Origin of the sequence: Microbacterium sp. lyk4-40-TSB-66, assembly GCF_030209475.1 — a bacterium.
GTDB lineage: Bacteria > Actinomycetota > Actinomycetes > Actinomycetales > Microbacteriaceae > Microbacterium.
The window spans coordinates 1-56,852 of the sequence record NZ_JARVRW010000013.1 but is presented as its reverse complement, the minus strand read 5'-3'; the positions used below and the strand labels follow the sequence as shown (position 1 = coordinate 56,852).

General features: G+C 70.7%; 54 protein-coding genes (1 of these 54 running past the window's edge). 25 read left to right on the top strand and 29 right to left on the bottom strand.

All coding sequences use genetic code 11. From position 1 onward, the window contains the following. The 6 genes in view from pgl to tkt are tightly spaced (at most 18 nt apart) and all read right to left on the bottom strand, a layout consistent with a single transcriptional unit that may run on beyond the window. Positions 1–188: the 5' end (the start) of a 6-phosphogluconolactonase gene (pgl, locus tag QRO03_RS15160; protein ID WP_285138346.1), read on the bottom strand. The gene continues 604 nt to the left of window position 1, outside the view; the window shows 188 of its 792 coding nt (coding positions 1–188); the start codon lies at positions 186–188; its stop codon lies beyond the left edge, outside the window. Continuing rightward, positions 182–1,129, bottom strand: coding sequence for a glucose-6-phosphate dehydrogenase assembly protein OpcA (locus QRO03_RS15155; protein WP_285138322.1), 948 nt, complete (start codon positions 1,127–1,129; stop codon positions 182–184). The genes pgl and QRO03_RS15155 overlap by 7 nt, the downstream gene beginning before the upstream one ends. Continuing rightward, the gene (zwf, locus tag QRO03_RS15150) at positions 1,126–2,676 is read right to left on the bottom strand and encodes a glucose-6-phosphate dehydrogenase (protein ID WP_285138321.1); all 1,551 of its coding nucleotides are present in this window, start codon (positions 2,674–2,676) and stop codon (positions 1,126–1,128) included. Before zwf ends, QRO03_RS15155 begins: the two co-directional genes overlap by 4 nt. Positions 2,677–2,679: 3 nt before the next feature. Next, complete coding sequence (locus QRO03_RS15145; protein ID WP_285138320.1) at positions 2,680–4,308, bottom strand: phosphoglucose isomerase-related protein; 1,629 nt, start codon at positions 4,306–4,308, stop codon at positions 2,680–2,682. Next, complete coding sequence (gene tal / locus QRO03_RS15140) at positions 4,305–5,426, bottom strand: transaldolase (RefSeq protein ID WP_285138319.1); 1,122 nt, start codon at positions 5,424–5,426, stop codon at positions 4,305–4,307. The genes QRO03_RS15145 and tal overlap by 4 nt, the downstream gene beginning before the upstream one ends. Positions 5,427–5,444: 18 nt before the next feature. After that, on the bottom strand, positions 5,445–7,544 hold the full coding sequence (gene tkt, locus QRO03_RS15135) for a transketolase (protein WP_285138345.1): 2,100 nt from the start codon (positions 7,542–7,544) through the stop codon (positions 5,445–5,447). 225 nt (positions 7,545–7,769) lie between these two features. On the opposite strand from tkt, the gene QRO03_RS15130 reads away from it, so the two are divergent. Beyond that, the gene (locus QRO03_RS15130; protein ID WP_285138318.1) at positions 7,770–8,696 is read left to right on the top strand and encodes a heme o synthase; all 927 of its coding nucleotides are present in this window, start codon (positions 7,770–7,772) and stop codon (positions 8,694–8,696) included. 541 nt (positions 8,697–9,237) lie between these two features. On the opposite strand, the gene QRO03_RS15125 is transcribed toward QRO03_RS15130, so the two are convergent. After that, a complete protein-coding gene (locus QRO03_RS15125; RefSeq protein WP_285138317.1) occupies positions 9,238–9,756 on the bottom strand; it encodes a dinucleotide-utilizing enzyme in 519 nt (172 codons plus the stop codon). Positions 9,757–9,953: 197 nt separating this feature from the next. Beyond that, positions 9,954–10,940: a COX15/CtaA family protein gene (locus tag QRO03_RS15120; protein ID WP_285138316.1), complete on the bottom strand. Its 987-nt coding sequence runs from the start codon at positions 10,938–10,940 to the stop codon at positions 9,954–9,956. Between the two features lie 255 nt (positions 10,941–11,195). On the opposite strand from QRO03_RS15120, the gene sufB reads away from it, so the two are divergent. The 6 genes from sufB to QRO03_RS15090 all read left to right on the top strand — a co-directional run bounded on the left by sufB (position 11,196) and on the right by QRO03_RS15090 (position 16,613). Then, entirely contained in the window at positions 11,196–12,614 is a 1,419-nt protein-coding gene (gene sufB, locus QRO03_RS15115; RefSeq protein ID WP_285138315.1) for a Fe-S cluster assembly protein SufB, read from the top strand. After that, positions 12,615–13,805: a Fe-S cluster assembly protein SufD gene (gene sufD, locus QRO03_RS15110; protein WP_285138314.1), complete on the top strand. Its 1,191-nt coding sequence runs from the start codon at positions 12,615–12,617 to the stop codon at positions 13,803–13,805. After that, the gene (locus QRO03_RS15105) at positions 13,802–14,131 is read left to right on the top strand and encodes a non-heme iron oxygenase ferredoxin subunit (RefSeq protein ID WP_183419491.1); all 330 of its coding nucleotides are present in this window, start codon (positions 13,802–13,804) and stop codon (positions 14,129–14,131) included. The genes sufD and QRO03_RS15105 overlap by 4 nt, the downstream gene beginning before the upstream one ends. A gap of 37 nt (positions 14,132–14,168) precedes the next feature. Beyond that, on the top strand, positions 14,169–14,939 hold the full coding sequence (gene sufC / locus QRO03_RS15100) for a Fe-S cluster assembly ATPase SufC (RefSeq protein ID WP_285138313.1): 771 nt from the start codon (positions 14,169–14,171) through the stop codon (positions 14,937–14,939). Between the two features lie 9 nt (positions 14,940–14,948). Continuing rightward, on the top strand, positions 14,949–15,278 hold the full coding sequence (locus QRO03_RS15095; protein ID WP_013586729.1) for a metal-sulfur cluster assembly factor: 330 nt from the start codon (positions 14,949–14,951) through the stop codon (positions 15,276–15,278). Positions 15,279–15,449: 171 nt separating this feature from the next. Beyond that, a complete protein-coding gene (locus QRO03_RS15090) occupies positions 15,450–16,613 on the top strand; it encodes a MalY/PatB family protein (protein ID WP_285138312.1) in 1,164 nt (387 codons plus the stop codon). Between the two features lie 123 nt (positions 16,614–16,736). Here QRO03_RS15090 and QRO03_RS15085 read toward each other — a convergent pair whose 3' ends face one another. The 6 genes from QRO03_RS15085 to QRO03_RS15060 all read right to left on the bottom strand — a co-directional run bounded on the left by QRO03_RS15085 (position 16,737) and on the right by QRO03_RS15060 (position 22,067). Further along, positions 16,737–16,946, bottom strand: coding sequence for a TOBE domain-containing protein (locus QRO03_RS15085; protein WP_285138311.1), 210 nt, complete (start codon positions 16,944–16,946; stop codon positions 16,737–16,739). Positions 16,947–17,115: 169 nt separating this feature from the next. Continuing rightward, entirely contained in the window at positions 17,116–18,024 is a 909-nt protein-coding gene (locus tag QRO03_RS15080; protein WP_285138310.1) for a siderophore-interacting protein, read from the bottom strand. Then, positions 18,008–18,862, bottom strand: a complete 855-nt coding sequence (locus QRO03_RS15075; RefSeq protein WP_285138309.1) for an ABC transporter ATP-binding protein — start codon at positions 18,860–18,862, stop codon at positions 18,008–18,010. The genes QRO03_RS15080 and QRO03_RS15075 overlap by 17 nt, the downstream gene beginning before the upstream one ends. Before the next feature lie 37 nt (positions 18,863–18,899). Beyond that, a complete protein-coding gene (locus QRO03_RS15070; RefSeq protein ID WP_285138308.1) occupies positions 18,900–19,976 on the bottom strand; it encodes a FecCD family ABC transporter permease in 1,077 nt (358 codons plus the stop codon). After that, complete coding sequence (locus tag QRO03_RS15065; protein WP_285138307.1) at positions 19,973–21,019, bottom strand: FecCD family ABC transporter permease; 1,047 nt, start codon at positions 21,017–21,019, stop codon at positions 19,973–19,975. Before QRO03_RS15065 ends, QRO03_RS15070 begins: the two co-directional genes overlap by 4 nt. A gap of 25 nt (positions 21,020–21,044) precedes the next feature. Then, the gene (locus QRO03_RS15060) at positions 21,045–22,067 is read right to left on the bottom strand and encodes an ABC transporter substrate-binding protein (protein ID WP_285138306.1); all 1,023 of its coding nucleotides are present in this window, start codon (positions 22,065–22,067) and stop codon (positions 21,045–21,047) included. A 257-nt stretch (positions 22,068–22,324) separates the two neighbouring features. Between QRO03_RS15060 and QRO03_RS15055 the strand changes: the two genes are divergently transcribed. Further along, positions 22,325–23,923 carry an ABC-F family ATP-binding cassette domain-containing protein gene (locus tag QRO03_RS15055; RefSeq protein ID WP_285138305.1) on the top strand — a complete coding sequence of 533 codons (1,599 nt, stop codon included), beginning with the start codon at positions 22,325–22,327 and terminating at the stop codon, positions 23,921–23,923. 131 nt (positions 23,924–24,054) lie between these two features. On the opposite strand, the gene QRO03_RS15050 is transcribed toward QRO03_RS15055, so the two are convergent. The 4 genes from QRO03_RS15050 to QRO03_RS15035 form a co-directional block, all read right to left on the bottom strand. Continuing rightward, complete coding sequence (locus QRO03_RS15050; protein WP_285138304.1) at positions 24,055–24,939, bottom strand: SURF1 family cytochrome oxidase biogenesis protein; 885 nt, start codon at positions 24,937–24,939, stop codon at positions 24,055–24,057. Between the two features lie 220 nt (positions 24,940–25,159). After that, complete coding sequence (locus tag QRO03_RS15045; RefSeq protein ID WP_285138344.1) at positions 25,160–25,378, bottom strand: hypothetical protein; 219 nt, start codon at positions 25,376–25,378, stop codon at positions 25,160–25,162. 92 nt (positions 25,379–25,470) lie between these two features. Beyond that, positions 25,471–25,842 (bottom strand): DUF3099 domain-containing protein, encoded by a 372-nt coding sequence (locus QRO03_RS15040; protein ID WP_285138303.1) that lies wholly within the window; start codon positions 25,840–25,842, stop codon positions 25,471–25,473. Between the two features lie 138 nt (positions 25,843–25,980). Further along, complete coding sequence (locus tag QRO03_RS15035; protein WP_285138302.1) at positions 25,981–26,610, bottom strand: DUF4190 domain-containing protein; 630 nt, start codon at positions 26,608–26,610, stop codon at positions 25,981–25,983. Between the two features lie 159 nt (positions 26,611–26,769). On the opposite strand from QRO03_RS15035, the gene fabG reads away from it, so the two are divergent. After that, positions 26,770–27,480, top strand: a complete 711-nt coding sequence (gene fabG / locus QRO03_RS15030; RefSeq protein ID WP_285138301.1) for a 3-oxoacyl-ACP reductase FabG — start codon at positions 26,770–26,772, stop codon at positions 27,478–27,480. A gap of 289 nt (positions 27,481–27,769) precedes the next feature. Here the strand turns inward: fabG and QRO03_RS15025 are convergent, their stop codons facing one another. Both QRO03_RS15025 and serB read right to left on the bottom strand, forming a co-directional pair. Continuing rightward, positions 27,770–28,447 carry an alpha/beta fold hydrolase gene (locus tag QRO03_RS15025; protein WP_285138300.1) on the bottom strand — a complete coding sequence of 226 codons (678 nt, stop codon included), beginning with the start codon at positions 28,445–28,447 and terminating at the stop codon, positions 27,770–27,772. A gap of 164 nt (positions 28,448–28,611) precedes the next feature. Then, entirely contained in the window at positions 28,612–29,253 is a 642-nt protein-coding gene (gene serB / locus QRO03_RS15020; protein ID WP_285138299.1) for a phosphoserine phosphatase SerB, read from the bottom strand. 245 nt (positions 29,254–29,498) lie between these two features. On the opposite strand from serB, the gene QRO03_RS15015 reads away from it, so the two are divergent. Continuing rightward, positions 29,499–29,972 carry an S-ribosylhomocysteine lyase gene (locus QRO03_RS15015; RefSeq protein WP_285138298.1) on the top strand — a complete coding sequence of 158 codons (474 nt, stop codon included), beginning with the start codon at positions 29,499–29,501 and terminating at the stop codon, positions 29,970–29,972. Between the two features lie 96 nt (positions 29,973–30,068). Here the strand turns inward: QRO03_RS15015 and glgC are convergent, their stop codons facing one another. Next, positions 30,069–31,313 carry a glucose-1-phosphate adenylyltransferase gene (gene glgC / locus QRO03_RS15010; protein WP_285138297.1) on the bottom strand — a complete coding sequence of 415 codons (1,245 nt, stop codon included), beginning with the start codon at positions 31,311–31,313 and terminating at the stop codon, positions 30,069–30,071. A 76-nt stretch (positions 31,314–31,389) separates the two neighbouring features. On the opposite strand from glgC, the gene glgA reads away from it, so the two are divergent. The 3 genes from glgA (at position 31,390) to QRO03_RS14995 (ending at position 34,123) form a co-directional block, all read left to right on the top strand. Beyond that, positions 31,390–32,580: a glycogen synthase gene (gene glgA, locus QRO03_RS15005; RefSeq protein ID WP_285138296.1), complete on the top strand. Its 1,191-nt coding sequence runs from the start codon at positions 31,390–31,392 to the stop codon at positions 32,578–32,580. Positions 32,581–32,694: 114 nt separating this feature from the next. Then, a complete protein-coding gene (locus tag QRO03_RS15000; protein WP_285138295.1) occupies positions 32,695–33,477 on the top strand; it encodes an ABC transporter ATP-binding protein in 783 nt (260 codons plus the stop codon). A gap of 394 nt (positions 33,478–33,871) precedes the next feature. Further along, positions 33,872–34,123 carry a type B 50S ribosomal protein L31 gene (locus QRO03_RS14995; RefSeq protein ID WP_013586710.1) on the top strand — a complete coding sequence of 84 codons (252 nt, stop codon included), beginning with the start codon at positions 33,872–33,874 and terminating at the stop codon, positions 34,121–34,123. Positions 34,124–34,287: 164 nt separating this feature from the next. On the opposite strand, the gene QRO03_RS14990 is transcribed toward QRO03_RS14995, so the two are convergent. From QRO03_RS14990 to QRO03_RS14980, 3 genes are all read right to left on the bottom strand, one after another. After that, positions 34,288–34,749, bottom strand: a complete 462-nt coding sequence (locus tag QRO03_RS14990; protein ID WP_285138294.1) for an HNH endonuclease signature motif containing protein — start codon at positions 34,747–34,749, stop codon at positions 34,288–34,290. A gap of 54 nt (positions 34,750–34,803) precedes the next feature. Then, on the bottom strand, positions 34,804–36,078 hold the full coding sequence (locus QRO03_RS14985) for a DUF222 domain-containing protein (protein WP_285138293.1): 1,275 nt from the start codon (positions 36,076–36,078) through the stop codon (positions 34,804–34,806). A 190-nt stretch (positions 36,079–36,268) separates the two neighbouring features. After that, positions 36,269–37,003 (bottom strand): exonuclease domain-containing protein, encoded by a 735-nt coding sequence (locus QRO03_RS14980; protein WP_285138292.1) that lies wholly within the window; start codon positions 37,001–37,003, stop codon positions 36,269–36,271. Between the two features lie 348 nt (positions 37,004–37,351). Between QRO03_RS14980 and QRO03_RS14975 the strand changes: the two genes are divergently transcribed. Next, positions 37,352–38,224 (top strand): alpha/beta fold hydrolase, encoded by an 873-nt coding sequence (locus tag QRO03_RS14975; protein WP_285138291.1) that lies wholly within the window; start codon positions 37,352–37,354, stop codon positions 38,222–38,224. Positions 38,225–38,233: 9 nt separating this feature from the next. Here QRO03_RS14975 and QRO03_RS14970 read toward each other — a convergent pair whose 3' ends face one another. Next, positions 38,234–38,794 carry a CGNR zinc finger domain-containing protein gene (locus tag QRO03_RS14970; protein ID WP_285138343.1) on the bottom strand — a complete coding sequence of 187 codons (561 nt, stop codon included), beginning with the start codon at positions 38,792–38,794 and terminating at the stop codon, positions 38,234–38,236. Positions 38,795–38,866: 72 nt separating this feature from the next. Here QRO03_RS14970 and QRO03_RS14965 point away from each other — a divergent pair, with 72 nt between their 5' ends. Continuing rightward, entirely contained in the window at positions 38,867–39,859 is a 993-nt protein-coding gene (locus QRO03_RS14965; RefSeq protein ID WP_285138290.1) for an EamA family transporter, read from the top strand. A gap of 248 nt (positions 39,860–40,107) precedes the next feature. Here QRO03_RS14965 and QRO03_RS14960 read toward each other — a convergent pair whose 3' ends face one another. Further along, complete coding sequence (locus QRO03_RS14960) at positions 40,108–40,581, bottom strand: Lrp/AsnC family transcriptional regulator (protein WP_285138289.1); 474 nt, start codon at positions 40,579–40,581, stop codon at positions 40,108–40,110. Positions 40,582–40,751: 170 nt separating this feature from the next. Between QRO03_RS14960 and pdhA the strand changes: the two genes are divergently transcribed. The 3 genes from pdhA to QRO03_RS14945 are packed head-to-tail and all read left to right on the top strand — an operon-like array spanning position 40,752 to position 44,498. Then, positions 40,752–41,888: a pyruvate dehydrogenase (acetyl-transferring) E1 component subunit alpha gene (pdhA, locus tag QRO03_RS14955; RefSeq protein ID WP_502883059.1), complete on the top strand. Its 1,137-nt coding sequence runs from the start codon at positions 40,752–40,754 to the stop codon at positions 41,886–41,888. Beyond that, positions 41,885–42,892, top strand: coding sequence for an alpha-ketoacid dehydrogenase subunit beta (locus tag QRO03_RS14950; protein ID WP_285138287.1), 1,008 nt, complete (start codon positions 41,885–41,887; stop codon positions 42,890–42,892). Before pdhA ends, QRO03_RS14950 begins: the two co-directional genes overlap by 4 nt. 55 nt (positions 42,893–42,947) lie before the next feature. Next, positions 42,948–44,498, top strand: a complete 1,551-nt coding sequence (locus QRO03_RS14945) for a dihydrolipoamide acetyltransferase family protein (protein ID WP_285138286.1) — start codon at positions 42,948–42,950, stop codon at positions 44,496–44,498. 231 nt (positions 44,499–44,729) lie between these two features. Here QRO03_RS14945 and QRO03_RS14940 read toward each other — a convergent pair whose 3' ends face one another. Further along, complete coding sequence (locus tag QRO03_RS14940; RefSeq protein ID WP_285138285.1) at positions 44,730–45,524, bottom strand: TetR/AcrR family transcriptional regulator; 795 nt, start codon at positions 45,522–45,524, stop codon at positions 44,730–44,732. A 120-nt stretch (positions 45,525–45,644) separates the two neighbouring features. Here QRO03_RS14940 and QRO03_RS14935 point away from each other — a divergent pair, with 120 nt between their 5' ends. Genes QRO03_RS14935 through QRO03_RS14915 form a run of 5 tightly spaced genes read left to right on the top strand, consistent with a single transcriptional unit; the run spans position 45,645 to position 52,018 of the window. Then, positions 45,645–47,273: a carboxyl transferase domain-containing protein gene (locus QRO03_RS14935; RefSeq protein ID WP_285138284.1), complete on the top strand. Its 1,629-nt coding sequence runs from the start codon at positions 45,645–45,647 to the stop codon at positions 47,271–47,273. Positions 47,274–47,314: 41 nt separating this feature from the next. Then, positions 47,315–49,558 carry an acetyl/propionyl/methylcrotonyl-CoA carboxylase subunit alpha gene (locus tag QRO03_RS14930; protein WP_502883061.1) on the top strand — a complete coding sequence of 748 codons (2,244 nt, stop codon included), beginning with the start codon at positions 47,315–47,317 and terminating at the stop codon, positions 49,556–49,558. Continuing rightward, positions 49,555–50,733: an acyl-CoA dehydrogenase family protein gene (locus tag QRO03_RS14925; protein WP_285138283.1), complete on the top strand. Its 1,179-nt coding sequence runs from the start codon at positions 49,555–49,557 to the stop codon at positions 50,731–50,733. Before QRO03_RS14930 ends, QRO03_RS14925 begins: the two co-directional genes overlap by 4 nt. After that, positions 50,730–51,197 (top strand): MaoC family dehydratase, encoded by a 468-nt coding sequence (locus QRO03_RS14920; RefSeq protein WP_285138282.1) that lies wholly within the window; start codon positions 50,730–50,732, stop codon positions 51,195–51,197. Before QRO03_RS14925 ends, QRO03_RS14920 begins: the two co-directional genes overlap by 4 nt. After that, a complete protein-coding gene (locus tag QRO03_RS14915) occupies positions 51,194–52,018 on the top strand; it encodes an HpcH/HpaI aldolase/citrate lyase family protein (protein ID WP_285138281.1) in 825 nt (274 codons plus the stop codon). Before QRO03_RS14920 ends, QRO03_RS14915 begins: the two co-directional genes overlap by 4 nt. Before the next feature lie 93 nt (positions 52,019–52,111). Here the strand turns inward: QRO03_RS14915 and QRO03_RS14910 are convergent, their stop codons facing one another. Next, entirely contained in the window at positions 52,112–52,699 is a 588-nt protein-coding gene (locus tag QRO03_RS14910; RefSeq protein ID WP_285138280.1) for a histidine phosphatase family protein, read from the bottom strand. 443 nt (positions 52,700–53,142) lie between these two features. After that, positions 53,143–53,991, bottom strand: coding sequence for a Sir2 family NAD-dependent protein deacetylase (locus QRO03_RS14905; protein ID WP_285138279.1), 849 nt, complete (start codon positions 53,989–53,991; stop codon positions 53,143–53,145). A gap of 111 nt (positions 53,992–54,102) precedes the next feature. On the opposite strand from QRO03_RS14905, the gene QRO03_RS14900 reads away from it, so the two are divergent. Together QRO03_RS14900 and QRO03_RS14895 are read left to right on the top strand one after the other, a co-directional pair. Next, complete coding sequence (locus QRO03_RS14900; protein WP_285138278.1) at positions 54,103–54,909, top strand: TrmH family RNA methyltransferase; 807 nt, start codon at positions 54,103–54,105, stop codon at positions 54,907–54,909. A 153-nt stretch (positions 54,910–55,062) separates the two neighbouring features. Beyond that, positions 55,063–56,852: autotransporter outer membrane beta-barrel domain-containing protein (locus QRO03_RS14895; protein ID WP_502883058.1), on the top strand; the 1,790-nt coding region annotated here is incomplete at its 3' end.

Genomic DNA, 56,852 nt, shown 5'->3' with positions numbered 1-56,852 from the left:
CGCTCGTCGCGCGCGGCGGTGCGAAGGACCGCCCCGCCCATCGTGCCGCCGGTGAGGCAGATGTGCATGCGCTTGCCCTCGGCGACGCGCTTGACGATGCGGTTGACGAATCGGGTGGCGACGTACTCGGCGAGGGCGTCGGCGTCGCGCTTGATGATGACGCGCTTCGCCGAACCGTCGCTCACGATGCGCTCTTCTCGTTCGCGGCGTGCAGCAGATCATGTCCGTCGGTGATCACACGACCGTAGAGCAGGTCGGGGTCGAGCCGGCGCAACTCCTCGGCCAGACACTCGCGGAGCGTGCGACGCGGGAAGGCGAGATCGTGCGTGGGCTGCCCGGGCTGGCGGAGGATCGCGACCCCCGCCTCGGGACGCTCGAGCAGCGTGTCGCCGCTCTCGCGGGTGAGGCGCACGGACTTGATGCCGCTCGCCCACTCGTCGGCCGGGAGGTAGGCGTAGTCGACGGGGGCGTCGAGCCTCATGCCCAGCCACGCTGCGAGCAGCGACGTCGAGGGGGAGTCGGCGGCGCCGCGCACCTCGATCGCGGTGACCGGCTCGTAGGGAGGCTGATCGAGCACCGCCGCCAGCTGCTCACGCCAGCGCGTGAGTCGCGTCCACGCGAAGTCGGTGTCGCCGGGGGCGTAGTGCTCGCCGAGCTCGGCCACCCACGCGGCGGGATCGGCCTGCGACGAGGCGTCGGTGATGCGGCGCTGCGCGATGCGGCCGATGGCCGAGCGCGACGGGTTCGCGGGAGCCTCGGCGGGCCACCACGCGACGACCGGGGCGTCGGGGAGCAGCAGACCCGTGACGAGGCTCTCGGCGTTGGAGCCGGCAGCGCCGTGGGCGCGCAGGACCACTACCTCGCTGGCGCCGGCGTCGCCGCCGACGCGGATCTGGGCGTCGAGGCGGGGCTCTTCGTCTTCGTCGCCGAACAGCACGGCGATGACCCGCATCGGGTGCTCGCGCGATGCGTCGTTCGCGGCCTCGATGACCTCTTCTTCGGCGCCGTGGTGCGTGACGATGATGAGCGTCAGCACGCGGCCGAGGGCGACGGCGCCGCCCTCTTCGCGCACGCTGACGAGCTTCTTCGAGATCGCGCTGACGGTGGTGTCGGGCAGGTCGATGATCACGGGCGCCTCCAGGTGCGGCCGTCGCGGGCGAGGAGTTCGTCGGCGGATGCCGGCCCCCACGATCCGGGCGAATACTGTTCGAGCGGACCGCCCTCCGCGGCCCAGAACTCCTCGATCGGGTCGAGGATCTTCCAGCTGAGCTCGACCTCTTCGTGCCGCGGGAACAGCGGAGGGTCGCCGAGCAGCACGTCGAGGATGAGGCGCTCGTACGCTTCGGGGCTCGCCTCGGTGAAGGCGTGGCCGTATCCGAAGTCCATCGTCACGTCGCGCACCTGCGTGCCGTCGCCGGGGACTTTCGAGCCGAAGCGGATGGTGACGCCCTCGTCGGGCTGCACGCGGATGACGAGCGCGTTCTGTCCGAGCTCCTGCGTCTGGCTGCGCGAGAACAGCTGCTGCGGAGCCCGCTTGAACACCACGGCGACCTCGGTCACGCGGCGTCCCAGACGCTTGCCGCTGCGGACGTAGAACGGCACCCCCGACCAGCGGCGGGTGTTGATCTCGAGCTTGATCGCCGCGTAGGTCTCGGTGACCGACTCGGGGTTCATGCCGTCTTCCTCGAGGAAGCCCAGCACCTCTTCGCCGCCCTGCCAGCCGCCCGCGTACTGCCCGCGAGCCGTGGACTCGGCGAGGTTCTCGGGCAGGCGTACCGCGGCGAGGACCTTCTCCTTCTCGGCACGGAGGTCGGCGGCGTTGAAGCTGATGGGCTCCTCCATCGCCGTGAGCGCCAGCAACTGCAGGAGGTGGTTCTGGATGACGTCGCGCGCCGCGCCGATGCCGTCGTAGTAGCCCGCACGGCCGCCCACACCGATGTCCTCGGCCATGGTGATCTGCACGTGGTCGACGTAGTTGCGGTTCCAGATCGGCTCGTACAGCTCGTTGGCGAATCGCAGCGCCAGGATGTTCTGCACGGTCTCTTTGCCGAGGTAGTGGTCGATGCGGAAGATCGAGTCGGCGGGGAAGGCGCTCTCGACGACCTCGTTCAACTCGCGCGCCGAGGCCAGGTCGTGGCCGAAGGGCTTCTCGATGACGACGCGGCGCCAGCCGCTGGTCTTGTGACCGCCGTCACCCACCAGACCGGATGCCTTCAGCTGCGTCGTGACGAGGGGGAAGGCCTTCGGCGGGATCGAGAGGTAGTAAGCGTGGTTGCCCATGGTGCCGCGTTCGGTGTCGAGCTTGTCGACCGTCGCGCGCAGGCGCTGGAACGCTTCAGGGTCGTCGAACTCGCCCTGGACGAAGCGGATCCCCTCCAGCAGCTCTTTCCACGTCTCCTCGCGGAACTCGGTACGGGCGTACTTCTTGACCGAGTCGTAGACGACCTCGGCGAAGTCCTGGTCCTTCCAGTCGCGGCGCGCGAAGCCCACCAGGGCGAAACCCGGGGGGAGCAGACCGCGGTTGGCGAGGTCGTAGACCGCCGGCATGAGCTTTTTGCGCGACAGGTCGCCGGTGACGCCGAAGATCACCAGGGCGCTGGGCCCGGCGATCCGGCTCAAACGGCGATCCTCGGGATCGCGCAGGGGATTGTGACCCGGTGTGATCTCTACGACCATGACTTACTGTGCCGCCTCGAAGAGTGAGAGCACTTCGACCTGCGGGTCGGTCAGCGTCAGCGTGACGACGGGACGGCCATGCGGCGCCTCCGCCAGCACGCTCGCGTCTCCCGCGGCCTGTGCCTGGATGAGTTGTCCGAACGTGAACGGTCGACCGGGGATCTCGAGGTCGACGTCGGTGCGTTCGAGGATCTGGAGGAACACGCCGGCGGCGGGTCCTCCCTTGTGGTACTGGCCCGTGGAGTGGAGGAAGCGGGGACCCCAGCCGAAGGTGGTGGGGCGACCGCAGTCCGCGGCCACGAGTTCGCGCAGGCCTGCGAGCTGCGCGAGCTCGAGGCGGTTCACGTAGGCCTGGATGCTGAGGTAGCCGTCGGCGGTGACCCGTTCGTACAGGGCCGCCAGCACGCCGGCGACGGTGCCGCTGGCCGCGAGAGCGGGGTCGGAGACCCGGACTTCCACGCCGCCGTCGACGAACGCCGGGGCGGTGGGGGCCGGCTGCGCCTGCAGCAGACCGCGGGTGGCGTCCTTCGCCGATTCGACGTCGGGCTGGTCGAACGGATCGATACCGAGCATGCTGCCGGCGATCGCGGTCGCGTACTCCCAAACGACGAACTGGGCGCCCAGCGACCCGCTCACCAATACTTCGTCGGTGTGACGCTCGAAGAGGTGGAACGCGGTGGCGTCGTCGACGAACCGGACGACCTGCAGGTCGTCGGGGCGCGAGTCGAGCTCGGGCGAGACGGGCAGCAGCACCACGGGAAGGATGCCGGAGCCGTCCTTGCCCGTCGACTCCGCGACGAGCTGCTCGATCCAGTCGGGCAGGCCCACGATGTGGCTGCCGTCGGTGACCAGCCCGAGCTTGTCGCGGCGCAGGGCGCCACCGCCGGCGATCGCGGCGGCGAGGACCAGCGCCGGGTTCTCGGGGGAGTCGATCGCGACCTCGAGGAGCGTGGCATCCGCCTCGTCGAGGAGGTCGTCGATGTCGACGCCAGCGAGTCCCGTCGGCACCAGGCCGAACGCAGTGAGAGCGGAATAGCGTCCGCCCACCTCGGGGTCGGCGGTGAAGACCCGATAGCCGTCGGCTCGCGCCGACTGCTCCAGCAGCGAGCCGGGATCCGTCACCACGACGATGCGCTCGGCCGGATCGATGCCGAGGTCGCGGAAGGCGGCCTCGAAGGCGCGCTTGGCGGAGTCGGTCTCGATCGTCGAACCGGATTTGCTCGAGACCACCAGGACGGTCTGGGCGAGACCGCCCGACTCGGCGTCGCCGTCGATCGCGGCGAGCACCTGTCCGGGAGAGGTCGAATCGAGGATGACCAGCGGAACACCGGCCGTCTGGGCGATGACCTCGGGCGCCAGCGACGAACCGCCCATCCCCGCGAGAACGACGCGGGTCACGCCCTGCGCGACGAGCTCGTCGCGCAGGGCCGTGATCTCGGGCACGAGCGGGCGCGAGACGGAGACCGCCCGCACCCACCCGAGCCGACGGGATGCCTCGTCTTCGGCGGCCGGGCCCCACAGGCTCGCGTCGCCGGCGGTGATGCCCGACGCGATCAGCGAGCCGGTCAGGCCCGGCAGCTCGGCCGAGACGACCGAGCCGACGTGGCCCGTGACCTTGACCGCGAAGCTCACTTGGCGGCCTGGGCGCTTCCGGCCTCGAGGGCGGTCTTCACGGTGTCCTGCAGTTCGTGCCAGGAGGCGATGAACTTCTCGACGCCCTCGTCCTCGAGCGTCTGCGTCGCGTCGGCGACGTCGACGCCCGCGGCGGCGAGGCGGTCGAAGACCTCGTGCGCCTCGGCGTAGGCGCCGGTGATGGTGTCGCCGGTGATCACGCCGTGGTCGAACGTGGCCTCGAGCGTCTTCTCGGGCATCGTGTTCACGGTGCCGGCGGCGACGAGCTCGGTCACGTAAAGGGTGTCGGGCAGCGCCGGGTCCTTCACGCCGGTCGACGCCCACAGCGGGCGCTGCACGGTCGCGCCGGCGTCCAGCAGCTTCTTGGCGCGGTCCTCCGAGAACTTCTTCTCGAAGAGCTCGTAGGCCAGCCGCGCGTTGGCGATGCCCGCCTTGCCCTTGAGTGCTGCGGCTTCGTCGGTGCCGAGGGCGGCGAGACGCTTGTCGATCTCGGTGTCGACGCGCGAGACGAAGAACGACGCGACCGACTGCAGGGTCGAGATGTCGTGGCCGGCGGCCTGCGCCTTCTCGACACCGGCGAGGTAGGCGTCGATGACCTCCTCGTAGCGCTCGAGGCTGAAGATGAGCGTGACGTTGACCGAGATGCCCGCACCGATGACCTCGGTGATGGCGGGCAGGCCCGCCTTGGTCGCGGGGATCTTGATCAGCACGTTCTTGCGGTCGACGCGGGCCGAGAGGTCCTTGGCCTGCGCGACGGTGGCGTCGGTGTCGTGCGCGAGGTCGGGCGAGACCTCGATCGACACGCGGCCGTCGACACCGCCGGTGGCTTCGAACACGGGGAGGAAGATGTCGCACGCGTCACGGACGTCATCGGTGGTGATCGAGAAGATCGCCTCGTCGACATCGGCGCCGGCGGCGGCGAGTTCCTTGACCTGGCCCTCGTACGCTTCACCCTTCGACAGGGCTCCGGCGAAGATCGTGGGGTTGGTCGTCACGCCCGACACGTTGCGGGCGTTGATGAGCTCGGCGAGGTTGCCGGACTGGATCCGCTGACGCGACAGGTCGTCGAGCCAGATGCTGACGCCGGCGGCGGCGAGGTCTGCGGTGGGAGTGCTCATGTCGTTAATCTCCTCGGATTACTTCTTGGCCGCGGCGAGCGAGTCGCGCGCTGCCTCGACGACGGCCTCGGCCGTGATGCCGAACTTCTGGAACAGGGTCTTGTAGTCGGCCGACGCACCGAAGTGGTCGATCGCGACGGAGCGGCCGGCGTCGCCGACGATCCCCGCCCAGCTGAGGGCGGAGCCGGCCTCGACCGACACGCGCGCCTTCACCGACGCCGGCAGCACCGACTCGCGGTACGCCTCGTCCTGCTCGGCGAACCACTCCAGCGACGGAGCCGACACGACACGTGCGTGCACACCCTCGGCGGCGAGGGTCTCGCGCGCCTCGACGGCCAGCTGGACCTCGGAACCGGTCGCGATCAGGATGACGTCGGGCTCGCCGTTGGCGGCCTCGGCGAGCACGTACGCGCCCTTGACGGCGCCCTCGGCGGAAGCGAACTCCTCACCGGATGCCGCACCCTCGCCGCGCGCGAACACGGGGATGTTCTGGCGGGTCAGGGCGATGCCCGCGGGGCCGGCGGTGCGGCGCAGCAGCTCGAGCCACACGACGGAGGTCTCGTTGGCATCCGCGGGACGCACGAGGGCGAAGTTCGGGATGGCGCGGAGCGTCGCGAGCTGCTCGATCGGCTGGTGCGTCGGACCGTCTTCACCCAGGGCGACGGAGTCGTGCGTCCAGACGAAGATGGTCGGGATGTTCATCAGGGCGGCCAGACGCACCGGCGGGCGCATGTAGTCGCTGAAGATGAGGAACGTGCCGCCGAAGGGACGCGTGGGTCCGTGCAGCACGATGCCGTTGAGGATCGCGCCCATGGCGTGCTCGCGGATGCCGAAGTGCAGCACGCGCCCGTAGGGGTCGCCCGACCACTCGTGGGTCGACCACGACGAGGGGATGAAGGACTTGGCATCCTTGATCGTCGTCAGGTTGGACTCGGCGAGGTCGGCCGAACCGCCCCAGAGCTCGGGGAGCTCGGCGGCGAGTGCGTTGATGACCGTGCCGGAGGCGGCGCGGGTCGAAACGTCCTTGCCGGCTTCGAACGCCGGGAGCGCGTCGGCGATGTCGTCGGGCAGTTCGCGGGCCTGCAGGCGGTCCCACAGCTGCTTGCGCTCGGGGTGGGCCTCGGCCCAGGCGTCGAACTTCTCCTGCCAGGCGGCCTTCTCGGCCTCGCCGCGCTTCACGAGCTCGCGGGTGTGGGCGAGCACCTCGTCGTCGACGACGAAGTGCTGCTCGGGGTCGAAGCCGAGCACCTCCTTCGTGGCCTTGAGCTCGTCGGCGCCCAGGGCGGAGCCGTGGATCTTGCCGGAGTTCTGCTTGCCGGGCGAGGGCCAGCCGATGATCGTCTTGAGGATGATGAGCGAGGGCTTGCTCGTCTCGCCCTTCGCGGCCTCGAGGGCGCTGTGCAGCTCGGCGACGTCTTCGACGTACTGACCGGTCTTCTTCCAGTCGACCGTCTGCACGTGCCAGCCGTACGCCTCGTACCGCTTGGCGACGTCCTCGGTGAAGGCGACGTTGGTGTCGTCCTCGATCGAGATCTGGTTGGAGTCGTAGATGGCGATGAGGTTGCCGAGCTCCTGGTGGCCGGCGAGCGAGGAGGCCTCGCTGGTCACGCCCTCCTGAAGGTCGCCGTCACCGGCGATCACGTAGACGAAGTGGTCGAACGGGCTCTCGCCGGCCGGGGTCTCGGCGTCGAAGAGGCCGCGCTCGTAGCGGGCGGCGTAGGCGAAACCGACGGACGAGGCGAGGCCCTGACCGAGCGGTCCGGTGGTGATCTCGACACCGTCGGTGTGGCCGTACTCGGGGTGACCGGGGGTCAGGGAGCCCCAGGTGCGCAGCGCCTCGAGGTCCTTCTTCTCGAGGCCGAAGCCGCCGAGGTAGAGCTGTACGTACTGGGTCAACGACGAGTGACCCACCGAGAGGATGAAGCGGTCGCGTCCGGGCCAGTGCGTGTCGGCCGGGTCGTGGCGCAGCACCCGCTGGTACAGCAGGTACGCGGCCGGGGCCAGCGACATCGCGGTGCCGGGGTGACCGTTACCCACCTTCTCGACGGCATCCGCCGCCAGAATGCGGGCGGTGTCCACCGCGCGCCGATCGATTTCATCCCATTCGAAGTCCGACAAAACGGTGCCTCTCTCGATCTGCGCCCGTTCACGACCGACGTCCGCGCTCACCACCGTAGGAGTGGGAGGGGGGTGGGGGTGTCGTCGCGGGGCGCGCGTTCACCGCCAGCATAGCGAGAACCCACGACCCTGTTGCGGATCGTGACGGGGGTCGACAGGCGGCCGGGCGTGTGGTGCGGATGGCATAGAATCGAGGAGGTTCTTTACGCGCTACCCCGGGGGACGATGGACATCTCGACGACGTCGCACGGCATTGCGACGACCGATCGCCGCTCCGTCGGACGCACCGTGCGGGCTTACGTGGCCCTGACGAAGCCCCGCGTGCTCGAGCTCCTGCTGGTCACCACCGTGCCGGTGATGATCCTGGCGCAGGGCGGACTGCCCGACCTGTGGCTGATCTTCGCGACGGTCATCGGCGGCTCCCTGAGCGCCGGCTCGGCGGCCGCGTTCAACATGTACCTCGATCGCGACATCGACGCGCACATGCAGCGCACCGAGAACCGTCCGCTCGTGACCGGCGAGGTCTCGCCGCGCGGCGCGCTCGTGTTCGCGTGGACGCTCGCCGCCGTCTCGACCGTCTGGCTGTGGGTGTTCACGAACCCGCTCGCCGCCGGTCTGTCGGCAGCGGCCATCTTCTTCTACGTCGTGATCTACACGATGATCCTCAAGCGCCGCACCGAGCAGAACATCGTGTGGGGCGGCATCGCGGGCTGCTTCCCGGTGCTCATCGGCTGGTCGGCCGTCACGGGGTCGCTGTCGTGGGCGGCGCTCATCCTCTTCGCCCTGGTCTTCCTCTGGACGCCGCCGCACTACTGGCCGCTGTCGATGAAGTACGCCAGGCAGTACGAAGAGGTCGACGTCCCGATGCTGGGCGCCACCCGCAGCGGATCGCAGGTGGGACTCCAGGTCATCCTCTACGCGTGGGCCACCGTCGCGTGCTCGCTCCTGTTGATCCCCGTGGCATCCATGGGGCTGGTGTACACCGTGTCGTCGCTGGTGTTCGGCGGCTGGTTCGTCTACGAATCGCACCGCCTGTACTCCCGTGCCGTGCGAGGCGGCGAGCCGCGTCCGATGCGCGTCTTCCACGCCTCGATCACGTACCTCACGCTGCTGTTCGTCGCCATCGCCGTCGATCCGCTGCTGCCGTTCTGACCTGATTCTCAGGCGCCCGTCCCTCATCGGGGGCGGGCGCTTCGTCGTTTCGAGTGGTGCTGGCGGCGTGGATACGTCGACGACTCCGGATGCCGTTCGCCTGCGTCACCGGGTCGACGCGGGCGCAGAGGGGATGCCGGCCGAGCGGAGGAGATCCCGTAGGGGGAGGATCGCTGCCGCGGCATCCGTCCTCCGCTCGAGGGATCTCCTCCGGTGGCCGGGTGGCGCGAGTGCGACGGTGTTCGATCGAGTGCCGGGAATTCTGCGGCGGATGCCCACGGAGCGGAGGGGATTCCGCGGGGGGAGGATCGCCGCAGCGGCATCCGTCCTCCGCTCGGGGAATCTCCTCCGGCGGGCCGGCGGGCGGGCAGGCGGGCCGGCGGGCGGGCCGGCGGGCGGGCCGGCGGGCGGGCAGGCGGGCCGGTGGGCGGGCAGGCGAGCCGGCGGGCCGGCGGGCCGGCGGGCGGAGTCGAGGCGGGAGATCCGCAGACGCGAACGCGCCCACCCCCGGAAGGGAGCGGGCGCGTTCGTTCGAGCGGGATCAGCGGCGCGTGGCGTCGTCTCCGGCGTCGAGTCGGGGCTCGTCGTGGCGGGCTCCGGCGTCGAGCTTCGGGGCGTCGTGTCCGGCCTCGGCGGTGGCGCGTGCGGGAGCGGTCGCGGTCGACGGCGTCTCGACGTCGGCGTCCTCCACCGCGATGGGGGCGGCGGCTGCGGCGGGCGCGTATGCGGCGACGGCGGGCTCGGCGACCGTCTCGTCGTCGCTGGACCAGTCGATGCTCTCGACCGCCACATCGGGGCGGCGGGTCAGGGCGGAGGCCGCACCGAGCGCGAGCACGGCGACGATGCCCACGGCACCGGCACCGAGGACCGCGGCGCCGACGACGACCCACGACTGACCGACGTAGACCTGCACGACGGTGGCGTTGGGGTCGTTGAGGACCTCCTCCATCGCGGTGATCCCGTTCAGGACGATCGCGAGTCCGCCGATGATGGCGGCCAGGGATCCGACGACGAGCACCCAGAAGGGGATGCTGGTCAGCAGACGGGGACGAGTGTGCATGGGAGAACTCCTTGTCGTTCCGGCCCGGGGGAGTCGGAAAGCGTCATCCGACGCGGTGGCATCGGATGGATCACGGGCGCGGGGCACCCGGGGAACAACACTGTCCCACTCGGCGGTGTCGACGTTAGGGGTCGCCGATGAATGCCCCATGAGCGTATAAGAGCGCCGTCGCGCTCCGACCGCAGCGGCGTCGGGTGTCAGCGGCGCGCGGACGCGGTCTCGCGACGCGCGATCGGCTCGTCGGCGACGACCGGGTGCTTCAGGCGCAGCACGACGACGGTCATGGTCGCCGCGGCCAGCGCGGCCAGCACCATGTGGGTGCCGACGGCGAGTTCGGGCAGCCCGTTGCGCGCCTGGTAGAGGCCGACGGCGATCTGCACGAGCTCGACCGCCAGCAGGGCGGTCGCCCAGCGACGCACCGGGAGGCGGAGCCTCCACGCGATCACCACGACCACGAGGGTGAGGACGAACAGCGCGTAGCCGGGCCAGGCGTGCACGTGCTCGAGTACCTGGGCGTCGAAGCCGTTGCGGACGGAGGCCTCGTCACCCGAGTGGGGGCCGGCACCCGTGGTGAGCACGCCGAAGACGATGGTCAGGGCGAGGACCGCGGTGGTGGCGTGCACGAGTCCCGCGAACCAGCGCGGGGCGGCGAGGGCGCGGGCGCCCGCGGGCTGGTACATCCGCACCAGGAAGGCCGCGCACACGGCGACGAGCGAGATCGACGCGACGTAGTGGAAGCCGACGATGAAGGGATTCAGGCCCGTCAGCACCGTGATGCCGCCGACGACAGCCTGCGCGACGATGCCCACCAGCACGACGAGCGAGAGGACGAAGAGCACCCGGCGCTCGTGACGCATGCGCCACACGAGCACCACGACGGCGATGGCCAGGATGCCGACGAGCCCGGTCAGCGTGCGATTGCCGAACTCGATGACCCCGTGGATGCCCATCTCGGGCGTGTTGATCAGGGAGTCGGGCGTGCAGCGCGGCCACGTCGGGCAGCCGAGCCCCGACCCGGTGAGCCGGACGGCGCCGCCGGTGCCGATGATCAGCACCTCCGCCACGAAGGACAGCCACGCGAACACCCGCACCCGCCGGTCGACGTCGACGGGCAACCAGGCGACGAGACGTCGCAGAGGCTCGGGAACGCGGGTCGGTGACGTGGGGGACGAAGCGGAGGGCATGCGTGCGGCTTCCTGGCGTCGAGGCGGCCCCGGCGGTCCCGGTGTGCGGGGGAGCGGTGCTGCCGTACCGGGAGCGGGTGCCTGTAGAATCGAAGGGTCCGGGTGCGTCGCTCGCGCGATCCGCACCACTGACAGTCTAGGCGCGCCGCCAGCGCCTTCGAACGGGCCCACCAGCGACATTCCTGGGACTTCGACCGGAGTCCGGAATGTCGGGGCGGATGACACCGTTGAGGCCCGAGAAGGAGAGTGATCACCATGTCCGATGTACTCATCGACCGACCCGAGCTCGAAAGCCTGGGGCAATACGAGTTCGGCTGGCACGACACCGATGCCGCAGGTGCGCTCGCGCAGCGCGGGATCAACGAGGACGTCGTTCGCGGCATCTCTTCCCTGAAGTCCGAGCCGGAGTGGATGCTGAAGACGCGCCTCAAGGGCTACCAGCTCTTCGGCCGCAAGCCCATGCCCACCTGGGGTGCCGATCTCAGCGAGATCGACTTCGACAACATCAAATACTTCGTGCGTTCGACCGAGAAGCAGGCCCAGTCCTGGGAAGACCTCCCGGAAGAGATCCGCAACACCTACGAGAAGCTCGGCATCCCCGAGGCGGAGCGTCAGCGCCTCGTCGCCGGCGTCGCCGCGCAGTACGAGTCCGAGGTGGTCTACCACCAGATCCGCGAAGACCTCGAGCAGCAGGGTGTCATCTTCATGGACACCGACACCGCTCTGCGCGAGCACCCGGAGTTCTTCGAGGAGTACTTCGGCACCGTCATCCCCGCGGGTGACAACAAGTTCGCGGCCCTGAACACGGCGGTGTGGTCGGGCGGTTCGTTCGTCTACGTCCCCAAGGGCGTGCACGTCGAGATCCCGCTGCAGGCGTACTTCCGCATCAACACCGAGAACATGGGCCAGTTCGAGCGGACCCTGATCATCGCCGACGAAGACAGCTACGTGCACTACATCGAAGGCTGCACCGCGCCGATCTACAAGAGCGACTCGCTGCACTCGGCCGTGGTCGAGATCATCGTGAAGAAGAACGCGCGCGTTCGCTACACGACGATCCAGAACTGGTCGAACAACGTGTACAACCTCGTCACCAAGCGTGCCGTCGCCCACGAGGGCGCGACCATGGAATGGGTCGACGGCAACATCGGCTCCAAGGTGACGATGAAGTACCCCTCCATCTACCTGATGGGCGAGCACGCCAAGGGCGAGACCCTCTCGGTGGCCTTCGCCGGTCCCGGTCAGCACCAGGACGCCGGCGCGAAGATGATCCACATGGCGCCGTACACGCAGTCGTCGATCGTGTCGAAGTCGATCGCCCGCGGCGGCGGTCGTGCCGGGTACCGCGGCGAGGTGCGGGTGGATGCCAACGCGCACCATTCCGCCAACACGGTGCGCTGCGACGCGCTGCTGGTCGACACCATCTCGCGCAGCGACACGTACCCCGCGATCGACATCCGTGTCGACGACGTGCAGCTCGGCCACGAGGCCACGGTCTCGAAGGTCAGCGAGGAGCAGCTGTTCTACCTGCAGTCGCGCGGCCTCCCCGAAGACGAGGCCATGGCCATGATCGTCCGCGGGTTCATCGAGCCCATCGCGCGTGAGCTCCCGATGGAGTACGCGCTCGAACTCAACAAGCTCATCGAAATGGGCATGGAAGGATCCGTAGGCTAAATGACGACTGCGACCGAAACTCCCGCAGCCGCCGAGGGTCACATCGACCCGGCAGCCCTCGTGGCATCCGTCGTTCCGGTGCAGACGCGCTCGGAGCGTCTGACCTCGTTCGACCCGGCCGACTTCGGGACCCCCACAGGGCGCGAGGTCAACTGGAAGCTCAGCCCGATCGCGCGCCTGGCTCCGCTGTTCGTCGACGAGTCCGGCCCGACCGGCGTCATCACCGTCGACGTGCAGGCGCCGGATGCCGTGGAGCAGTTGCGTCTCGCGGCAGGTGACGCGCCGCGCGGCGAACACTTCCGTCCCGAAGACGTCATCGCGGCCCTCGCCTGGACCCACGAGTCCGAGGCGCCGCTGTTGCGGATCCCGGCGAACGTCGAGCTCGACGAGCCCGTGGTGGTGCGGCTGACCGGCACCGGCGGGCTGGCGCACGCCCACGTCGTCATCGAGGCGCAGCCGAATTCCCGCGGCACCGTCGTGCTGCGGCACGAGGGCACCGCCCAGCACGCCCAGAACGTCGAGATCATCGTGCGCGACGGAGCAGACCTGACGGTCGTATCGGTGCAGAAGTGGGACGACGACGCGATTCACGCCTCGGCGCACCAGGCGCGCGTCGACCGCGACGCGAAGCTGACCCACGTCGTGGTGAGCTTCGGCGGTGGTGTCGTGCGCGTGAATCCGTCGGTCGAGCTGTCGGGCGCGGGCGCCGAGGGCCGTCTCTACGGTCTGTCGTTCGCCGACGCCGGCCAGCACCTCGAGTCGCAGGTCTACCTGCACCACAAGGGTCCGCACACGGTCGGAGACGTGCTCTACAAGGGTGCGCTCCAGGGCGCGAGCGCCCGCAGCGTGTGGATCGGCGACGTGCTCATCGGACCGGATGCCACGGGCACCGACTCGTACGAGGCGAACCGCAACCTGGTGCTCACCGACGGTGCGCGCGCCGACTCGATCCCGAACCTCGAGATCGAGACGGGCGACATCCGGGGCGCGGGCCACGCCAGCGCCACGGGGCGCTTCGACGACGAGCAGTTGTTCTACCTGCAGGCCCGCGGCATCGCGGAAGACGAGGCGCGACGACTCGTCGTCCTCGGCTTCCTCAGCGAGATCGTCCAGCGCATCGGCATCCCCGAGCTCGAGACCGAGCTGACCGAGGCGATCGAGCGCGAGCTGGCTCAGGGGGCTGACGCGTGAGCGCTGCCCGCGCCTGCGCGCTGAGCGACCTCGTGCAAGACGAAGCGCACCGCGTCGAGATCGGCGGTGTCGCCATCGCCGTGGTGCTCGACGGCAACGGCGACGTGCACGCGATCGGCGACGTCTGCACCCACGGCGACATCTCGCTGTCGGACGGCTTCGTCGAGGGCGAGACGCTGGAGTGCTGGGCCCACGGCTCGGCCTTCTCGCTGAAGACGGGACGCCCTCTCAATCTGCCGGCTTTCGAGCCGGTGCCCGTGTACGAGGTCGTGATCGACGGAGACGACGTGCTCATCGATCCGTCCGTCACCAAGGCGACGGCCTGAGCCGCGCCCACGACCCCAGACTTACGTAAGGAACCCCATGTCTGTCCTCGAGATCCGCGACCTCCACGTGACGGTCGAGACGGAGAACGGTACGACCCCGATCCTCAACGGCGTGACGCTGACGCTGCGCACCGGTGAGACCCACGCCATCATGGGCCCCAACGGCTCCGGCAAGTCGACCCTGGCGTACACGATCGCCGGTCACCCCAAGTACACGGTCACCAGCGGTTCCATCACGCTCGACGGTGAAGACGTGCTCGAGATGACCGTCGACGAGCGCGCTCGCGCCGGTCTCTTCCTGGCGATGCAGTACCCGGTCGAGATCCCCGGTGTCACGGTCACCAACTTCCTCCGCACCGCCAAGACGGCCATCGACGGCGAGGCTCCGGCCATCCGCAGCTGGACGAAGGACGTCAAGGGCGCCATGTCGAACCTGCGCATGGACTCGACGTTCGCCGCCCGCAACGTGAACGAGGGTTTCTCCGGCGGCGAGAAGAAGCGTCACGAGATCCTTCAGCTCGAGCTGCTCAAGCCGAAGATCGCCGTGCTCGACGAAACCGACTCCGGTCTCGACGTCGACGCGCTCAAGATCGTCTCGGAGGGCGTGAACCGCGCCAAGGAGCAGACCGACCTCGGTGTGCTGCTCATCACGCACTACACGCGCATCCTCCGCTACATCCGCCCCGACTTCGTCCACGTGGTCGTCAAGGGCCGGATCGTCGAAGAAGGCGGCCCCGAGCTCGCCGACCGTCTCGAAGAAGAGGGTTACGACCGTTTCCTCGAGGCCGGTACGCCGGTCGACGCGTAAGATCGTTACATGACCGCAACCCTCGCGCCCGAGAAGTACGACGAGGTCACCGAGGCCCTGAAAGACGTGATGGACCCCGAACTGGGGATCAACGTCGTCGATCTGGGACTCATCTACGACCTGGCGTGGGATGACGAGAACGACGCGCTCGTCATCCACATGACACTGACCTCGGCCGGCTGCCCGCTGACCGACGTGCTCGAAGAGCAGACCGCTCAGGCCCTCGACAACGTCGTGGACCGCTTCCGCATCAATTGGGTGTGGATGCCGCCGTGGGGCCCCGAGCGCATCACCGACGACGGCCGTGACATGATGCGAGCCCTCGGGTTCGCGATCTGACCGGTCGCGCCGAGCCCCGCGGGTCGCCCTGACCCGCGTCCTCGGCCTCGCGAACGCCCGTCCCTCCGGGGGCGGGCGTTCTCGCGTGTTCCAGGCGGCGGTGCCGTGCTCGTGTGTCGCCGTCTGACGCGTCGATTCCCCGGCATCCGGGGCGCTCATTAGGCTCACGACATGAGCGTTCCTCCCCTCCAGGCCCTGCCGCTCGCCCTCCTCCGTCAGCGAACGAGCACGAAGTGGCGCTCGTACGGTGACGATGTGATCCCCATGTTCGTCGCCGAGACCGACTTCGCCTTGGCTCCCGGCATCACCGCCGCCCTGCACCGCGCCGTCGAGATCGGCGACACCGGGTACACGCCGCCGCGGCCGGGTATCGACCTCGACTTCGCGGACTTCGCCGACCGCCACTGGGGCTGGCGCCCGGATCCGTCGCGCATCCGCTGGACGGGGGACGTGATGATGGGCGTCGTCGAGGTGCTTCGTGCCGTCACCTCGCCCGGTGACCGGGTGGTCGTCACCCCGCCGGTGTACCCGCCGTTCTACGACACGGTCGAGGAGGCGGGTGCGGTGGTGGAGCGCGTTCCGCTCGTCGACGACGGCCGCGGCTGGAGACTCGACCTCGACGGCATCGAGCGGGCCCTCGCCGCCGGCGCCCGCTCGGTACTGCTGTGCAACCCGCACAACCCCACCGGCACCGTCCACACGCGGGAGTCGCTCGCTGCCCTGGCGCGGTTGGCGCATCGGTTCGGAGCGACCGTCGTCAGTGACGAGATCCACGCTCCGCTCACGCACGCCCCCGCCGTGTTCACCCCGTTCCTGGATGCCGCGTTCGAGGCCGCCGCGGTCGGGTACACGGTGACGAGCGCGAGCAAGACGTACAACCTCGCCGGGCTCAAGTGCGCGGTCATCGTGACGGGCGCCGACGAGACCGCGGCGGTCGTGCGTGCGCTGCCGTGGGAGGTGGAGTGGCGCGCAGGACTGTTCGGCGTCATCGCCAACCGCGCCGCGTTCTCGGCCGACAGCGACGAGTGGCTCGAGGGGCTGCTGGCCGCCCTCGATCAGAACCGTCGCCTGCTGGCCGACCTGCTCGCCGAGCACCTCCCCCTCGCGCGCTACCGCATCCCCGACGCCGGCTTCCTCGCCTGGGTGGACGTCTCGGCCTACGGGTGGGGCGAGAATCCCGCGCCGTTGATCCGGCGCGAGGCGAAGGTTGCGCTGCACCACGGCCCGCTCTTCGGCGAAGAGGGCGTGGGGCACGTGCGCATCAACGTCGGCTGCGCGCCCGAGGTGCTGCGCGACGCGATCGAGCGCATCGGGCACTTGGTGCCCCGAGGGTGATCCGGATCTCGGTCGATGCCCCGAGGGCGACCCGGATCTCGGTCGATGCCCCGAGGGCGACCCGGATCCCGGTTGATGCCGGCACTCCCGTCCACGGCCGCTGAGCGCCTCCGGGAGAAGCGCTCAGTCGTCGACGGCGACCATGACGTCGGACGCCTTCACCACGGCGTACGCTTCGACGCCGGCGGCCAGCCCGAGCTCGTCGACGGCGTCGTTGGTGATCGACGACGTCACGATGGAGCCGCCGACATCGATGCGGACGTGCGCGGTGGTCGCGCCTTTCGTCACCTCGACGATGGTGCCCTTCAACCGATTGCGTGCGCTGATTCGCATGAGTGCTCCCTCGTGTGACGACATCGCCCACGGTGGGCTGTCGGACACGTGGCCCACCTTAAGCCCCCGGTCCGGGGCGCGTGGCGGACGTGACCCCGGTGCGTGGCATCCGGAGTCTGTTCCGCGCCCGCGCCCGCGCGCAACCTGCGCCCGGAACGGCATCAGGTCGTCAGCACTCCGCGCGACCGGTGCGCCAGTAACCCATGAAGGCCACCGCCCGCCGGTCGACCCCGCGCTCGGTCACGAGGTGACGGCGCAGGGTCTTGATCGCCGAGGCCTCGCCCGCGAGCCAGGCGTACAGCGGAGCCTTCTTCAGCGCGGCCCCGCCCTTGGCGGTGCGGGGGACCTCCCAGAGCATCCCCTCGTCGATGTCGATCTCCTCGACCTCGTCGCCGTGCCCATCGGGGGTGAGCGCGAAGGCGGCGTCGCGCGTGGCGGAGACCAGGTGCGCGTGACGATCGCGGCCCGCGCGAGCCGCCACCAGGAACGAGAAGCCCGGATGCCGGGGGAGGTAGGCGCAGTCCTCGGGGGTGGGTACCTCGAGCACGACCGTACCCGTGGCATCCGCGGGCAACTGCTCCAGGATGACGGCGATGGCCGGCGCCGCTGTCTCGTCTCCGGCCAGCAGGTAATCGCCGGTCTCTGCGGGAGGGACGAAGTCGACGCCGAAGCTCACGTCGGTGAGCGCCACCGTGGGGGCGAACACGAGCACCTCATCGCCGACGCGGGCGTTCTCGATCCACGCCGAGGCGGGTCCCAGCACTTCATGGGCGACCATGTCGATATCGATCTCGCGATCGGCACGTCGCACGGCGCGGGTCGTGTACGTGCGGAAGGGGAGGCGCTGCTCGTCGGGGAGCTCACGCCAGGCGGTCCACCAGTCCGCGCCGGTCGGCATGGCATCCAGGCTCAGCGTGTCGGTGGGGAAGACGACCTTGATGCGCTGGTCGAAGCCGGGATCGCCGTATTCGTGGAGGTCGTCGCCGACGAAGGTGAAGCGACGGAAACTGGGCGTGAGGTCGGTGATGCGGGCGACGCGGACGCGGAAGAACCGGGAGGTCTCACGAGGGGAGGACATCGAGGGGCTCCTGAACGGTGTCGGGGGCGGACACGCGCGGGCTCGCGTGGTGGCGACCGCGGGGGAGGACGAGCGGGGTGCCCGAGACGGGGTCGGGGACGACGAGGGCGTCGAGACCGAACACCTCGCGGATGAGGTCGGAGGTCATGACGGAGGTGGGATCTCCGGCGGCGACCACGTGACCCTCGCGCAGCGCGATGAGGTGATCGGCGTAGCGAGCGGCCATGTTCATGTCGTGCAGGACCATCACCGTGGTGGTGCCGCGGTCGCGGTTGAGGTCGGTGAGCAGGTCGAGCACCTCGACCTGGTGCGCGACGTCGAGGAAGGTCGTCGGCTCGTCGAGCAGCAGGATGTCGGTCTCCTGCGCCAGTGCCATGGCGATCCACACGCGCTGACGCTGGCCACCGGACAGCTCGTCGATCGAGCGGTCGGCGAGGTCGCTGATACCGGTCGCGGCGAGGGCCTCGGCGACGACCTCGTAGTCGCGGGCGCTCCAGCGGGCGAGCGCGCGCTGGTGCGGGTGGCGCCCGCGGCCCACCAGGTCGGCGACGGCGATGCCCTCGGGCGCGATCGGGCTCTGCGGGAGCAGACCGAGGATGCGCGCCACTTCTTTGGAGGGCCGTTCGTGCAGCGCCTTACCGTCGAGCACGACCCGCCCGGCTTTAGGGGGAAGCAGGCGCGCGAGCGCGCGGAGGAGCGTCGACTTGCCGCAGCCGTTGGCGCCGACGATGGCGGTGATGCGACCGGCGGGGAAGCTGATGTCGAGGTCGTCGACGATCACGCGGTCGCCGTAGGCGAGGGTGAGTCCCTCCGCGGTGAGCGTGCGGTTCGCGGTCACGAGAGGGCTCCCTCGGGGTGGGAGGTCACAGGGGCGGTCACAGTGAGCCTCCGGAACGGTTGGTCCTGATGAGCAGGTAGATGAGGTAGGGCGCGCCGAGCACCCCGGTGATGACGCCGACGGGATAGCGGTTGTCGAAGGCGAACTGACCGAGCAGGTCGCTGAGCATCACCAGGAGGGCGCCGACGAGTCCGGCGGGCACCAGGAGCGAGCCACCCGGACCGACGAGTCGGGCGGCGATCGGGCCGGCCATGAACGCCACGAACGCGATGGGGCCGCTCGCCGCGGTGGCGACGGCCAGCATCACGACGGCGCCGACGATGAGCAGCAGGCGGGTGCGCTCGACCCGCACGCCGAGACCGGCGGCCGAGTCGTCGCCGAGGCGCAGGACGGCGAGTCCGCGCGTGTTCGCGACCATGAGCGGCAGGACGACCGCGACGGTGACGGCCAGCGGCAGCAGGCGCTCCCACGAGGCGTTGTTGAGGCTGCCGGTGAGCCACTGCATCGCCGTCTGCAGATCCCAGTTCGCCGCGCGGGTCAGCACCCACGTCGTGACGCTGTCGAGCATCGCCGCCACGCCGATGCCGATGAGTACGAGCCGGGTGCCGGTGAAGGCTCCGCGGCGTGAGAGGAAGTAGATGGCCCCTGCCGTGGCGAGGGCGCCCACCAACGCGAAGGCGGAGACGGCGGCATCCGAGAGGGAGAAGCCGATGATCGCGACGACGGCGAAGGCGCTCGCGCCCGAGGAGATGCCGATGATGTCGGGGGAGGCGAGGGGGTTCCGCAACATCGTCTGGAACGTCACGCCCGCCATCCCGAAGGCGAGGCCCGAGAGGAGCCCGAGGCTGGCGCGCGGGAGGCGGAGCTCGCCGATCGTGAAGGAGGCGCCGGGCACCGTCTGCCCGAGGAGCACGCGGACGACCTGGTCGGGGGTGTAGAAGGTGTTGCCGACCATCAGGGTGACGACGTACACGACGAGGACGGCGATCAAGAGGACGACTGCGACGAGGGTGCGACGGCGGGCACGGTCACGGCGACCCCGGATGAGCGCGGCCACGTCGGGGACGGATGCCGTGGCGGCATCGCCCCGGGGCGAGAGGGTCTGGGCGCTCACAGTTCGCGCACCTTCTGCCGACGGACGATCCAGATGAAGAAGGGGGCACCGATCAGAGCCGTGAGGATGCCGACCTCGACCTCGGTCGGGCGCGCGACGAGGCGGCCCACGACGTCGGCGCCGACGAGGAGGATGGCCCCGCCGAGGGCCGAGAAGGGGACGAGCCAGCGGTGATCGGTGCCGATGAGCATGCGGCAGACGTGGGGGACGACGAGGCCGACGAACGCGATGGGACCGGCGACGGCGGTGGCGGCGCCCACGAGCACGACCGCTCCGGCGGAGGCGACGAGGCGCGTGCGGCCGACGTGCTCGCCGAGACCCGTGGCGACGTCGTCGCCGAGCGCGAGGGAGTTCATGCCGCGGGAGCAGAGGATGCAGACGAGGGCGCCGATCGCGAGGACCGGCAGGACCACCTGCACGCGGTCCCACGTCGCGCCGCCGATCCCCCCGATCTGCCAGAACCGGAACACCTCGAGCAGGTCCACGCGGGGGAGCAGGATCGCACTCGACAGCGACCCGAAGGCCGCCGTGGTCGCCGCGCCCGCGAGGGCGAGTTTGAGCGGGGTCGCGCCGCCGCGACCGAGCGAGCCCACGGTGTAGACGAAGACGGCCGCTGCGGCGGCGCCGACGATCGCGAAGCCCATGTACCCGGACGAGCTGGAGAGCCCGAAGAACGCGATGCCGGTGACCACGGCGAGCGATGCGCCCGCGGAGACGCCCAGGATGCCCGGATCGGCGAGCGGATTGCGGGTGACGGCCTGCATGGTCAGACCCGCCATCGCGAGGGCGGCGCCGACGAGGAGTCCGAGGACGGTGCGGGGCACGCGGGTGATCACCGCGGCCTCGCCGACCCCGCCGCCGCCCGTGAAGGCGGAGGCGATCTCGGTCAGCGAGACGTCGCGGGTGCCGAAGGCGATGGATGCCGCCGACACCACCACCACGCCCCCCGTGAGCACCAGCAACCACAGCAGGCGGCGACTCGCCGGACGCCGCAGGGAGGCGGCATCCGGGAGCACGTCGACGACGGGGGAGCGGGTGGTCATGAGGGGCGCGGTCCGGTGAGGGGGATCAGCTGACGGCGGTGGTCAGCAGGTCGAGGTACTGGCCGAAGCCCCAGCCGACCGACAACGGCGAGGGGTTCGCCGAGGCCGCGAGCGGCGTGCCGTCTTCGAGGACGGCGATGCGGCCCGCAGCGATGGCGGGGATCTTCGACAGCAGCGGGTCGGCCTGCAGCTGTGCGACGGTCGAGCCGTCGGTGTTGCCGTAGGTGATCCACAGGCCCACGTCGCTGAAGACGTCGGCGTTCTCGGAGCTGATGTCGCTGTAGAAGGCGTCGACCTCGGCCGAGGTCTTCGTCACCTGCTCGGGCTCGGGCATGCCCAGCTCGTGCAGGAAGCCCGCGCGCGGATCGTGCGAGGTGTAGTACGTGATGGTGCTGAGATCGGTGGGGTCGGTGAATGCGAACAGGGGCGCGGCGTCCGCGAGGGCGGGGTGCGCGGCGTAGGCGTCCGCGGCCTCGGTCTTGATCTGCTCGATGAGGGCGTCGCCCTCGGTCTCGAGGCCGAGGGCCTTCGAATTGAGCTGGATCATCTGATCGAGGGTGGTACCCCAGGCGGCGTCGGGGTAGGCGACGACGGGCGCGATCTTCGACAGGGTGTCGTAGTCCTCCTGCGTCAGACCCGAGTAGGCGGCGAGGATCACATCGGGCTGCGTGTCGGCCACGGCCTCGAAGTCGATGCCGTCGGTCTCGTCGAAGAGCGCAGGGGTCTCGCCGCCGAGCTCGGTCAGCTTGTCTTCGACCCAGGGGAGGATGCCGTCGCCGTCGTCGTCGCCCCACGTGGCCTTCGCCATGCCCACGGGCACGATGCCGAGCGCGAGCGGGACCTCCTGGTTGGACCACGCGACGGTCGCGACGCGTTCGGGCTTCTTCTCGATCACGGCCTGGCCGAGGGCGCTGTCGACGGTGACGGGGAAGACGCCGTCGGAGCCCTGCGCCGCCTCTCCTTCCGGCGATGCGGAGGTACCGGCGCAGCCGGTGAGGACGAGGGCGGAGCCGACGGCGAGGGCCGCCAGGGCGCGGAATCGGGACACAGAGAGCCTCCTGTGATTCAAGTAAGGACAGGCTTAGCTTAGGTCAGTGATCGGGTGAGAACGCAAACCCGGATGCCGAGACCGGGGCCGAACGTCTCGACACCGAGCTATCCGGGGCGGACGTTCGGCGACCGTCCGGGCACACGGCATCCGGGCCGCTCGAGACTCACTGTCGGGGAACGTTAGGGAAGGCGACTTATACTGGGTGGCTGGCCATCCTCTGGCCATTCCCCGACCCCGAAGAACGGACGTTCGCTGTGCTCGCCGTGCACGACCTCGAGATCCGCGTGGGCGCCCGCGTGCTCATGTCCGATGTGGCGTTCCGCGTCTCCGACGGCGACAAGATCGGCCTCGTCGGGCGCAACGGTGCCGGGAAGACGACGCTCACGAAGGTGCTCGCGGGTGACCTGCTGCCTTCGAACGGCGGCGTCGACCGCTCGGGCGAGCTCGGCTATCTGCCCCAGGACCCCCGCTCGGGCGACCCCGAGATGCTGGCGCGCACGCGCATCCTCGACGCCCGCGGTCTGGGTTCGCTCGCCCTCGGCATGCACGAGGCGTCCCTGGCCATGGCCGACCACGACGCCGCGGTCGCCGCGAAGGCGATGAAGAAGTACGCCAACCTCACCGAGCGGTTCGAAGCGGCGGGCGGGTACGCGGCCGAGGCCGAGGCGGCATCCATCGCCCACAACCTCTCGCTCCCCGACCGCATCCTCGATCAGCAGCTGAAGACCCTGTCGGGCGGTCAGCGTCGTCGCATCGAGCTCGCGCGCATCCTCTTCTCGGATGCCCGCACGATGATCCTCGACGAGCCGACCAACCACCTCGACGCCGACAGCGTCGTGTGGCTGCGCGAGTTCCTCAAGGGCTACAAGGGCGGCCTCATCGTCATCTCCCACGACGTCGAGCTCGTCGGCGAGACGGTCAACCGGGTGTTCTACCTCGACGCCAACCGTCAGGTCATCGACATCTACAACATGAACTGGAAGAACTACCTGCGCCAGCGGGTGGCCGACGAGGAGCGCCGCAAGAAGGAGCGCGTCAACGTCGAGAAGAAGGCCACGGCGCTGCAACTGCAGGCAGCGCGCTTCGGCGCGAAGGCGTCGAAGGCCGCCGCCGCCCACCAGATGGTCGCGCGCGCCGAGAAGATGCTCTCCGGCCTCGACGAGGTGCGTCAGGACGAGCGGGTCGCGAAGCTGCGCTTCCCCAAGCCCGCGCCCTGCGGCAAGACCCCGCTCATGGCGTCGGGTCTGTCGAAGTCGTACGGATCGCTGGAGATCTTCACCGACGTCGACCTCGCCATCGACCGTGGGTCGCGCGTCGTCATCCTGGGTCTCAACGGCGCCGGCAAGACGACGCTGCTGCGCATCCTCGCGGGCGTCGACCAGCCCGACACCGGCCAGCTCGAACCCGGTCACGGTCTCAAGATCGGTTACTACGCGCAGGAGCACGAGAACCTCGACGTCTCGCGGTCCGTGCTCGACAACATGATGTCGGCCGCGCCGCACATCACCGCGACCGAGGCCCGCAAGGTGCTGGGATCGTTCCTGTTCGTGGGCGACGACGTGCTCAAGCCCGCGGGGGTCCTCTCGGGCGGTGAGAAGACGCGTCTGTCGCTCGCGACGCTCGTGGTGTCGTCGGCGAACATGCTGCTGCTCGACGAACCGACGAACAACCTCGACCCCGCTTCTCGTGAGGAGATCCTCGGCGCGCTCGCGCATTACGAGGGCGCGGTCGTGCTCGTCTCGCACGACGAGGGTGCCGTCGAGGCGCTCAACCCCGAGCGGGTGCTGATCCTCCCCGACGGTGTCGAAGACATCTGGGGCCGCGACTACGCCGACCTGATCACGCTCGCCTGATCGCCCGCGGCTGATCACCTGCGCCTGATCGCTCGCGCGTGATCACTCCGGCCTGATCACCCGGCGCCCCGCCATCATCCGCCGGAGGCGACACACGAGCAGGGATGCCGGCAGGCCGGCATCCCGCGGGATCACCGGGCGTCGAGCAGCGCGTCTTCGTCGTCGGCGTCGCGGTCGCGCGGACGCTTCCGCGAGCGGTGGAGAGCGACCGGGTCGACGCGACGGGCTTCTTTCGGCGCGGTCTCGGCAGCGGGAACCGGGACGGAGTCGTCTTCGGCGTCTTCGCGACGGAGTCTGCGCTCGTTGACGATGACGTAGCCGATGAAGGCGAAACCCATCACCGCGAAGAGGATCCACTGGATCGCGTACGACAGGTACGGACCCGGATCGTTGCTCGGCGGGTCGATCGTGAACGGAGCCGTCGCGGGGGCGGGGGTCTCCGACATCAGCAGTCCGTAGGCGCCCTCTTCGAGCGGCCCGGTCTGTTCGGCGACCAGCCCGAGGTTGATCGTGGGCACCTGGCCCGGCTCGGCCGATCGTCCCGAGGTGGGGGCCGCCTCGCCGGGGCGCAGGCGCACCTCGACGGTCACCTCGCCCGTCGGCGGAGCGGGGATCTCGTCGGGCGCCGACTGGCTGTTGCCCGGCGGCAACCATCCTCGATCGACGAGGACGACGCGGCCGTCGTCGAGGCGGAACGGCACGAGCTGCTCATAAGCGGCGGACCCCCCGTGCGCGCGATTGCGCACGAGGAGCTGATCGTCGGGGAGGTAGCGGCCCTCGAGCGTGACCGGTCGCCATTCGTCGGCGGGGTCCAGCTCGGCTCCGGGGGCGAGCAGCTGCTCCAACGCGACGGGTGCCGCGTCGTAGTTGTTCTCGACGAGCTGCAGCTGCTCGGTGCGCTCGGCGTTGCGCGAGAACTGCCAGTTCGACAGGAACGCGCACGCGATCGCGAAGAGGATCGCGACGCCGACGTACATCGCCCACCGGGCGGCGGCGGGGGTCTCGCGCGCGCTCATGCGCGCCCTTCGACGGCAGGCGCTGCGTAACCGCTCACGTCATCCTCCCTGGCCACGCTTCCAGGGTACGTCGGTCGGGCTGTGCGTGTGCTCACGCAATCCGTGCCGCGGGGGCGACGGCCCGCGGGCGGGGCCGCGGCGCGCTCGGGATCGCCTGTTCGGGAACTCACGCCTTTTCGTGAACTCACGCCTTTTCGTGAACTCACGCCTGCTCGTGAACTCACCCGTGCGGCGCCGCGAGAGCGCTGACCTCGACGGGGAAGTCCCGCGCGCTCAGGAACTCGCGGAGATAGACGACGTGCTCGTCGCACGCGACCCACGTCTTCCGGCGTTCGGGCGCGTGGATCCGAGGATTGCGCCAGCGGAGGGCCCAGATCGCGTCGTCGCGGCATCCCGCTCGTGAGCACTCGGTCTGCTCGGCGGGGGCGGACGGCCTCACCGACGCCCCGGATGCGGGCGACGCCGGCGGTGGTGCGACCGCCGTCTGCTCGACGGATGCCGGCCGTGCGGACGACGCCTGTGGCGCGTCGGTCACGACCGGTCGTCGCGCGGCGGGTCGAGGCGCGGAGTCTCGGCGATACGGATGACGAGAGGCGCATCGGGATCGGCCGCTGCGGCGGCCGGCGCGGGGCGCGGAGCCTCGATCGCGCGCTCGGGATTGATCGCGGTGGTCTCGGGGGCGTCCTGGCCCACGTTCGCGAGGATCACGGCGACGTAGGGCAGGAAGATCGCGCCCGCGGCGAAGACGAAGGTGTACCAGCCGTAGGGGGTGATGAGCGCCATCGCGAGGAAGCATCCGATGCGGATGCCCATCATCAGCATGTACCGGGCGAAACGACCGTCAGCGTCCTCCCGGGGAGCCTTGGGGAGCGACGTCGCAGACTGGGCGCGGTTTGTCTTCACAGTGGTCTCAGGGTACGCCCGTGGGCGAGGGGGTCGGCGCGTTCTCGCGGACGTCGTCTCGACGTCATGACAAGCCTCGGGGAGACGACTGCGGGTGCCGCCCCAGAGGACGACACCCGCAGCGACTCGAGCGATCGCTCAGGAGCTGTATCGCACGTCGCTCCCGCCGGCGACGCCGAGGATGACGACCAGCAGGACGATGGCGAGGATGCCGAGCCCGAGACTGATGTAACCGATGAGCACGCCCGACAGGGCCATGCCGCGTCCGCGCTCGCCCGTCGTCTTGAGCTGCTTCAGCGAGATGTGTCCGGTGATGATGCCGACGATCTGGCCGATGACCGGGATGACGAAGAGTCCCACGAGCGACGACACCAGCGCGACGACGGCCAACGGGTTGACGCGCGGGGCGGCGCTGTAGCCGTAGGCGGGTGCACCGTAGGGCTGCTGTCCGTAGGGCTGCTGTCCGTACACCTGCTGTCCGGTGTCCTGCTGTCCATAGGTCTGCTGACCGTATGCGGGAGCCCCGGGTGCGGACTGTCCGTAGGCGGGCGCCGGGTAGGCGGGTGCGCCGTAGGGCGGTGCCGGCGGGGCGTCGTTCCCCGTCGAGGGAGTGCCGCTTCCGGGCACCGGGGGAGCGTCGTACGGGGGCGCCGGGGGGAAACCGTCGCCCGTCGGACGGGACGGTGCGTCTGGACCGGTCGCGTCGGCGCCGGTCGCGTCGGGCGTGTGTCCGTACGGGGAGGGGTCGTTGGTGCGGTCGTCGCTCACGGGATGCCTTTCGTCGCGCTGTGTTCCAGCGTTCCAGCGCCGCTCGACCCGTGTCAAACCCCGGGACGCGCGCGATGATGCGTATGCCGGTCGCCGTCGGCCCCGGGCGTCGCTCGCTAGGCTGGGCCGGTTACGTCCCCGCAGCACAGGAGTGTCACCATGTCCCAGGACCGCGTCGTCGTCGTCACCGGAGGAAACCGGGGCATCGGTCGTGCCATCGCCGAGCGGTTCGTCGCCGAGGGGTGGAAGGTCGCCGTCACCGCGCGGTCGGGCGAGGGCCCCGAGGGGACTCTCACCGTTCGTGCCGATGTGACCGACGCGGCCGCCGTGGATGCCGCGTTCTCGCGGGTCGAAGCGGAACTGGGTCCGATCGCGGTCGTCGTCGCGAACGCCGGTGTGACCAAGGACACCCTGCTGCTGCGCATGAGCGAAGACGACTTCGACAGTGTCGTCAACACCAATCTCGGCGGGGCGTTCCGCGTGGTCAAGCGTGCGTCGAAGGGGATGCTGAAGGCGCGCTGGGGTCGTGTCATCCTCATCTCCAGCGTGGTCGGTCTGTACGGCTCGGCGGGACAGATCAACTACGCCGCCTCCAAGAGCGCTCTCGTGGGCTTCGCGCGCTCGCTGACGCGCGAGCTCGGCGCGCGCGGCATCACCGCGAACGTCGTCGCGCCCGGGTTCATCGAGACCGAGATGACCGCCGAACTGCCCGCTGACACCCAGGCGGAGTACAAGAGGAACATCCCCGCCGGTCGTTTCGCTTCTCCCGATGAGGTCGCGGGTGTCGTGACCTGGCTGGCCGGCGACGATGCCGCGTACATCTCGGGCGCCGTCATCCCCGTCGACGGCGGACTCGGGATGGGTCACTGACCGACGCTTCCGACGCTCCCGACGCTCCCGACGCTTCCGACGCTTCCGACGCTTCCGACGCTTCCGGGGCCTCGTGGCCGTAGGGCAGGGGTCGGAGTTGGCGGAGGGCGGTCACGCGACCGGTGCGCCCGATCGGCGCTCACGTCCTCCATTCACCCGATCCGCCGGCTGAGGGTCGACGGCGGTCACGGCGGCCGGTCCGCCGGCGGAACGCCGATGGTCGTCGCCCAACGGACGCGGCCGCGGCCGCGCCGTGACACGACGACGCCGATGGGCGCCGGTGGTCGTCCTACCGCACCGCCGCCACCAGTTTTTTCGCGAACTCGGCAGGTTGCGAGAACTGCGGCCAGTGGCCCGAACCGAGGTGCACGACCTCGACGTCGTCGATGCGACCGAACTCCTCGGCGAAGGCGCCCCAGTCGGCGAGCACGTGGGGCAGGGATTCGGCGTCGAGCTGACCGGACAGGATCGTCACGGGCACGGAGAGTCGACGGTCGTCGCCGAGCGTGACCGGGGAGGTCGGTACCCGCCCGGGAACGTCGACCACCTGCTGGGCGGTGCGGCGACGCGTCTCGTCGTCGATGTCGGCGACGTCGTCGTGATCGAAGAAGTCCCAGCCCGGGAAGTGCACCACGCCGTCGTCGACGGGGAACTCGGAGATCATCGCCCCGGGATGCGGCGCGATGGTGTCGACCAGGATGACGCGTGCGACGCGCTCGGGGCGCCGGTCGGCGGCACCCCACACGACGTTCCCCCCGCCGGAATGCCCGACGAGAACGACGGGCTGATCGAGACGGTCGATCTCGGAGACGACGGCATCGACCCAGTCGTCGATGACCAGGTCGCCGACCGCGGGGCCGGGCATGGTCAACGGATGCGGTCGGTGCCCCGCCTGCTCGAGAGCGGGGACGACGTCGTCCCACGACGACGCGGTGAGCCAGAGTCCGGGTACGAGGAGGATGTCCATGCTGGGAGCGTAGGACGGGGTTCCGACATCGGGAAGAGGGACCGCTGCGGGACCCGGCGCACGCGGCACTGCGTCCTTGATACCGTGCCCGGAAAGACCGTGTCCGGTGTCGAGCCGGATGACACTGACGGTCGCGGCGACCTTTCGAGAGTCCGTGCGACGGGTCAGCGGGGCAGCAGCACGATGACCTCGGCCAGGTCGACGGCGTCGATGACGAGGTCGGCGCTCTCGCGCACGGCCGGTTTCGCGTTGAACGCCAGTCCCAGCCCCGCCACCGCCATCATCTCGAGGTCGTTCGCGCCGTCGCCGATCGCGAAGGTCAGGGCGAGGGGAACGCCGTGGTCGGCGGCCCAGTCCTGCAGCGTCTCGGCCTTGACCGTGGCATCCACGATCCCCCCGTCGACCTCGCCGGTGAGGGCTCCCTCGGAGGTCGCGAGCCGGTTCGCGCGCCAGACGTCGACGCCGAGATCGGGGGCGACGGTGTCGAGCACCTCGTGGAAGCCGCCCGAGACCACGCCGACGGCTCCGCCGCGCTCGTGCACCGCGGCGATGAGCTCGCGCACACCCGGGGTGGGTTCGATGCGGGCGATCGCGCGGGCGAAGGCCTCGGTGGACACGCCCGTCAGCGCCCGCACGCGCGAACGCAGACTGGTCGCGAAGTCGACCTCGCCGCGCATGGCGGCTTCGGTGGCGGCGGCGACCTCGGCGCCGCGGCCGGCTTCGTCGGCGAGGAGCTCGATGACCTCGTTGCGGATCAGGGTGGAGTCGGCGTCGAGCACGACGAGGAAGCGGGCGGGCGCAGGCACGCGCTCGACCCTAGCGGGTCGCGAAGTCGCGCGCCGATCCCGTCGGCGGGCGGACACCCGCCCGCGGTGGGCGTCGCGCGGGGACCCGCCCGAGGTGGGTGCGCGACTCGCGCAGGGTGGGCGCCGTGGGATGACCTGCCCGCGGTGGACCCGGCCGTGCGTCGCGCCGTGTCACTCGAGGACCGCGATGTCGGCGGGCGCGCGTAGGCTCGTCCGGTACCCCAGACCTTCGAGAAGGGACCCCCATGGCCGACGTCGAGAGCTTCACCCTGGACCACACCGCCGTGCTGGCACCGTACGTGCGCCTGATCGGCTCCGAGACGGGACCGCGCGGAGACGTCATCTCGAACTTCGATCTGCGTCTCGTGCAGCCGAACGAGGGCGAGATCCCCACCGCCGGCCTGCACACCATCGAGCACCTCCTCGCGAGCCTCGTGCGCGACCGCATCGATGGACTCATCGACATCTCGCCGTTCGGATGCCGCACCGGCTTCCACGTGATCATGTGGGGCGAGCCCGACGTGGCATCCCTCGTCGACGCGATCACCGACTCGCTGCGCGCGATCGCCGAAGACGTGCAGTGGGAAGACGTGCCCGGCACCGATGCCTACAGCTGCGGCAACTACCGCGACCACAGCCTGCACAGTGCCCGCGAATGGTCGAAGGCGGTGCTCGAGAAGGGCATCAGCCGCGACGCGTTCGCGCGCGTGGGCGTCTGAGCCGACCGCCGATCAGCATGCGGAAGGGGCGGTGACCATTGCGGTCACCGCCCCCTTCCGCATCCGGGGTCCCCGGTATCCGGGGTCCGGGTCAGCTCACGCGTGGACGTGCACGTCCTTGCCGACGACGGTGATGCCCGTCTCGGTGACGGTGAACCCGCGGGCGAGGTCGCGATCGCGATCGACGCCGATCGTCGCGCCGGGCTCGAGCACGACGTTCTTGTCGAGGATGGCGCGGTGGATGCGCGCGCCCGCGCCTACCTGCACGCTGTCGAAGAGCACGGAGTCGGTGATCGTCGATCCGCCGCCGGCGAGGGCCCACGGCCCGACGACACTGCGCTCGAGATGCGTGCCAGACAGCACCGAACCGAGCGAGACGATCGAGTCGATCGCGTTGCCGATGCGTCCGACCGAGTCGCGCACGAACTTCGCCGGCGGCGCGTTGAAGGTCTGCGAGTAGATCGGCCAGTCGGTGTTGTAGAGGTTGAAGATCGGAAGCGTGGAGATCAGATCCATGTGGGCGTCGTAGAACGACTCGATCGTGCCCACGTCACGCCAGTACGAGCGGTCGCGCGGCGTGGACCCCGGCACGTCGTTGCGCTGGAAGTCGTAGACGGCCGCTTCGCCGCGGTTCACGAAGTAGGGGACGATGTCGCCGCCCATGTCGTGCGCCGAGGTCGGGAGCTCACCGTCGTGCGTGACGGCCTCGACGAGGGCGTCGGCGTCGAAGATGTAGTTGCCCATCGACGCGAGCACTTCGTGCGGGGCGTCGACCAGGCCGGTGGGGTTCTGCGGCTTCTCGAGGAACTCGCGGATCTTCGTCGGGTCGGTCGGGTCGGTGTCGATGACGCCGAACTGGTTCGCGAGTCCGATGGGCTGACGGATGCCGGCGATCGTGGCGCGGGCATCGGAGGCGATGTGCGCGTCGAGCATCTGGTTGAAGTCCATGCGGTAGACGTGGTCGGCGCCGATGACGGCGACGATGTCGGGCTTCTCGTCTCGGATGAGGTTCATCGACTGCAGGATCGCGTCGGCGGAACCTGAGAACCACCGCTTGCCCAGGCGCTGCTGCGCGGGGACCGACGCGACGTAGGCGCCCAGCATCGGCGACATGCGCCAGGTCTGCGAGATGTGGCGGTCGAGGCTGTGCGACTTGTACTGCGTCAGCACGACGAGCTGTCTGAGGCCCGAGTTGATCAGGTTCGAGATCGCGAAGTCGATCAGGCGATACTGGCCGCCGAACGGGACGGCGGGTTTCGCGCGGTCGGCCGTGAGGGGCATGAGTCGTTTTCCCTCGCCGCCGGCGAGGATGATTCCGAAGACCTTCGGCGCTGCAGGCATGGCACCACACTAGGGGTCACGGGGGGATGCAGGTACACGTGTACGGCGCGCCGTGGCCTGTACTACGGTTCGTCTCATGCGCGTCGACATCGTGACCAAGGAGTACCCGCCGGAGATCTACGGGGGAGCCGGGGTCCACGCCACAGAACTGGTGAAGGCGCTGCGTTCCGAGGGCACCGAGGTGCAGGTTCGCGCCTTCGGCGCTCCGCGCGACGAGGTCGACACCACCGCCTACGGTGTGCCGGCCGAACTGGCCTCCGCGAACGGCGCGATCCAGACCCTCGGCACCGATCTCGAGATCGTCTCCGACGTCGCGGGTGCCGACGTCGTGCACTCGCACACCTGGTACGCGAACTTCGCCGGGCATCTGGCATCCCTCCTGCACGGCATCCCGCACGTGGTCACCGCCCACAGCCTCGAACCGCTGCGGCCGTGGAAGGCCGAGCAGCTCGGCGGCGGGTACGCGGTGTCGAGCTATATCGAGAAGACCGCCTACGAGAACGCCGCCGCCGTCGTCGCGGTGAGCTCGGGCATGCGCGACGACATCCTGCGCAGCTATCCGTCACTGGACCCCGCAAAGGTGCGCGTCATCTACAACGGCATCGACACCGAGTCGTGGCATCCGGTGTCGGATGACGACTTCCTCGCGTCGGTGGGGATCGATCCCTCACGTCCCTCGGTCGTGTTCGTCGGGCGCATCACGCGTCAGAAAGGTCTGCCCTACCTGCTGCGCGCCGCCGAGCGCCTGCCGGAGGACGTCCAGCTGATCCTGTGCGCGGGCGCACCCGACACCCCGCAGATCATGGAAGAGGTGCAGGAGCTCGTGCGCGGGCTGCAGGCGACGCGTGACGGTGTCGTGTGGATCGACCGGCTGCTCCCGCGGAACGAACTGTGCGCGATCCTCACCGCGGCCACGACGTTCGTCTGCCCGTCGGTGTACGAGCCCCTCGGCATCGTGAACCTCGAGGCGATGGCCTGCGGCGCAGCCGTCGTGGGGACGGCGACCGGCGGCATCCCCGAGGTCGTCGTCGACGGCGTCACCGGCCGGCTCGTGCCCATCGAGCAGGTGCAGGACGGCACGGGAACGCCCGTCGATCCCGAGCGGTTCGTCGCAGATCTCGCTCGCGTGCTCACCGAGGTGGTGACGGATGCCGAGAAGGCCCGCGCCTACGGGCAGGCCGGCCGTCAGCGGGCCATCGACGACTTCAGCTGGGCGGCGATCGCCGAGACCACCGCCGCCCTGTACGCGGAGGTCGCGGCGAAGTAGCGTCGCGACGACCGGATCCCGAGCTTTCCACCGGGGCGGGGCGGGCTCGATCGGCTCTCCCCAGAGCCGCCGCGTCACACCGGGGCGGGGGTCGCGCGCGGCTAGGCTAGCCGTATGCCGCAGGTGCTGGAGTTCTCCGATGTCGTCGTCCGCCGCAACGGTCGGGACATCGTGTCCCACCTCGATTGGACGGTCGCGGATGACGAGCGCTGGGTCGTCCTCGGACCGAACGGCGCCGGCAAGACCACCGTCCTGCAGCTCGCCGACACGCTACTGCACCCCACGTCGGGCGCGGTGACGATCCTCGGTGAGCGGCTCGGACGCACCGATGTGTTCGAACTGCGTCCGCGGATCGGCTTCGCTTCGTCGGCGATGGCCCGTCGCGTCCCGCCGGAGGAGACGGTGCTCGACGTCGTGCTGACCGCCGCCTTCTCGGTCGTCGGGCGCTGGCGTGAGGACTACGACGACATCGACGAGCGACGCGCGCTGCGGGTGCTCGCCGAGTGGAAGCTCGACCACCTCGCCGATCGCACGTTCGGCACGCTCAGCGACGGCGAGCAGAAGCGCGTGCAGATCGCACGGGCGGTGATGACCGATCCCGAACTCCTGCTGCTCGACGAGCCCACGGCCAGCCTCGACCTCGGGGCGCGCGAAGAGCTCCTCGGCCTGCTGTCCGGCTACGCGCAAGCGCCCACGACGCCGGCGATGGTGATGGTGACGCACCACGTCGAGGAGATCCCGGTCGGTTTCACGCACGTGCTGTTGCTGCGCGACGGTGAGGTCGTGGCATCCGGTCCCCTCGGAGAGGCGCTGACCGCCGAGAACCTGACGGCGGCCTTCGGCCTGGAGATCGCCCTGACCCATGAGGCCGGACGGTACGCGGCACGAGCCGTTTGACGTTCGGGCGGTGCGTCTGGCGCCGGTGGGGCAGGGCGATGCGCGGTGAGAGCCGTCTGACGTCGGGCGGTGCGTCTGGCGCCGGTGGGGGCAGGGCGGTACGCGGTGAGAGCCGTCTGACGTCGGGCGGTTCGTCTGGCGCCGGTGGGGGCAGGGCGGTACGCGGTGAGGGCCGTTTGGCGTCGAGTCGGCAGATGTGGCGCCGGTGGGGGCAGGGCGGTACGCGGTGAGAGTCGTCTGGCGTCGAGCCGGGAGATCTGGCGCCGGCGGGCCGTGCGTCGCGGCTGATCGTCGTTCGGGTCGGCGCCTGGTAGACTCTTCCGTTGGTGCCTCCGGCGCCGCAGACTTTGACGTCCTGGCAGAATCCAGGGCACCACTTCTCAAAGGACCTTCCATGAAGACTGACATCCACCCCACGTACAAGGCCGTCGTGTTCCGCGACCTCGGTTCGGGCGACACTTTCCTCACCCGTTCGACCGTCTCCAGCGACAAGACGATCGAGCTCGACGGCGTGGAGTACCCCGTCATCGACGTGGAGATCTCGTCCGCCTCGCACCCGTTCTACACGGGCAAGCAGCGCATCATGGACTCGGCCGGTCGTGTCGAGAAGTTCAACCAGCGCTTCAAGAACTTCGGCGGTCGTTGAGTTTCAACGAAACCGCTCGAGAACCCCTCGTCCTTCGGGACGGGGGGTTTTCTTGTTCCCGGGGTGGCGCAAGACAGAGGCCTCGCTGGGCGGGTTTCACCGCGTGAGGAAGGGCGGGCGGGCTACGTGCGGCAGGGGGGTGCTCGCTCTCCGCGCGCGGTGAGTCAGAACGGGGGTGGGTCGGTCTCGTACGTGGTCCCGAGCGGTGAGGTCCAGCGGAGGTCGCCCGTCTCAGGATCGTGCGACGGATTCCACCGGGTCTCGTGGCGCAGGCGATGGTGATGTCGACATTCGGGTGCGAGGTTGTCGGTGTCGGTCGTGCCCCCGTCGGCCCACGCGGTGAGGTGGTCGAGGTCGCACTCGCGAGCGGCGCGATTGCAGCCTGGGAACACGCACGTGGGCGAAGTGACGCCGAGCCACCGGCGGAGAGCGACCGGCACGCGGTACGTCTTGCGGTCGAGGATCAACGGAGCGCCCGTGACCGGGTGTGTCAGGAGGCGCACCCACGAACTCGCTTCACCGGCCAGACGGCGCGCGGTGTCGAGGTCGATCGGGCCGTAGCCCTCGAGAGTGGCGGGTTCTTCGTCGACGCCGAGCAGCGTCAGCGCGGGGACCGTGATCACCACCGTGGCGCCGGTGGGTGGGGCCGGCGGATGGCGTCGCTTGTGGGGCGACGGCTGTCATTGCGGGCCGGCTGCACTGCCGGATGCGCCGGCCGTCGGCGGCCGGCTGTCGTGTGGATCTCGCCGCTGCCGGTGCGGCTGCGGCTGCCGGTACGGGCACGGGGCGGCGGTGGCGTCGGGTTCGTCGGCCGTCGACGAAACGCCGTCGCGGCGGGACCGTGCGGACCGGTGCGGGGAAGCAGCCTCGGCGGCATCGTCGGTAGCCTCAGGTGCGTGCGCGGGCGGCCCCGCGGCGTCACTCGGCTCGACGGGTGGCGAGGTGACGAGGTCGGCCAGGACGTCAGCGCGGAGCTGGGCCAGCGTTCGCTCCTCGTCGGGGGCGGCGTGCAGGTGGCGGGCGGCGCGATCGAGTCGCGACATGATGCTGCGCGCACGCTCTGCGGGCAGGAGCGCGCTCAGCGAGGCCATTCCGTCGAGTTCAGGGGTCATCCACACACCGCGATCACGCGCGGCGCGTCGATGCCGGGCGTCGAGCGACTCGGCGTGCACGCGCTCACGGAGCGCTCGTGCCGCGACGGCGAATTTCGTGGGCACGAGCGTCGACGCCAGCCGAGCCGCGCCCGCATCGAAGGCAGCCCATGACGAGGGATCGTCGTGGGGCAACGAGGCGGCCAGGCGAGCAGCGTCGGCCGCGTGCCGGTCGGAGGTGCGGCCGATCGTGAACTGCTGCCACAGCGTCGGGCACCGCTCTTGCAGAACCTCGACGTTCGCGGCTCGCGCGCGGACCGTCTGCTCGGAGAGGCGAAGGCGGACGGCGATCTCGGCGACGGCGGCTCGCTCCGCCAGATCGGCGCGGTCACGCCGGACGGCGGCGATCGTGCGCCACCGCGCGTCGTTCCACTCCAGGTCGAGCGTCGGATCCGGCCCCACCCACGGGGTCGGATCGGCCGCGGCGTCACGCAGCAGCGCCGCAATGGCGCGACCTTCTTCTGCGGCCGCGCGATGGCGGGCGGCGACGGTCAGCTCGAGGTGACCGAGTCGAGCGTCGAGGTCGGACCTCGCGGCCCTATCTCCATCGATCGGCGCCCACTCGGGTGCGCCCTCTCGCACCGTGGCGTTCGCGGCGGCCGGATCGGCGGAGGAACGACGCGGTGAGAGCGCGGCGTCGGCGGCCGCCGCGGCCCCCGTCATCGGAGGAAGACCTAGGTGCTCCTGCAACCACTTCGCCCACTCGGCCTCGGCCTCGAGGTCGTCGTCGCTCGGCCACGGGACGCCGTCGCATGCCCGCATGACCGGCCGGGGCCGGTCGGTGAGGGGTGCACGGGTGTCCATGTCGAAACGCTATCCGGGACCTCCGACATCGAGCCGTTCAGGGCCGTGACCCGCGGTCCGGGTCGGGTGGGGTCCCGTGTGCGGGCCCTGATTCACCTGGTGAATCGGGCCGCAGGTCCCCTCCAGTCGGTCACGCGTCAGAACCAGGATGCAGCGCGATCACTCCGGTTCCTTGTGCCCGCATCCTCACTCAGCGGATCGGCCACGCCCCGTCGAGCGGGGGAGCCGTGGCATCCAGGCGTCCGACCTTGACGAAGTACTCCGTGAGGCTCGCGGCCTGAGCCCGTGCCCACGCGATCTGACGGGTGTGCAGTTCGTCGAGCGTAGGGGGCATCCAGGGACCGAACTTCTCGGCCAGCGCCAATGCGAGGCGACCGGCGGCGACCGCGTCGGCGCAGGCCTCGTGCGCGGAATCGAGCGGGACCGCGTAGTGCTCGGCGACGACCGACAGCGTGCGCTTGCCGCGCCGGTATCGGTCGTAGGTCTTGTCGACCACGAGCGGGTCGATGACGGGGGAGGGCGCATGGATGGGAGCGATACCGTGGCGCACCGCCTCGTTTTTGAGCATCGAGAAGTCGAACGGGGCGTTGTAGGCCACGACCGGGATGCCGGCGGCGAACAGGGCATCGAGCGCCTCGACGACCTCGGCCACCACGCGCGGCGCGGGAGCCCCGTCGGCGCGGGCCCGCTCGGTCGAGATGCCGTGGATGGCGGCGGCCCCCGCGGGGATCTCGACGCCCGGGTCGGCCAGCCAGTCGCGGGCGTCGACCACGTTGCCGTCGGCATCCAGCACGCCCACGTGCGCGGACACGATGCGGTCGTTCTCGACGTCGATACCGGTCGTCTCGAGATCGAAGACGCCGATGAGGCGCGCCCATTCAGGGGTTTGGAAGAGGGGGAGCGGCTCGGCCTGCCACATGGTCATGGCGTCACCGTAGAACGGGGCTCCGACATCGCCGTCGAGGCGCGCAGACGGAGGGGTGGATGCCGGGTCGGCGGGGAGCAGGGGAGGAGGGGTGGAGGGGTGGATGCCGGGTCGGCCGGGGAGGAGGCACGGGAAGGGGGGTGGATGCCGGGTCGGCGGAGAGGAGGCACGGGAAGGGGGAGGTGGGGACAGGAACGGGGGAGGGCCGGCGCGGCTGACGGGGCGGGTGCGTCGATGCCAGGGCTCGACGGCGAGTGCAGCGAGGGGGGAGCGCGGGAGCCGCCGACGTCACCTTGGCGCAGTCCGCCGCCTCAGGCGGATGTCGGAGGCCCCTCGTACACTCGACCCATGCCGAACCCCTATGCCGACCTCCTCGCCGCGATCCCCGTCGAACGACGCGAGGTCGAGGTTCTCGGGGGGACGACGGCGTACTGGGTCTACGGCGACGACGACGCAGACACGACCATCGTCGCCGTGCACGGCTTCCGGGGCGAGCATCACGGGCTCGATCCGGTGGTGGCGCACCTGCGCGGCATCCGGGTCGTCTCACCCGACCTGCCGGGTTTCGGCGAGACGGCGCCCCTCGAAGGGCGTGCGCACGATCTCGATGCGTACGCGCAGTGGCTGCGCGCGTTCGTCGAGGCGGTGAGTCCGGATGCCATCGTGCTCGGCCACTCGTTCGGTTCGATCGTGTCGGCGGCGGCGGTGGCCGGCGGGCTCTCGACGCCGAAGCTCATTCTGGTGAATCCGATCGGCGCGCCCGCGCTGGAGGGGCCGCGCGGCATCCTGACGCGCCTGGCCGTGTTCTATTACCTCGCCGGGGCGAAGCTTCCGCGACCGGTGGGCGAGGCGCTGCTGCGCAACGGCCTCATCGTGCGCGTCATGAGCAACGCCATGGCCAAGACACGCGACCCCGCGCTGCGGCGGTTCGTGCACGAGCAGCACGACGAGTACTTCTCGCGTTTCGCCGACCGCGACGTGCTGCACGAGGCGTTCGTGACGAGCGTGTCGCACGATGTGCGGGAGTTCGCGCCGCGGATCACGCAGCCGACGCTCCTCATCGCCGCGCAGAAGGACGACATCACGCCGATCGAGGCCGAACGGCATCTGGCGACGCTGTTCCCCGACGCGCGGTTGGTGGAGATCCCCGACGTCGGCCACCTGATCCACTACGAGACGCCCGCGGCGGCGGCATCCGCCATCCGGGAGTTCGTGAAGTAGAGCCGGGGGTCAGGCCGGCGTCTCGGCCTTGCGCTTGCGGTAGGCGTTGACGTTCATGCGGTTGCCGCAGTTTCCGGCGTCGCAGTACCGTTTCGAGCCGTTCTTCGAGAAGTCGATGTAGACGCCGCCGCAGTCGTCGGCGTCGCAGATGCGCACGCGGGCGTACTCGTCGGCGCGGATGACGTCGACGAACGCCATGGCCGTCTCCACGAGCATGCGCTGGGCGAGGTGGTCGGACTCCTCGGACGCGTGGATGTGCCAGTCGAACTCGTCGTGGCGCACGAGTTGCGGGAGCGCGCGCCCGTCGCGCAGCATCGCGTTGACCAACGGCACCGCATCGTCGCGATCCACCGTCCACAGCTCGTAGATTCGCGAGCGGATGCCGCGCACCGCGGCGAGCTCGCGATCGTCGCGCGCGCGTGAACCGGTGTACGTGTGGCGCTCTGCGAAATCGTCGAGATCGGCCATCGACACGAGCGTGTCGGCCCCGCTCGTGTCCGTGCGGGGCAGCGTGTTGACGAGCTCGACCGTCGCGCGCAGCACCAATTCGGTGTCACGGATGAAGACCATGTTGACTCCTGACATGGGGAGGTCGTACTGTCACGAGTGTAAACGCTCTTGACTCCTGACAGCAGGCCCCGCATGACGACGTCATCCCTCACGCTCCCGCGTCCCACCCGCCACGGCTCCGGTGCCGTGACCGGGCTTCTCATCGCCGTGTCCTCGGCGCTGGCGTTCTCGTCCAGCGGGCCGTTCGTCAAGCCGCTGCTCGACGGCGGCTGGTCGCTCGGGGCGGTGCTGCTCGTGCGCATGGGGGTCGCGGCTCTGCTGCTCTCGCCTGCGCTCATCCTCGCCGTCCGCCGACAGCGCGGGTTCCTCCGCCGTCACGGCCTGCTGATCGCCGCGTTCGGCCTCACCGCGGTCGCCGGATGCCAGCTGTTCTACTTCGCCGCCATGCAGCGCATGCCGGTCGCCGTGGCCCTGCTCATCCAGTACATCGCGCCCGTGCTCCTCGTCATCGCGGTGTGGGTGCGCACGCGACGTTCGCCGTCGACGTCGGTGATCGTCGGGTCGGTCGTCGCGATGGCGGGCCTGGTGCTCGTCGTCGACATCAGCGGTGCCCGCTTCGACCTGCTCGGCACGCTCTTCGCGCTCTGCGCAGCGGTGTGCGCGGCGGCGTACTTCGTCATCGCGGGCCGCGCGGGAGACGACCTCCCGCCCCTCGCCCTCGCAGCCGGCGGCCTGATCACGGGCACGCTCGTCATGGGCGTGCTCGTGGCGACGGGCGTGCTGCCCTTCGCCGCCCCCTCGATCACGGTCGCGCTCGCGGGCCTCGAGGTTCCCGGCATCCTGCCCCTGCTGTGGGTGGGCGCGGTGGCGACGACCCTCGGGTACGCGCTCGGCGTGATCGCCGTGCCGCTGATCGGGTCGCGGTTGGCCTCGTTCGTCGGCCTCAGCGAGGTGCTCTTCGCCCTGGGGTTCGCTTGGCTGCTGCTGGGTGAGACGCCCGCGCCGATCCAGTTCGTCGGTGGAGCGCTGATCCTCGTCGGCGTGGTGCTGGTGAAGATGGATGCCGGCAGCCCGGCGGAGCAGAAGACCGAGACCGCGAGTATCCCGGTCGTGCCGGCGCCCTAGGGGGTGAGGTGGGGGCGGGTGGGCGCGTGACTTGCGTCGTACGTCCGCTCGCGTCGCGCCCGCGCGTGCGTCTGGCGCAAGTCAGCGGAACTCCTCGGCGGAACCACCCGCCAAAGCGGTGCCGAGAAGGCAGCACCGGTATTCGGTTCACGTCACGGAGATCGGCTCCGAGCGGGACACGCGCGCGGCAGCGAGCCGGTTTCACACCGGCACCTGCGACCCCGCGTGACCGTGAGCCCGACCCTTCGCTAGACGTCGTCTCGGGCGAGCTCCATCAGCGGACCGACGCGGTAGCCGATCACCTCGCCCATGACCAGCGACGTCTCGGTGCGTTCGACGCCCTCGATCGCGAGGATGCGCGCGTCGGTGTCGAACAGGTGCTGCGTGTCGCGGCAGGCGACCCGCACCAGCAGGTCGACCTGTCCGCTCAGGCCGTGCGCCTGCAGCACCTCGGGCACCTTCGCGAGGTGGTCGCGGATGACCGGCAACTCCGCCTGGCGCACCGTCACCTGCAGGAACGCCTCGATCGGAAACCCCAGCGCCTCGGCCGACAGCGTGCGCTCGTAGGAGAGGAACACGCCCCCGCGTTCGAGGCGGCTCATACGGGCCTGGACGGTGTTGCGCGAGAGTCCGAGCTTCTCGGCGAGCGCGACGACGGTGGCGCGCGGATCGGCGGACAGGGCGCGGAGGAGGTCGAGGTCGACCGCGTCGAGCTTGCTCATGCTGCGAAACATTAGCAGTGTCGAGGCCGAGTGCAATGGGCACTGTGCTCAATATGTCGGCGAGGTCTTGAGCGGGCTGCATTCCGCGCGTACCGTCGCGCCTGTCGGCACTGCTGCCGGCACCCGGACCGCCGCGGCTCTCACGAGGAGCCCCGGCCGCACCTGGAGGGATGACGATGACGTACACCCAGACGCGAGGCTCTTCGACCGGAAGACGCTCCGACGAGGCGGGACCCGACGTCGACGACGTCGCCCGCGTGCTCGAGCCCGACGGCACCCGCGTCGCGGACGCCACGCTCGACCCGTGGATCAGCGACCTATCACCGCACGAGCTGCGCGCCCTCCACCGCGACATGGTCCTCACCCGCCGTCTGGACGCCGAGGGCGTCGCCCTGCAGCGTCAGGGTCAGCTCGCTCTCTGGGCCCCGTGCCGCGGCCAGGAGGCGACCCAGGTGGGCACGGCCCATGCCCTCGCCCCCGGCGACTTCGTGTTCCCCAGCTACCGCGAGCACGGCGTCCTGCTCGGTCGCGGCGCGAAGCCCGCCGACTACGTGCTCGCCTGGCGAGGCGAGGAGCACTCCGCCTACGACCACACCACGATCAACGCCGCCCCGCCCCAGATCATCATCGGCGCGCAGTCGCTGCACGCCACCGGGTGGGCCATGGGCGCGCAGCGCGACGGCTCCACCGACGTCGCCGTGGCCTACTACGGCGACGGCGCCACCAGCCAGGGTGACGTCAACGAGGCGATGGTCTTCGCCTCGTCGTTCCGCGCCCCGGTGGTCTTCGTCTGCTCGAACAACCAGTGGGCGATCAGCGAACCGGTCACCGTGCAGGCCAAGTACCCCATCGCGGGCCGGGCGCCGGGGTTCGGCATCCCGAGCATGCGCGTCGACGGCAACGACGCCCTCGCCTGCGTCGCCGCGATGCGCTGGGCGCTCGATCGTGCGCGCCGCGGGGAGGGGCCCTCGTTCATCGAGGCCGTGACCTACCGCATGGGTCCGCACACCACCAGCGACGACCCCACCCGTTACCGCGACGCCGACGAGGTGGAGGAGTGGACGCGCCGCGATCCCATCGCCCGCCTCGAGGCGTATCTGCGCGCCGAGGGCGTGCTCGACGACTCCGGCCTCGACGAGGTCGCCCGCGCCGCCGACACGCTGGCCGCCGAGGTGCGTGCCGCGTGCATCGGTGCGACCACCCGCGAGCCCGCGACCATGTTCGACCACGTGTACGCCGAGCCGCACGCCGGCGTCGAGCGGCAGAAAGCGGAGTACGTCGAGTACCTCGCGGGGTTCGAGAAGTGACCGCGCTGACCCTGGGCGCCGCGGTCAACGCCGGCCTCGCCCGGGCCCTCGAGGGCGACGACAAGGTCCTGCTCATGGGGGAGGACATCGGAAAACTCGGCGGGGTGTTCCGGGTCACCGACGGGCTGCAGCAGCGTTTCGGTGCACAGCGCGTGGTCGACACCCCGCTCGCCGAGTCCGGCATCGTCGGCACCGCCGTCGGGCTCGCCCTGCGCGGGTATCGTCCCGTCGTCGAGATCCAGTTCGACGGCTTCGTCTACCCCGCTTTCGATCAGATCGTGTGTCAGGTCGCCAAACTGCACTACCGCAGCAACGGACGCATCCGGATGCCGCTCGTCATCCGCATTCCGTGGGCCGGGGGCGTCGGCGCCGCCGAGCACCACTCGGAGTCGCCCGAGGCGTACTTCGTGCACACGGCGGGACTGCGCGTCGTCGCGGCCAGCAACCCCCAGGACGCCTACGTGATGCTGCGGCAGGCCGTGGCATCCGACGATCCCGTGATCTTCTTCGAGCCCAAGCGCCTCTACCACTCCAAGGGCGAGGTCGACCTCGACGCCGATCTGGCCGACGCTCCGCCGATGCATCTCGCCCGCGTCGCCCGCGAGGGCACGGACGCCACCATCGTCACCTACGGGGCACAGGTGCGGACGGCCCTGGACGCCGCGCTCGCCGCCGAGGACGAGGGGCTCTCGCTCGAGGTCATCGACCTGCGCTCGCTCTCGCCGATCGACATGAACACCGTCGCGGCATCCGTCCGCAAGACCGGTCGCGTCGTCGTCACCCACGAGGCCGCCCGTGAGGCGGGACTCGGCGCCGAGATCGTCGCGAGCGTCACCGAGCAGTGCTTCGAGTACCTCGAGGCCCCGCCCCAGCGCGTGACCGGACACGACATCCCGTACCCGCCGTCCAAGCTCGAGAAGCACCATGTGCCCGACCTCGACCGCATCCTGCACGCCGTGGACAGGGTGCTCGATCGGGCCGCCGGTTCGGAGGTGCTGTCGTGATCGCGGAATGCAGTGCCGGCGACTCGGGCGTCGCGATGAGCGGAGGAGGTGTCCGATGATCGCGGAATTCCTGCTTCCCGATCTCGGTGAGGGGCTTCCCGAGGCCGAGATCGTCGAGTGGCACGTCGAAGAGGGCGACACGGTCACCCTCAACCAGACGATCGCCGAGGTCGAGACGGCCAAGGCGATCGTCGAGATCCCCTCGCCCTACGCGGGCACCGTGCAGGGTCTGCACGCGGCGGCCGGAGACGTCGTCGCGGTCGGGTCGCCGTTGGTGTCGTTCGCGGTCGAGGGAGAGGATGCCGAGACCCCGGCGCCCGCCGCCGAGATGCCGACGACGCAGCGCGTCTCCGCCGCAGGCGAAGGACGGGCGGTCGAGGCCGTCACCGCCGAGCCGGTGGTGACCCCCGCCGACGACATCGCCGCCCGCGCGACCCCCAACCTCGTCGGGTACGGCGCGGCCCCCGCATCGGGGAGTCGTCCGCGACGGCGGGCACGGGGCGCCGGGACCGCCACGATCGACGCCGACCACGCGGTGCGCGAGGCAGCCCCCCACGACGTGCTGCGCACGGGTCCGATCGACCTGCCGGTCGAGCGTCCGCGCTCCACGCCGCCGGTGCGCAAGTACGCGAAGGATCACGGCATCGACCTGCAACTCGTCGCAGCTTCCCACCCGGGCGAGGCGGTGACCCGCGCGCACGTCGACGAGTTCGCCGAGCGGCTCGCCACGGCGGGGACGGCAGCCGGCGCAACGGCAGCCCGCGCAACGGTCCTCCCGGGAGCTCTGCCGCAACACTTCTCCGGTTCCGCATCCGCGTCGACGATCCCCCCGGGAGTTCTGCCGGGCCACTTCTCCGGTTCCGCCTCCGCGTCGACGGTCCCCCCGGCCGCTTCCCCCGCCGCGTCTCGCGTGACGCGCGTCCCCATCCGGGGCGTGCGCAAGCACACGGCCGCGGCGATGGTGAACAGCGCTTTCACCGCGCCGCACGCGACGACCTTCCTCACGGTCGACGTGACCGCGACGACCGAGCTGCTGGCATCCCTGAAGCACGACCGGGCGCTCGACGGGCACCGGATCGGCGTGCTCGCGATCGTCGCGAAGGCGGTGTGCCTGGCGCTCGGGCGCACGCCCTCGCTGAACGCGAAATGGGACGAACCCGCCGGCGAGATCGCCCTGCACCACTACGTCAACCTCGGCATCGCCGCCGCGACCGACCGGGGCCTGGTGGTTCCGGTGATCCCGGATGCCGAGCGACTCCCGCTGGTCGACCTGGCCGATGCGATCGCCGACCTCGCCGCCACCGCGCGCGCGGGTCGTACCGCGCCGGCCGCGATGACCGGCGGCACGTTCTCGATCACCAACGTCGGGGTCTTCGGAGTGGATGCCGGAACGCCCATCCTCAATCCGGGCGAAGCCGGGATCCTCGCCGTCGGCGCCGTGCGCCGCACCCCGTGGGAGCACCACGGCGAGATCGCGCTCCGCGACGTCGTCACCCTCAGCCTCTCGTTCGACCATCGGCTGGTCGATGGGGCGGAGGCGGCACGGTTCCTCACCGACGTGGCAGGCGTGCTGCGCGAACCGGGGCGGGCGATGCTGCTGCGCTGAGAAGCGTCGCGCAGAGGTACGAGAGACCGGGTGCCGGGGGAGTGGTCGCCCTCGGCACCTTCTCGTGCCTCCCGGATCGTGTTCGGAGCCCCGTGCCCGCCACGACCGCGTTCGCTCTCGCTCCGAGTGTCCGGAACACCCGGACGGACCGCCCGACGCGTCCGGGTTTCGTGGACACTCGCGGCGACGCCCGCCACCGGACGCGCCCGCCGGTGCGGTCCTCGCAACCGCTCAGGCGGTCAGCGCGGCGAGCGCCATGCGCGCCAGGACGGGACGCACGCGCGATGAGGGGATGCCGCGGACGCTGTACGGCGTGGAGTTCATGAGCCCGAAGCCCGCCAGCGCCCGCACGCGTCGTTCAGCGGGGGTCTCGGCATCCGGGAACGCTCGTGCCAGGGCGTCCGTCCAGACGTCGATGTAGGCGTTCTGCAGATCGCGCACGGTGCGACGATCGGCGGGGGAGAGCCGGTCGAGGTCGCGATCCTGCGCCCGGATGACATCGGCCTCGGCGAGCGCGAAGGCGACGTGGAAGTCGACGAGGGCGGGCAGAGGAGCGGATGCCGGATGCAGGGCGCCGCGGTGCGTGTCGGCGTCGTGCCGGTCGGTGAGTGTGCCACGCGAGGGAGCCGCCGTCGTACCCGCGGCGGCGGCTGGACGCGGGTCGGCGTCCGGGAGATGCGGGGCGCCCGGGCCGGGATCCGCTCGACGGTCGCGCGTGGGTGCGCCCGCCGAGGCGACCCCTCGGCCGCCGTGCAGCAGTCGCTCGCTGACGTCGACGAGGATCGCACCCAGGAGCGCCTGCTTGCCCGCGACGTGTCTGTACACGGCCGGGCCGCTCACTCCGGCGGCCTCGCCGATGTCGCCGAGGGTCACGCCGTCGTACCCGCGCTCGGCGAACAGGCGGGCCGCGGCGGCGAGCAGTGCCGCGCGGCGTTCGGCCTTGGCGCGATCGCGCGCGGTGGGTCCGGACTGCTCCGTCGAGACGCCGGGAGACGCCCCGGGGGGTTCGTCGTGCGGTCTTGTCATCGGCATCCTGTCGCGTTAGCCTGGGATCTCAGTTAGCCAACATTAACTGAAATATCCGCGGGGAACGACCCCCTTGGAATGACGGTGCCGTCGACGACGCGGCGTCGAGACGGAGCCGCCATGAGCACAGCACCGGTCATCGGAACACCCCAGGCCGCGGACGCCCCCGGCATCCCTCTGCGCGCCGACGGCCCACGGCCGACGCAGCGGAGCCTCGCCGAGACCCTGCGCGACACGCTCGCCCGCACTGCTCGCGGAGGCTCGGACGCCGCCCGGGAGCGCCACACCGCACGGGGCAAACTCCTCGCCCGCGACCGCATCGATCGACTGCTCGACGAGGGCAGCGCGTTCCTCGAGGTCGCCCCGCTCGCCGCCCACGGCCTCTACGACGGCGGCGCTCCGGCCGCGGGGGTCGTCGCCGGCATCGGGCTGGTGCACGGGCGGCACGTCATGGTCGTCGCCAACGACGCGACGGTGAAGGGCGGGGCGTACTTCCCCCTCACGGTGAAGAAGCACCTGCGCGCGCAGGAGATCGCCCTCGAGAACCGCCTGCCCTGCATCTACCTGGTCGACTCGGGCGGGGCGTTCCTCCCCCTGCAGGACGAGGTCTTCCCCGACCGCGACCACTTCGGCCGCATCTTCCGCAACCAGGCGCAGCTGTCTGCCGCGGGTGTGCCGCAGATCGCGGCGGTCATGGGCTCGTGCACCGCGGGCGGCGCCTACGTCCCCGCGATGAGCGACGAGAGCGTGATCGTGCGGGGCCAGGGGACGGTGTTCCTGGGTGGACCGCCCCTCGTGAAGGCCGCGATCGGCGAAGACGTCACCGCCGAGCAACTCGGTGGCGGTGACCTGCACGCTCGCCGTTCCGGCGTCGTCGACCACCTCGCCGACGACGACGAGCACGCGCTCGAGATCGTGCGCGACATCATCGCCACCCTGCCGCCGACCCCCGCACCGGTATGGGAGGTCGTCGCGCCGCAGGACCCCTCCCGCGACCCCGAGGAGCTCTACGACATCGTCCCCGTCGACGTCACCCGGCCCGTCGACATGCGGGCTGTCATCGACACCCTCGTCGACGCCGACTCCCTGCACGAGTTCAAGGCGCTGTACGGCGCGTCCGTCATCACGACCTTCGCCCGCCTGCACGGTCACCCCGTGGGGGTGATCGCCAACGACGGTGTCCTCTTCAGCGAATCGGCCCTCAAGGCCGCCCACTTCATCGAGCTCGCCGACCAGCGCGGCATCCCGCTGCTGTTCCTGCAGAACATCACCGGCTTCATGGTCGGACGCGATGCCGAGGCCGGCGGCATCGCGAAGGACGGCGCCAAGATGGTCACCGCCGTCGCCACCACCCGCGTCCCCAAACTCACCGTCCTCGTCGGGGGCTCGTACGGCGCCGGCAACTACGCCATGTGCGGCCGCGCCTACGACCCCCGGTTCCTGTGGACCTGGCCTGCGAGCCGCATCTCGGTCATGGGCGGCGCGCAGGCGGCATCCGTGCTGTCCACCGTGCAGCGCGACCAGCGCACCGCGCGGGGGGAGGAGTGGACGGATGCCGCGCAACGCGCGTTCGAGGGACCGATCCGCGAACGCTACGAGGAACAGGGCGACCCGTACTACGCGACCGCTCGCCTCTGGGACGACGGCGTCATCGACCCCGTCGACACCCGCACGATGCTCGGGCTCGCGCTCGACGTCGTGAGCCGGGTGCCGATGGCCGACCGGGGCTTCGGCCTCTTCCGGATGTGATCGCGGTGACCACTTCCTCGACGGGCGTCGACGCGCCCCGCATGTTCACCCGCGTCCTCGTCGCCAACCGCGGCGAGATCGCACGTCGGGTGTTCCGCACGCTGCGACGGCTCGGCATCCGCTCGGTCGCGGTGTACACCGACGTGGATGCCGAGGCCCCGCACGTGCGCGACGCCGACGGCGCCGTGCGCGTGGCGTCGTACCTCGACGTAGACGCCGTGGTCGCCGCCGCGGTGTCCGCCGGCGCGGAGGCCGTTCACCCGGGCTACGGCTTCCTCAGCGAGAACGCCCGCTTCGCCCGCGCGTGCGCCGACGCCGGGGTGGTCTTCGTCGGTCCCGGGGTCGAGGCGCTCGAGGTCATGGGCGACAAGATCCGCGCGAAACGACACGTCGCCGACCACGACGTGCCGACCGTGCCGGGGTTCTCGGCCGACGGGCTCTCCGACGCGCAGATCGCCGAAGAGGCCGAACGGGCGGGCTTCCCCCTGCTCGTGAAGCCCTCCGCGGGCGGCGGCGGGAAGGGGATGACGGTGGCCACCGGCCCCGACGACCTCGCCGACGCGCTCGCCACCGCCCGCCGCGTGGCCACGGCCGCCTTCGGCGACGACACGCTGCTGCTCGAACGGTTGCTGGAGCGCCCGCGCCACATCGAGGTGCAGGTGCTCGCCGATGCACACGGAACGACCCTCTCGCTCGGCGAGCGCGAGTGCACCCTGCAGCGCCGGCACCAGAAGGTGATCGAGGAGGCCCCCTCTCCGGTGGTGGATCCGACGCTCCGCGATGCCCTCGGCGACGCGGCGGTCGCCGCCGCCCGCAGCGTCGGCTATCTCGGCGCGGGGACCGTGGAGTTCCTCGTCGCCGGCGACCGGCTCCACGAACCCTTCTTCATCGAGATGAACACGCGCCTGCAGGTCGAGCACCCCGTCACCGAACTCGTGACCGGCATCGACCTCGTGGAGCAGCAGCTGCGGGTGGCCGCCGGGTTCGCGCTCGACCTGCCCGCAATCCGTCTCGACGGCCACGCGGTCGAAGCGCGGGTGTACGCCGAGACGCCGTCCCGCGGGTACCTCCCCGCGACCGGGACCGTCACCCTGTGGCATCCCGGGTCCGCCCGCGTCGACAGCGCCGTCGAGACCGGCAGCGTCGTCAGCGCCCACTACGACCCGATGATCGCCAAGGTCATCGCGCACGGCCCCGACCGGGCGACCGCGCTGGCCCGGCTCGACGCCGCGCTCGCCGAGACGGTGGTGCTCGGCGTCGACACGAACATCGCCGACCTGCGGGCACTGCTCGCCGACCCCGCCGTGCGCGCGGGAGACCTCGACACGGGGCTCCTCGGCCGAAGGGGAACGCCCGAGGTGCCGCAGCCGACGGAGGATGCGCTCGCCGCGGTGGCGACGACGGTGGCGGATGCCGGGAACCCGGCGGTCGACTCCGTCTGGGGCCGCGTCGGCGCCTGGCGTGCCGGGGGAGCGGTGGCCCCTCGCACGGTGTCGCTCGAGGACGACGCCGGGCGCGTGCACACCGTCGTTCCGGCCCCGGTCGACGCGCTCGTGACGGGCGGACCGCTCGAATACTGGGTGCACGCCGACGGCGGAGCGCATCGGCTGCGGGTGGTCTCGCGGAGGGATGCCGCCGCCCGTCGCCGCGTCACCGCGCAACGAGCGCCCGGGGCCGTGGATCCCGACCTCATCGCCCCTCTCCCCGGCACGGTCGTCGCGGTGCACGTCGCCGACGGCGACGCCGTCTCGGCGGGAACCCGGCTCGTGACCATCGAGGCCATGAAGATGGAGCACACGGTCATGGCACCCCATGCGGGCACCGTGCGGCTGCGCACGGCGGCCGGCGCGCAGGTCGCCCGAGACGCGGTGGTGGCGACGGTCAAGCCGGAGATCCCGGAGCCCGCGTCGAACGCGGCAGAGGTCCCTGAGCCTGTCGAGGCGTACGGGATCCGCAGCGCTCCCACGGCGGAGGCTTCGGCAGGCTCACCCGCCAGAGCTGCTCGTGCCCCCGGCGCGGCGGAGGTCCCTGAGCCTGTCGAAGGGTCCGGGATCCGCAGCGCTCCCGCGCCGGAGGCTTCGACGGGCTCACCCGCTAGAGCTGCTCGTGCCCCCGGCGCGGCAGAGGTCCCTGAGCCTGTCGAAGGGTCCGGTATCCGCAGCGCTCCCGCGCCGGAGGCTTCGACAGGCTCACCCGCCTCGCCCTCCGTCCACCCCGAACCGCGCAATTCCGCCGCCACCCCGGCATCCGCCCCCATCCCTTCCCACAAGGAGACCCTCCCGTGAGCATCGACACCCAGCAGGCCTTCACCGACGACGAGCGCGAACTCAGCGCGATGGTGCGCGAGTTCGCCGACGAGGTGATCGCGCCCCGTTCGTACGAGGCCGACCGCGCTCACGAACTCCCGCTCGACATCGTCGCCCAGATGGGCGAGCTCGGCCTCTTCGGGCTGCCCTTCCCCGAAGAGGTCGGGGGTCAGGGCGGCGACTACGCCAGCCTCTGCGTCGCCATCGAGGGCGTCGCCCGCGTCGACCAATCGCTCGCGATCACCCTCGAAGCAGGAGTGGGCCTCGGCGCCATGCCGATCTACCGTTACGGCACCGAGGCGCAGAAAGCCGAGTACCTGCCCGACCTGGTGGCCGGTCGCGCGCTCGCCGGATTCGGCCTCACCGAAGCCGAGGCCGGCAGCGACGCCGGTGCCACGCGCACCACGGCGCGGCTCGACGGCGACGAGTGGGTGATCGACGGGACGAAGCAATTCATCACCAACTCGGGCACCGCCATCACCCGCTTCGTGACTGTCACCGCCGTGACCGGGCGCACCGACGCGGGCCGCCCCGAGATCTCCACGATCATCGTCCCCAACGGCACACCCGGGTTCACCGTTGGGCCCGCCTACGACAAGGTCGGCTGGAACGCCAGCGACACCCACCCGCTGACCTTCGACGGTGTGCGCGTCCCCGCGTCGAATCTGCTCGGCGAGCGCGGTCACGGGTTCAAGAACTTCCTCCGCACGCTCGACGAGGGCCGCGTGGCCATCGCCGCCCTCGCCACGGGCGCCGCCGAGGGCTGCCTCGAGGCGGCCGTCGACTACGCCCGCAGCCGCGTCGTGTTCGGCGAGCGGCTGTCGACGCGTCAGAGCATGCAGTTCCTGCTCGCGCGCATGCACGCCCGCGTGCACACCGCCCGCCTGGCCTGGGTGCACGCCGCGCGTCTGTGCGACGCAGGGAAGCCGTTTTCGGTGGATGCCGCGGTGGCGAAGATGACGGCGAGCGACGCCGCCATGGCGAACGCGCGCGATGCGACGCAGGTGTTCGGTGGGAACGGGTTCATCAACGAGTACCCCGTGGCGCGTCACTACCGCGACTCGAAGATCCTCGAGATCGGCGAGGGGACGACCGAGGTGCAGCTGATGGTGATCTCGCGCGCGCTGGGACTCACCGGTACCGTTGCCGCATGATCGAGCAGCGCGGCCTTTTCCTCGAGGAGTTCGTCGTCGGTGAGAGGTACGCGCACCGGCCCGGGCGCACCGTCACCGACGCCGACAACGTGCTGTTCACCACCCTCACGATGAACACGCAGGCGCTTCATCTGGATGCCGCCTTCTCGGCGACCCAGCCCTTCGGTCGGCCGCTCGTGAACTCGATGTGGACGCTGTCCACCCTCATCGGCCTCTCCGTCGCGCAGCTGACGCAGGGAACGCTCGTCGCCCAACTGGGCCTGACCGACGTGAGCTTCCCTGCGCCGCTGTTCGTCGGCGACACCCTCACGGCCGAGAGCGAGGTGGTCTCGGTGCGACCGTCGGCCTCCCGTCCGGGGCAGGGGGTGGTCGTGCTCGCCCACACGGGCTGCTCGCAGAACGACGAGATGGTCGTCACGGCCACCCGCACCGTGCTGGTGTGGGCGAAGGACGCTGCGGAGTGAGCGAGGCACCCCCCGGTTTACGCGGCTTCACCCTCGGCCCCGCGTTGCTGTTCGTCCCGGGCGACCGACCCGAGCGACTGGCGAAAGCGTTGGAGAGAGCGGATGCCGCGATCCTCGACCTCGAGGACGCCGTCGCGCCGCACGCCAAGACCGTCGCCCGTGAGGCGATGATCGCGGCCGACCCCGACCCGGAGCGGGTCGTCGTGCGGGTGAACGGACCCGAGACGCCTGAGTTCGCCCACGACCTCGCCGCCCTCTCGCAGACCCGCGTGCGCACGGTCATGGTCGCCAAGGCCGAGGACCCGGCATCCCTCGCCCCTCTCGCCGACTACGACGTGATCGCCCTGTGCGAGACCGCGCGCGGGGTCGTCGCCGCCGAGCAGCTCGCGGCACTGCCGCAGGTCGTGGCGCTCATGTGGGGCGCCGAAGACCTCGTGGCCAGCATCGGCGGCACCTCGAGCCGGTTCGCCGACGGCACCTACCGAGACGTGGCCCGTCTCGCCCGCGCCCGCGTCCTGCTGGCCGCCGGGGCCTTCGGCAAACGCGCGATCGACGCGGTGCACGTCGACATCGCCGATCTCGAAGGACTCGCGTCGGAGGCTCGGGATGCCGCCGCCTCGGGGTTCGCCGCCACCGCGTGCATCCACCCGGGGCAGGTCGCGACGATCCGCGACGCGTACGTGCCGCCGCCCGCGGAGATCGCCTGGGCGCGGGGCGTGCTGGCGGAGGCCGACGGCGGAGCGTTCCGCTACCAGGGACGCATGATCGATGAGCCCATCCTGCGCCACGCCCGGTCGCTGCTGCAGCGCGCGGGGGAGTAGCGCGCGCACGCTGAGCACGTCGACGGTCCGGCATCGCGGGGGCGCGATCCCCCGGACGGGCTCAGGGAGCAGGCGGGGCGGTGGGTCCCGACGTCAGCTCGCGACGCCGGCGTACGCCAGCATCTCCCAGACGTCGCCGTCGAGACGGAACGTGGTGGCCGAGCAGTTGGGCAACCGCTCACCCTCTCGCGGGAACGCCCCGTCGGTGGCGAACATGATGACCTCGCGGATCAGCGCGCCGTGCGCGACCGCGATGACATCGACTCCCTCGGGGGCGTCGACGACCACCTCGGCGAGGGCGAGGAGCGCGCGCTCCCGCACCACGGGCCAGGTCTCGGCGTTCGGCACGTCGGCCGCGTGCCACGGACCGTACGTCGCGTAGAAGGTGGCGACGTCGAGACCCTCGGCGTCGCCGTACGAACGCTCCTGCAGTCCCGGCATCCGTCGGCTGACCGTCGTGCCCAGGGCCGCGGCGATCACATCGGCGGTCTCGGCCGCGCGCGAGAGATCGCTGGAGACGATGAACACCTCGCGCCCCGCGTACTCGGTCGCGAGCCGCTCGGCGAGTTCGCGCGCCTGGCCCCGGCCCGTTTCGTTCAGGGGGATGTCGGTCGAGCCCTGGATGCGGCCCCCGGAGTTCCAGTCGGTCTCACCGTGTCGCACAAGGGTCAGGATCGTCACGGTTCGAGCCTAACCGAGCGCGGCATCCGTCGGTCCGGCCGGCGAAGCGCCTCCACGGGCTCACGGCCCTGGGGAGGAGCGGAGGAGATGCGGGGAACGGAGGATGCGGAGGTGGCATGCGGTCCTCCGCTCACCCAGAGTCCTCCGCTCGTCACGCTCCACGGAACTCGCACACCGGGAGAGGTTCCGGTCGGTCGTCCCGCGGGGAGCGCTCGGAGCAATCCGGCGGTCGTTCTGCACGCGCAAGCTCAGGGCGGTTCCAGCAGTCGTTCCGCGAACGCACGCAGCGCGACGGTCGTGCCGCTGAGGGCTCTCAGAGCAGTCCGGGCAGTCGTTCCGCGAACGCACGCAGCGCGATGGACGTGCCGCCGAGGGCTCTCAGACCAGTCCGGGCAGCCGTTCCGCGAACGCACGCATCGCGACGGACGTGCCGCCGAGGGCTCTCAGAGCAGTCCGGGCAGTCGTTCCGCGAGCGCACGCAGCGCGATCGACGTTCCGCCGTCGATCTTCACGCTCGCCCGCTGATCGGCTCGGGTCTCACCTCGGTTCACGATCACGACCGGCAGGCGCTTGCGCCGGGCGCGCTCCACCAGCCGGATGCCGGAGTTCACCACGAGCGATGACCCCGCCACCACGAGCGCGTCACTGGTGTGCACCAGCTGCTCGGCCTCGCGGAACTTCTCGACCGGGATGTACTCGCCGAAGAACACCACGTCGGGCTTCAGGGTGCCCCCGCACACCGAGCACACGGGCACGACGAAGCCGTCGGCCGATGTGGGGGTCACGTCACCGTCGGGGCCCAGCTCGACGTTCTCGGGGAGGCTGATCCACGGGTTGTCGGCCTCGACCCGCTCGGCGAGGTCGCGACGGTCGAACACCTGCCCGCACTGCAGGCAGCCCACGCGGCGCATGGTGCCGTGGAGCTCGACGACCCGCCCGCTGCCGGCCCGCACGTGCAGACCGTCGACGTTCTGCGTGACGACGCCGTTCGCCACCCCCGCGGTCTCGAGATCGGCGAGGGCGCGGTGCCCGTCGTTCGGCTCGGCCGCGGCGAACACCTTCCACCCCAGGTGGCTGCCCACCCAATAGCGGCGGCGCGCGTCGGCGCTGGCGAGGAACTGCTGCGCGGTCATCGGCGTACGGGTCGGCGCGCCCTTGCCGCGGTAGTCGGGAATGCCCGAATCCGTCGACACGCCCGCGCCGGTCAGCACCGCGATGCGCCGTCCGGCGAGCACCTCGACAGCCCGATCGATGGATGCAGAGAACCCGGCATCCTTCGTCGTGTCGGTCATGCACACCTCCGTCGCACCGAGTCTAAGGCGGGGCGCCGACACCGGCTCGCACGCCGGCGATGCGCACGCGCGCGGATCCGGCCTCCGGCGCTCTGCTGGCACGATGGGACGATGCCCGTCATCCCGCTCGACTCCGCCGACGACCCGCGTCTCGCCGATTACCGCGACCTCACCGACGTGTCGTTGCGCCGCGTGACGGAACCGGCGGGCGGCCTCTACATCGCGGAGTCGTCGAAGGTGCTCGATCGCGCACTCCGCGCCGGCCACCGCCCCCGCTCGGTCCTCGTGCAGGAGAAGTTCCTCGCCGATGCCGTCGCCCTCGTCGGGGAGGATGCCGACGTGTACGTCGTCCGGGCCGAGGTCGCCGAGCAGGTCACCGGGTACGCCGTGCACCGGGGGCTGCTGGCATCCATGCATCGTCCGGCCCTCGCACCCGTCGCCGACGTCGTCGCGGGAGCGCGTCTCGTCGTGGTCCTCGAAGACATCGTCGACCACACCAACATCGGCGCCGCGTTCCGGTCGGCGGCCGCCCTCGGCGCGGACGCCGTGCTCGTCACGCCGCGCTGCGCCGACCCGCTCTACCGCCGGAGCGTCCGCGTCAGCATGGGCACCGTGTTCCAGGTGCCGTGGACACGACTCCCCGAATGGTCGGAGGCGAAGCCGCAGCTGGTCGACGCGGGCCTGCACCTCGCCGCTCTCGCCCTCTCCGACGACGCGGTCAGCCTCGACGCCTTCTCGGCCGCCGGACACGAGCGCGTCGCGCTGCTGCTGGGTGCCGAGGGCGACGGGCTGAGCCGCAGCGCGCTCGCCGCCGCCGACACGATCGTGACGATCCCGATGGCCGGGGGAGTCGACTCCCTCAACGTCGCCGCGGCGAGCGCGGTCGCCCTGTGGGAGCTGGGGCGCGGTCGGCGCTGATCCCCTGCGTGCTCGCCACCACCGACGCCGGCCGAGATGCCCTCTAGCGGACGTGTCCGCTTGCGGCTCTTGTCCGTGAGGCGACGCGGCGCGGAAGCTGGTGATCGCGCGCGCCCCATCCGGGCGAGGGCGCACCGTCAGCAAAGGACCAGCATGCCCCGCACAACCCCGGCCGTCCGTCGTCTGTTGAGCGGGGGGACCGCGCTGACGCTGGCGGTCACCGCTCTCGTCGCGACCCCCGCCAACGCCGCGGAGACAACCGTGACGACGATCAACGCCCTCGAGACCGCGCTCGCAGACTGCGCCACGGCGCCCAACGCGATCACGCTCGGGGCCGACATCCTCAACGGGGGGCGTCTCGCGGTGCCGTGCGACACGACGATCTCCCTAGGCAGCTATGACCTCACGGTCTCGGGGATCACCATCGGTTCGGGACGCAATCTCACGATTGCCGGTCCGATCGATGGCAGCGGGGGCACGTTGACCGCGAAGGGCTCGCCCATCAACGAGTTCGCGGGTATCCGGACGAACGGTGCGACGCTCACCGTCACCGGCGGCACGGTGACGGCCCGCGGCAGCGCCGTCACCGCGGCCATCGGTGGTGACGCCGCCGCAGCCACCAACAGCGGCGGGACCCTCGTCGTCGCGGGGGGCACCGTCAACGCGTCGCTGCCGAGTGGAGCGAACGCCGCAGCCGTGGGCGGGGGTGCGGGTACCACCGGCGGTGCCGGTGGGACCGTCGTCGTCTCGTCGGGGACGCTCACCGCCACCGTGGACGGGAACCGATCGACTGCCGTCGGCGGGGGCGACTCCAGTGGCAGCGTGGGCGCGGCGGGGGCTGCGATCACCGTAGGCCAGGGAGGAACCCTGACGGCCACAAATCCCCGCGGAACGGTCATCGGAGGCGGTCGCTCCGGAGGGGGGACGATCGGAGCATTCGGATCGCTACAGGTCGAGGGAACACTGCGTCTGCCCGCGGGCCAGGTATCCATCGGCACGGGAACCGCCGGGCTGAGCTTCGCGGGGCGCATCGAAGGGACGACCGCCGACCCGACCGTCGGTGCGACCTTCGACGCCACCGGAACGATCGCGAACCAGGGGGCGATCACGCTCAACCCGCCGGCCGAGATCGTCGCCGGGTTGAACAGGCTGGTGCGCTTCTCGACGGGGGATCCCAGCGTCCGTGTCTTCGCCCGCTCGTTCGCCCAAGGCGCGCGCGTCCTCCCCACACCACCCGCCGGCTCGACGTGGAACACCAGCCCCGACGGCACAGGACAGACGATCACCGCGACATCCTCCATCGCGGGTAACGGCACGATCGACCTGTACGCCGTCAAGACGACCGTGCTGGTCGCGTCGTCCAACCCCTCCGACCTCACCGCGACCGCCGGCGAGCCGTTCGTCTACCCCGTATCGGTGCAGACGACCGACGGCCAGAAGGTCGATCCGCAGCCCGCGATCGAGTACCTGCCCCTCGAATGCACAGTCGGCCCCGACAACGTGTTCACGGTCGCGGGGCCGTGCTTGATCTCGGCCAACACGACCGAGGGGCCGCCGCTCTTCGTCAATTTCACCGTGACCGTCGTCCCGGCGGCACCGGTCGAGCTCGCGGTCGCACCGGCCCCGGGAACCGCGACACCGATCACGGACGGCTCGACCGTCGACTTCTCCGTCACCGGAAAGGACGCCTACGGCAACGTCACCGATACAACCGAGGCCACGCTCACCTCATCTCGCAGCACCGACACGGTCGCCGGGCGGTCGGTGACGTTCTCGGGCACCGGCACCCGCACCATCACGGTCACGCAGGGCGCCCTCTCGTCGAGCACCACTGTCGACGTCGTGTCGGGCACGTCCCCGACCCCGTCGCCGACGCCGACGCCTTCGCCGACTCCGACGGTGGCTCCGTCGCCGTCGCCGACTCCGACGGTGGCTCCGTCGCC

Excerpts from the sequence above, each read along its gene's own strand:
- zwf (WP_285138321.1), bottom strand. The coding sequence starts at position 2,676 with ATGGTCGTAGAGATCACACCGGGTCACAATCCCCTGCGCGATCCCGAG.
- tal (WP_285138319.1), bottom strand. The coding sequence starts at position 5,426 with ATGAGCACTCCCACCGCAGACCTCGCCGCCGCCGGCGTCAGCATCTGG.
- QRO03_RS15130 (WP_285138318.1), top strand. The coding sequence starts at position 7,770 with ATGGACATCTCGACGACGTCGCACGGCATTGCGACGACCGATCGCCGC.
- QRO03_RS15125 (WP_285138317.1), bottom strand. The coding sequence starts at position 9,756 with ATGCACACTCGTCCCCGTCTGCTGACCAGCATCCCCTTCTGGGTGCTC.
- QRO03_RS15120 (WP_285138316.1), bottom strand. The coding sequence starts at position 10,940 with ATGCCCTCCGCTTCGTCCCCCACGTCACCGACCCGCGTTCCCGAGCCT.
- sufB (WP_285138315.1), top strand. The coding sequence starts at position 11,196 with ATGTCCGATGTACTCATCGACCGACCCGAGCTCGAAAGCCTGGGGCAA.
- sufD (WP_285138314.1), top strand. The coding sequence starts at position 12,615 with ATGACGACTGCGACCGAAACTCCCGCAGCCGCCGAGGGTCACATCGAC.
- sufC (WP_285138313.1), top strand. The coding sequence starts at position 14,169 with ATGTCTGTCCTCGAGATCCGCGACCTCCACGTGACGGTCGAGACGGAG.
- QRO03_RS15095 (WP_013586729.1), top strand. The coding sequence starts at position 14,949 with ATGACCGCAACCCTCGCGCCCGAGAAGTACGACGAGGTCACCGAGGCC.
- QRO03_RS15090 (WP_285138312.1), top strand. The coding sequence starts at position 15,450 with ATGAGCGTTCCTCCCCTCCAGGCCCTGCCGCTCGCCCTCCTCCGTCAG.
- QRO03_RS15085 (WP_285138311.1), bottom strand. The coding sequence starts at position 16,946 with ATGCGAATCAGCGCACGCAATCGGTTGAAGGGCACCATCGTCGAGGTG.
- QRO03_RS15080 (WP_285138310.1), bottom strand. The coding sequence starts at position 18,024 with ATGTCCTCCCCTCGTGAGACCTCCCGGTTCTTCCGCGTCCGCGTCGCC.
- QRO03_RS15065 (WP_285138307.1), bottom strand. The coding sequence starts at position 21,019 with ATGACCACCCGCTCCCCCGTCGTCGACGTGCTCCCGGATGCCGCCTCC.
- QRO03_RS15050 (WP_285138304.1), bottom strand. The coding sequence starts at position 24,939 with ATGAGCGCGCGCGAGACCCCCGCCGCCGCCCGGTGGGCGATGTACGTC.
- fabG (WP_285138301.1), top strand. The coding sequence starts at position 26,770 with ATGTCCCAGGACCGCGTCGTCGTCGTCACCGGAGGAAACCGGGGCATC.
- QRO03_RS15025 (WP_285138300.1), bottom strand. The coding sequence starts at position 28,447 with ATGGACATCCTCCTCGTACCCGGACTCTGGCTCACCGCGTCGTCGTGG.
- QRO03_RS15015 (WP_285138298.1), top strand. The coding sequence starts at position 29,499 with ATGGCCGACGTCGAGAGCTTCACCCTGGACCACACCGCCGTGCTGGCA.
- glgC (WP_285138297.1), bottom strand. The coding sequence starts at position 31,313 with ATGCCTGCAGCGCCGAAGGTCTTCGGAATCATCCTCGCCGGCGGCGAG.
- glgA (WP_285138296.1), top strand. The coding sequence starts at position 31,390 with ATGCGCGTCGACATCGTGACCAAGGAGTACCCGCCGGAGATCTACGGG.
- QRO03_RS15000 (WP_285138295.1), top strand. The coding sequence starts at position 32,695 with ATGCCGCAGGTGCTGGAGTTCTCCGATGTCGTCGTCCGCCGCAACGGT.
- QRO03_RS14995 (WP_013586710.1), top strand. The coding sequence starts at position 33,872 with ATGAAGACTGACATCCACCCCACGTACAAGGCCGTCGTGTTCCGCGAC.
- QRO03_RS14985 (WP_285138293.1), bottom strand. The coding sequence starts at position 36,078 with ATGGACACCCGTGCACCCCTCACCGACCGGCCCCGGCCGGTCATGCGG.
- QRO03_RS14980 (WP_285138292.1), bottom strand. The coding sequence starts at position 37,003 with ATGACCATGTGGCAGGCCGAGCCGCTCCCCCTCTTCCAAACCCCTGAA.
- QRO03_RS14975 (WP_285138291.1), top strand. The coding sequence starts at position 37,352 with ATGCCGAACCCCTATGCCGACCTCCTCGCCGCGATCCCCGTCGAACGA.
- QRO03_RS14970 (WP_285138343.1), bottom strand. The coding sequence starts at position 38,794 with ATGGTCTTCATCCGTGACACCGAATTGGTGCTGCGCGCGACGGTCGAG.
- QRO03_RS14965 (WP_285138290.1), top strand. The coding sequence starts at position 38,867 with ATGACGACGTCATCCCTCACGCTCCCGCGTCCCACCCGCCACGGCTCC.
- QRO03_RS14960 (WP_285138289.1), bottom strand. The coding sequence starts at position 40,581 with ATGAGCAAGCTCGACGCGGTCGACCTCGACCTCCTCCGCGCCCTGTCC.
- pdhA (WP_502883059.1), top strand. The coding sequence starts at position 40,752 with ATGACGATGACGTACACCCAGACGCGAGGCTCTTCGACCGGAAGACGC.
- QRO03_RS14945 (WP_285138286.1), top strand. The coding sequence starts at position 42,948 with ATGATCGCGGAATTCCTGCTTCCCGATCTCGGTGAGGGGCTTCCCGAG.
- QRO03_RS14940 (WP_285138285.1), bottom strand. The coding sequence starts at position 45,524 with ATGACAAGACCGCACGACGAACCCCCCGGGGCGTCTCCCGGCGTCTCG.
- QRO03_RS14935 (WP_285138284.1), top strand. The coding sequence starts at position 45,645 with ATGAGCACAGCACCGGTCATCGGAACACCCCAGGCCGCGGACGCCCCC.
- QRO03_RS14930 (WP_502883061.1), top strand. The coding sequence starts at position 47,315 with ATGTTCACCCGCGTCCTCGTCGCCAACCGCGGCGAGATCGCACGTCGG.
- QRO03_RS14920 (WP_285138282.1), top strand. The coding sequence starts at position 50,730 with ATGATCGAGCAGCGCGGCCTTTTCCTCGAGGAGTTCGTCGTCGGTGAG.
- QRO03_RS14905 (WP_285138279.1), bottom strand. The coding sequence starts at position 53,991 with ATGACCGACACGACGAAGGATGCCGGGTTCTCTGCATCCATCGATCGG.
- QRO03_RS14900 (WP_285138278.1), top strand. The coding sequence starts at position 54,103 with ATGCCCGTCATCCCGCTCGACTCCGCCGACGACCCGCGTCTCGCCGAT.